Source organism: Desulfomicrobium aestuarii, assembly GCF_055385525.1.
On record NZ_AP042427.1, the window covers coordinates 3,224,006 to 3,280,620 of the forward strand.

Consider the following 56,615-nt stretch of genomic DNA (forward strand, 5'->3'; position numbering starts at 1 on the left):
CCAGCCCACGGCGGACCTCCTGGCCCGCTTCTACGGCACCGTGGTCACGGCAGGCGTGCACCGCGCGTCGAGCATCAAGGTGGCCGAGGCCGCCAAGGTCATCGAGAACACCCAGCGCGACCTGAACATCGCCCTCATGAACGAGCTGGCGCTCATCTTCGACCGCATGGACATCGACACGAAAGAGGTCCTGCAGGCCGCGGGCACCAAATGGAACTTTCTGCCCTTCCGGCCGGGCCTCGTGGGCGGGCACTGCATCGGCGTGGACCCGTACTACCTGACCTTCAAGGCCGAATCCATCGGCTTCCACCCCCAGGTCATCCTGGCCGGGCGCCGCATCAACGACGGCATGGGCAAGTTCGTGGCCGAGAAGGCCATCAAGGCCATGATCAACGCCGGGTGCCAGATCAAGGGGGCGCGCGTGGGCCTGCTTGGCCTGACCTTCAAGGAGGACGTGCCGGACCTGCGCAACAGCCGCGTTGAGGACATCGTCCACGAACTGTCCGACTACCACGTGGACGTCCTGGTCCACGACCCGCTGGCCGACGCCGCCGAGGCCAAGGACGAGTACGGCGTGGACCTGCTCGCCCTTGACGCCATGAAAGACCTCGACGCCGTCGTCCTGGCGGTCTCCCACGCCCAGTTCGCGGCGCTCGACGCCGATCGTCTGGCCGGCATGTTCCGGCGGCCCGAAGCCGGGATCGTCATCGATGTCAAAGGGTTCCTCGACAGGGATGCCCTGTCGCGCCGCTTCACGTACTGGCGGCTATAGAAGGGAGCGGCGACGATGATCATCCTGGCCTGTGCGACGGAGCTTGAATGCCGTCACGTCCTGACCCGCACGGGACGCAGACCGGACGGGGACACGCGGTTAGACTACGCGGGCCTCGAATTCCTGGCCTGCGTGACGGGCGTGGGCCCGGTGGCCGCCGCCCTGCGCGCGGGCGAACTCCTGGAGCGCCACCCCGCAGCGGCCGGCATCGTGAACCTGGGCATCTGCGGGAGCTTCGACCCTCACACGGCCCTGGGGGCTGTCTGCGTGGCCAGCGCCGAGGTCTGGCCCGAATACGGCGTGCACCGCTCGGACGGGACCGAGGAGCCCTTCGGTTTTCAGATGCTCCAGGACCTGCCGCTGTCCCCGGTCAACCGCCTGGAGCTCGACCCGTCGGCCGCGGCCCGCGGCATGGGCCTCGTTCTGCCCGATAGCTGGCCCTGCGGCACAAGCCTGACGGTGGCTGGCGCAACGGGAGACCCGCAACGCGCGGCGCTCCTCCTGGCCCGCCACGATGCGGCCACGGAGAACATGGAGGGCTTCGGCCTGGCCCTGGCCGCGCATCGCAAGGGCATTGCCTTCCTTGAGGTGCGGACCGTCTCCAACCCCGTCGGCGTGCGCGACAAGACGCGCTGGAACTTCCGCCTGGCCCTGGACTCCCTGGAGTCCGTCCTGCCGACCCTGACCGGAGCTGCCGCATGAACCCGCTTTCCGTGGCCATCTCGCCCTGCCCCAACGACACCTTCATTTTCGGGGCCTGGGTGCTGGGGCTTTCGCCCGCACCCGCCGGCAGGGACAGCCGCTTTTTCTGGCACGACGTGCAGGAGCTCAACCAGGGCGCGTTCAGCGGCGCGTGGGACGTGGTCAAGGTCAGCGCCGCTACGGCTCTGCGCCTGCGGGACACGTACGCCATCCTGCCCTGCGGCGGCGCCTTCGGCCTGGAGCACGGCCCCAAGCTCGTCACCCGCGGGGATTTCCGCGGCGAACCCCGTCGGATCGCAGTTCCCGGCATGGACACAACGGCCATGTGCGTCCTGAACGCGGCCCTGCGGGGAAACTTCACGCCCGTGCCCATGATCTTCCACGCCATCGTCGACTCCGTGCAGGCCGGCGAGGTCGACGCGGGCCTGCTGATCCACGAAACGGCCCTGGTCTACGACCGTTACGGCCTGGCCCTGCATACGGACCTCGGCCGGTGGTGGCGGGAGGAGACCGGGGGCCTGCCCCTGCCTCTGGGCTGCATCGTGGCGAAACGGGAGCTCGGCGACGGTGTCCACTCGGCCCTGGCCGAGGGCATCCGCGCGAGCATCCTGCACGCGCGTTCGGACAGGCCATCGGTCATGCCCTTCATCGCCGCCCTGGCCAGAGAGCTTGACGAGGCCACGCTCGCACAACATATTGCCGCCTACGTGAACGACTTCAGTCTGGACATGGGGCCAGACGGCCAGGCCGCCCTCAACTTGCTGCAAACATTCCGGGATCTGTCATGAACGACGCCTTCGCCCAACTCAAGGTCGCCTTCCTCAAGGAACTTCCGGCCATCAACGCCGCCATCCAGAGGGAGATCGACGCCCTGCACCCGCTGGTCCGCCCCGTGGCCGCGCACGTCATGGACGCCGGAGGCAAGCGCCTGCGGCCCATGCTGACCATCCTCTTCGCCCGCGCCCTGAATTTCAGGGGGGACGACCTGTACACACTGGCCAGCTCCCTGGAATTCCTCCATTCGGCCACCCTGATGCACGACGACATCCTGGACAACGCCGACCTGCGCCGCGGCAGGCAGGCCGCCCACGTGCGCTTCGGCCTCACCCCGACCATCCTGGCCGGCGACGCCCTCCTGGCCCTGGCCAACGAAATCGTGGCCCGCACCGGCGACCCGGCACTGACATCCTGCATCTCCAAAGCCATCATGGAGACGGCCAGCGGCGAAATCATGGAGATCGCCGCCGTGAGCAACGCAAACCTCAGCAGGGCCGAATACCTCGAGATCATCACCGGCAAGACGGCCTACCTGATCCAGTCGGCCTGCGAGTTCGGCGCCATCTCCGCCGGGGCCTCGCAGCGCCAGTGCGCCGCGGCCAGGGAATTCGGCCTGAACCTCGGCATCGCCTTCCAGCTCGTGGACGACGCCCTGGACTACACCTCCGAGGCCGGCACCTCGGGCAAGCCCCTGGGCGGGGACCTGCGCGAGGGCAAGTTCACCCTGCCCCTGCTCCTGTACCTCGAATCCCTGCCCGCAGACGAGCGTAGCAACACGATCCGGGATCTGACCGAAGCGGACCTGCCCGCCGACAGGCAGGATCGGATCATCGCCGACATCGTGGCCGGAGGCTTCGCCGGACGGACCCGCGACGAGGCCAAAACCTACCTGGCACTAGCCAGCCGGGCCTTGGACGTGCTACCCGTGTGCCTGGAAAAAAACCTCCTCGGAGCCGTGATCGATTTCGTTCTGAAGCGGGACAAGTAGCATGACACAACAGGATCGCCTTCCTCCGCGCAATTTCACGACCTCTTTGCGTGCCAGCCTGAAAGCGACCTTCTCCCCCGCCACGGCCCAGCTGCTCCAGGAAGCGGTCAAGCCGGACCCGAATTTCGGGGTCATCGCCTCCATTCTCAAGGCGGACCCCGCCCTGGCCACGGCCATCCTCTCCCTGGTCAACTCCCCCTACTACGGCCAGACCAGCAAGATTTCGGATCTCCAGCGCGCGGCCATCATCCTCGGCAACAACGAGATCCTGCGCATCGCCCTGTCCCTCTCCCTGCAGAAGAACCTGAACAGCACCCTGGAGAAAAACGGCTTCGACACCTTCGCCAACTGGCGGGTCATCGTCTGGGCGGCCTTGGGCGCTGAACTCGTCGCCCGGCGCCTGTGCCCCAGGGAGGCGGAGACGGCGTACATCTGCGCCCTGGTCAAGGACCTGTCCCTCCTGCTCTACGCCGCCACCTACCCCGAAGAAGTGCGGCCTCTCCTCTCACGGCCGGACTTCGTCAACACGGGGCCGTCCTTCATGAGCTGGCAGGAGTGCCTGCCGGAGGACCACTGCTCCCTGACGGCCGAACTCCTCGCCGAATGGAATTTCCCGGAGCACATGGTCGCGGCCATCACCGCCCACCACGACCTCGAAAACCTGTTCGACTACCCGCCCCTGACCCAGGCCGTGATCTTCGGCACCCGCTGGGCCGAAGTGGAATTCCGCACCGACCCCGCCCCGGACGGTCTCGCGCAGCTGCACTTCCTGCTGAAGAAGGCCGGGGCGCTGCCCCCCGAGGGCGTCGAAGGGCTGCGTCAACGCTGCTCGTCGCTTTTCGCCGAGATGTGCTCGGCCATGAACATCACGGAGCTCCCACCGGAAAACCGCTACTACGAGCACTCCCTGCAGGCCATCCAGGACTTCCACTACCAGGCCAAGGAAATCGAGGGCCTGACCGGCGGCAATTCAGCCCTCGCGGCCTGCATCGGCCGGCACCTGCGCTGGAACTGGAACTGCCGCAAGGGTGAGATCATCCTCGACGCGCCGACCAACAAGCACTGGGAGCGCTTCGTCCTGGCCGAGGACGGCGTGAACGGCCCGACCGTGGCGCAGTCCCTCAAGGATTTCAAATCCCACGGCGACTTCACCGTCCGCCTGGAGACCGAGGACGGCGTGGCTGGCGAGCTGCGGCTGCCCGGCTTGCAGGACTCCGGGCAGGCCAGGGCCGAGGCGGCCCTCTACGCCAGGCTGCTGGCCCGCAGCCTGTGGCGACAGATCACCACCGTGGCGCAGCTCGAGATCAAGGCGGAACTGCTCGACATCCTGCCCACCGGAGTCGCCCTCCTCGACACGGACGGCCGCATACTGCGCGCCAACCCCACTTTCGCCCGATTCCTGGGCAGTTCCGCCCAGCTCGAAGACAGGCTGCGCAAGGACATGCCGCCTGAACAGTTCCAAAGCGCCCGGCACGGATGGCGGATGTTCCTCCTAGACCCCGCGCAAAGCGCCCACTGCGCCATTCACGCGCCCCTTGGCCCGTCGGACGCACCCACGTCGCCCTTCGCCCTTTCAAGCTACAAAATTCGCCAAGGCTCCCGGACCAATGTCCTGACCGTGGTCCAGGATCTGCGCGAAATCCGGATCCACGAAATAGAGGCCCTGCACCAGCGGGACTTCCTGAACAACCTGCTGTCCACCATGCAGGACCTGGTTATGACCACCGACAGCAAAGGGGTCATCACCTTCGCCTCGGGGCGTCACGGCGCGTTCCTGAAGGGCCGCAACCTCTTCCAGCTGACGCGACCCATCAACCTGCAGGAAGAGCCTTGGGACATGGAGTTCCTGGAACAGAGCCAGAGCGCCGTGGAGGTCCAGATCGTCCTCGACGACGAGCACCTGCAGCTGGAGCTGGTTTTTTCCCGGTTTGCCCACGGCGCGGAGTACGGCCTCGTGGTCGGCCGAAACATTTCCGCCATCCGCAGGCTGGAACGAAAAATCCGGGAGCAGGCCCTGTTCGACTCCCTGACCCAGGTCTTCAACCGCCACCACCTCGTGCCCCTGCTGGAACGCGAACTGTCCAGGTCCCGACGCACAGCGACGCCCCTGGGCCTCATCTTCTTCGACATCGACAAGTTCAAGGTCTTCAACGACACCTACGGACACCACGGCGGGGACAAGGCCCTGAAGGAACTCGGGCAGCTGCTGCGCGGCGTGCTGCGCAAGGGCCTCGACTTCCCCTGCCGCTTCGGCGGCGACGAGTTCGTCATCATTTCGAGCAATTCCAGCGTGGCGAGCCTGCTGACCGTGGCGGAACGAATCCAGAATGAATTCAAGACCCTGCACAACGGCTCCGTGACGCTGAGCATCGGCATGAGCCTGCTCGAACCCGAGGACACCGCCCATTCCCTGCTTGAACGCTGCGACAAAGCCAATTATCAGGCCAAGGCGCAAGGCGGAAACGCCATCGTGCACCTGCAGACGAACACACCAGTAAATTAAGCACCACCCAGGAGAACAGCATGCCGATCCGAGTCGAAGTGGCTCTGCGCAAGGCAGTCATCGATACCCAGGGCAACAAGACGGCCCACAAGATACACGGCGAACTGGGGCTTCACGTGGATCAGGTCCGGATCGTCCGGGTCTACACCGTCGAAGGGCTGACCGCGGCGCAGGCTGACCAGGCCATCGAGGCCGGCGCCCTGCACGACCCGGTCCTGCACACGGCCCAGACCACTCCCGCGGCCTCGGATTTCGACTGGATCATCGAGGTCGGCTTCCGACCCGGCGTGACGGACAACGAAGGGCGCACCGCCCGCGAGACCCTGCGCACCGTGCTCGGTCTGGGCAAGGACGCCAAACTCGCCGTCTACACCTCCACCCAGTACCTGATCTCGGGCAAGCTGGACCGAGGCCAGGTGGAACACATCGCCAAAGACCTTCTCGCCAACGAGCTCATCCAGCGCTTCCAGATCTCCGACCGCCAATCCTGGGCCGCAAACCCAGGATTCCCGGCCCGCACCGCGGCCGTAACCGGCGAAGCCTCGGACACCGTCGAGATCGTCGACCTCTCGGCTATGAACGACGAGACCCTCATGCGCCTGAGCCGGGAAAATACGCTGGCGCTGAGCCTCGAAGAGATGCGCTGCATCAGGGACTACTACGCCCGCCCCGAGGTCGTCGCCCACCGCAAGGCCAAGGGCCTGCCCGCCGCGCCCACGGACGCCGAACTCGAATGCCTGGCCCAGACCTGGTCCGAACACTGCAAACACAAGATTTTCAGCTCCCGCATCTCCTACGAGAACCGCGAAAACGGCACCACGGCCGAGATCAACAGCCTCTACAAGACCTTCATCCAGGGCAGCACGAAACAGCTCCGCGAACGCATGGGCAAGGACGACTTCTGCCTGTCCGTGTTCAAGGACAACGCCGGCGTCATCCGCTTCAGCGACGACATGAACGTCTGCATCAAGGTCGAGACCCACAACAGCCCCTCGGCCCTGGACCCGTACGGCGGAGCACTGACGGGCATCGTCGGCGTGAACCGCGACCCCATGGGCACGGGCATGGGCGCCAACCTCCTGTGCAACACCGACGTGTTCTGCTTCGCCTCCCCCTTCCATGAAGGCGAGCTGCCGCCGCGTCTCCTGCATCCGCGCCGCGTGTTCGAAGGCGTGCGCGAGGGCGTGGAGCACGGCGGCAACAAGTCGGGCATCCCCACGGTCAACGGCGCCATCGTCTTCCACGAGCGATTCCTGGGCAAACCCCTGGTCTTCTGCGGCACCGTCGGCACCATGCCGGCCACAGTCGCCGGGCGCCCCAGCCACGAGAAGCGGGCCCTCCCGGGCGACCGAATCATCATGACCGGCGGCCGCATCGGCAAGGACGGCATCCACGGCGCGACCTTCTCCTCCGAGGAACTGCACGAGGGCTCGCCGGCCACGGCCGTGCAGATCGGCGACCCCATCACCCAGCGCCGCATGTACGATTTCCTCATGCGCGCCCGGGACCTTGGCCTCTACAACGCCATCACCGACAACGGCGCCGGGGGCCTGAGCTCCTCCGTGGGCGAGATGGCCCAGGACTGCGGCGGCTGCGACATGGACCTGGCCAAGGCGCCCCTCAAGTACGACGGCCTGAGACCCTGGGAAATCCTCGTGTCCGAGGCCCAGGAGCGCATGACCCTGGCCGTTCCGCCCGCCAGCCTCCAGGCCTTCATGGACCTGGCCGCGGAGATGGGCGTGGAGGCCTCGGACCTGGGCTGCTTCACGGACTCGGGCTACCTGCACGTGCGCTACGGCGACAAGATCGTGGCCGACCTGGACATGGCCTTCCTGCATGACGGCGCCCCGCAGATGCGCCTCAAGGCTGCCTGGGAGCGCCCGCAGACATGCTGCTGCGGACAGGCCCCCGAAGCCCGGGTCGCGGACCACCAGGAGTTCCTGCAGGCCATGCTCGGACGCCTGAACATCTGCTCCCGCGAATACGTCATCCGCCAGTACGACCACGAGGTCCAGGGCGGCAGCGTCGTCAAGCCCCTCATCGGCGCCAAGAACGACGGCCCGGCCGACGCGGCCGTTGTCCGTCCCCAGCTCGGCAGCGACAAGGCCCTGGTCATCGCCAACGGCATCTGCCCCAAGCTCTCCGACCTGGACACCTACTGGATGATGGCGAACGCCATCGACGAGGGCGTGCGCAACGCCGTGGCCACGGGCGCGGACATCCGCCACATGGCCGGCGTGGACAACTTCTGCTGGTGCGACCCGGTCCAGTCCGAGAAGACCCCGGACGGCGAGTACAAGCTGGCCCAGCTGGTCCGCGCCAACCAGGCCCTGGCCCACTACTGCCTGGCCTACGGCGTGCCCTGCGTCTCCGGCAAGGACTCCATGAAGAACGACTACACGGGCGGCGGCACCAAGATCTCCATCCCGCCCACGGTCCTCTTCTCGGTCATGGGCGTCATCGACGACTGCACCAAGACCATGACCTCGGACTTCAAACGCCCCGGCGAAACGGTCTACGTCCTGGGCCTGACCAAGAACGAAATGGGCGGCTCCGAATACGCCGACCACCTCGGCGTGTGCGGCGCCGTGCCGCAGGTCGACGCCGTCTCGGCGCGCACCCGCTACGAGCGCATGCACCAGGCCATCACCTCGGGCCTGCTGACCGCGGCCCACGACGTCTCCGACGGCGGCCTGGCCGTGGCCGTGGCCGAAATGGCCCTGGCCGGCCGCACCGGCGCCGACATCGATGGCGACAAGGTCCCGGCCCTGAACTGCCCGCTGCCGGAACAGCGCCTCTACAGCGAATCCGCCAGCCGCTTCGTCGTCACCGTGGCCGACCAAAACCGCGCCGCCTTCGAAGCCCTCTTCGCCGGCGACTTCCTGGCACCCATCGGACAAACCACGGCCGACGGCAAACTCACCCTGCGCGCAGGCGCCACCACCCTGGCCAGCGCCGCAGTCGAGGATCTGGCCGTGGCTTGGAAGAAGACGCTGGATTTTTAAGCATGCCTCCGGCGGGCAGGGGACTCGTCCCCTGCACCCCTTGCATGGGGATGAACTTCAAACGCGAGACGGGCGACCCATTGGGCCGCCCGTCTCGCGTTTACAACCTGTTGAATGGGGTGCAGGGGGCGCGCCCCCTGCCCGCCGGAGGCCTTATTTGTAATAAACCTTGATCTCGTTGGTCATGACGGTCCCCATGCCCGGGGTGGCCTGGCCGCTGGCGATGATGACGTTTTCGCCTGGCTTGAAGCCTGCGTATTCCTGGACGAATTTCTCGGCGCGTTTCTGGTGGCTGCGCGGTTCCAGGGGGCTTTCGACGGGGTTGATGCTCCAGAAGAAGTTCATCCAGCGCAGGATGCGCGCATCGGTGGTCATGGCGTAGATGGGCTGGGCCGGGCGGCGGGAACTGATGTAGCGGGCCGTGGCGCCGGTGGTCGAGTGGCAGACCAGGGCGGCGCTGTCGGCGTTGTCGGCCATGAGGCAGGCCGAGTAGGCCAGAAACTTGGGCGGGTTCTTCTCGGCCTTGGGCATGAAGGGACCGCCGATGCGTTCCAGGTAGTAGGGCTCGGCGTACTGGGCGATCTCGTTGATGAAGCGCACGGCCTCCACGGGGTAGCTGCCGATGGCGGTCTCTTCGGAGAGCATGACGCAGTCGGCGCCGTCGAGCATGGCGTTGGCCACGTCCGTGGACTCGGCCCGCGTCGGGATGGGGTTCTTGACCATGGACAGGAGCATCTGGGTGGCGACGATGGCCGGCTTCTGGGCGTGGCGGCAGGAGCGCAGGATCTTCTTCTGGATGATGGGCAGCTCGGCCGGGCTGCATTCCAGGCCCAGGTCGCCGCGGGCGACCATGATGGCGTCGGCGACCTCGAGGATGGATTCGAGCTTCTCCACGGCGTTCTTGCGTTCGACCTTGGCCACGACGGGAATCCAGGTGCCGTGGCGGGCGATTTCGGTCTTGATGTCCTCGATGTCGTCCTTGCTCTGCACGAAGGACAGGGCCACGGCGTCGATGCCGATGTCGAGGCCCTGGTGCAGGTCGCGGCGGTCCTTGTCGGTCATGGCCGCGACGCGCAGGGTCTTGCCGGGGAAGGCGATGCCCTTGTTGGATGTCAGGATGCCGCCGTTCAGGGCCTCCATCATGACCAGCCGGTCGGGTTCGATGACCTTGACCACGGTGAACTGCAGCATGCCGTCGGACAGGGACACGGGCATGCCCTCGGCCAGGCCTTCGAGAAGTTCGGGTACGTCGAGGCTGATGAAGATGTCGCCCTCGCTCTTGGCCTCCATGTCGGGAGCGCCCAGGCAGACGTAGGCGCCCTTGCGGATCTGCAGGGGCGAGCCCTTGACCTCGCCGATGCGGATCTTGGGGCCGCAGAGGTCGCCCATGACGGTCAGGCGGATGCCGGTCTGCTTTTCGACCTCGCGGATCTTCTGGATGACCGGGCCGAAATAGGCAGCGTCGGCGTGGGAGAAGTTGAGGCGGAAGACCCGCACGCCGAGTTCCACCATCTCCTTCATGACGTTCTGGTCCATGGAGGCCGGGCCCAGCGTGGCCACTATTTTCGTGCGCATAAGCATATCCTCAGTTCTGTGTGTTGGATGACTAGAGGATTCCATACAGGGGTCCGCCGGGCAGGGCAAGGGCGTCCACCTTTTTCTCGATTTCCGTAACGTCCGCGAGCGGCGGGGCGTGATAGGTCTTGAGGCGCGCGTCCACGACCATGGACGAGCAACCCCAGTGCTTGCAGCGGGTGAAGGCGTTCACGCCGTAGGTGTCCGTGGCCGGGTCCGAGCGGGTGAAGGCCACCCAGAGGAAATTGTCCCAGTCTGCGGCCGTGAAGTCTGCGTCGTCGGCCACGACGACGAGGGGAAAGCCGTCCAGGCCGCCCTGGGTGGTCAGGGCCGCGGCCAGTTCTTCCATGGCCGGGTCGTGGGTGTCGCGGGGCCGGTCGTGGGCAGGGCCGGAGAGGACCAGGATGCCCGGGGCGAAGACGCGGGCTCCGTGAAAGCCGTCCGGCAGGTTCAGGGCAGGGGCGCTCGTGGCCAGGGTCCGCTTGGGGCCGCCGGCGGCGGTCCACAGGACCTTGGAGCCCTGGTTCAGGCTGATGCCGGAATAGTCCAGGGTGTCCATGGTCGTGCGGGTGATGAAGTGCAGGTCACGGGAGAGGTCCAGGCGCTCCAGCACGTGGCGGAAGAATTCGGGCACGTGGTGGCAGGACAGGGACGGCTCGTCCTCGCGGGCGGCGATGATGACGTACTTGGACAGGGAGGTCTGGGTCGTGCCGAGGAGCGAAAGGCCGTTGGTAATGAGCTCTTGGGGCTGGCGCTCACCCGCGTAGGGCACGTAGCGCTCGCTGCCCACGGCCAGCAGGAGCGGGTGCACGCCTGCGGCGTCCACGGCGTGGACCTCGTGCACGCCGCCGAAGACCTGGGGGACCAGTTCGGCCGTCAGCTCGTGGATGAAGGCCCCGAACATGGTGTCCTCCTGGGGCGGCCGACCCACGGTGGTGAAGGGCCAGATGGCGTCCTCGCGGTGCAGGACCTCCTCGACGCGCATGACGGGAAAGTCGTGGACCAGGCTGTAGTAGCCGAGGTGGTCGCCGAAGGGGCCTTCGGGCTTCTGGGCCGTGGGGTCGATGTGGCCGCGGATGCAGAAGTCCGCCTCGGCCAGGACGGGCAGGCGGCCGCGGCCCGTGACCATGGGGATGCGGTGGCCTCCGAGGGCGCCGGCGAAAAGGATCTCGGCGATGCCCTCGGGCAGGGGCATGATGGCGGCCAGGGTCATGGCCGGAGGCCCGCCGACGAAGACATTCACGGGCAGCTTCTGCCCGCGGGCGATGGCCTCGGCGTGGTGGTACCCGATGCCGCGGTGGATCTGGTAGTGCAGCCCCACTTCCCTGTCCTGCTCGAAGTCGTTGCCCGAGAGCTGGATGCGGTACATGCCGAGGTTCGAGCCCATGAAGCCGGGCTTGGACGGGCTCTCGGTGTAGACCAGGGGGAGCGTCACGTAGGCCCCGCCGTCCATGGGCCAGGACACGAGTTGGGGCAGCTTCGAGACGGACGTGGTGCGGGCCATGACCGGCCCGGTCTTCACGCTTCTGGGCATGGTGTGCCAGCCGCCCAGGGCCAGGCCGGGCCACAGCCACGGCTTCTTCATGACGGCCGCGGGGTCGGCCTTGGCCGAAAGCATGGCCTCGACGCGGCGCAAGGTGGAGCGGAAGATGAACCGGGTCCGCTCCAGAGTGCCGAAGATGTTCGCGGCCATGGGAAAGGCCGTCCCCTTGACGTTCGTGAACAGGAGCGCCGGCCCGCCGGCCTTGAAGACGCGTCGCTGGATGGCGCCGACTTCGAGATGGGGTTCGACGGGGGTGTCGATGCGGACGAGCTGCTTGGAGCGCTCCAGGTCATCGAGGCAGGACTTGAGGTTGCGGTAGATCATGGGGCGGGCTCCCGAACTGGGCTTGGTGGACGGTATGGACGAGATGGACTGTATGGACGGACACGGACGGGCACGACCAGACCCTGTTCGGGGTGCAGGGGGCGCGCCCCCTGCACCCCGGAGGCATGCTTTACCTGTAGAAGGTTATGTGCACGTTGGGGTTTTGGCGCCATTCGTCGAATTTTTTGCGCAGCCAGCGTTTGAAGATGTTGCGGGTGGCGGGCAGCAGGATCAGGAGGCCCATGATGTCGGTCAGGAAGCCCGGGGTCAGGAGCGTCATGCCGGCCAGGAAGATGAGCAGGCCGTCGAGGAGCTCCTCGGCGGGCATGAAGCCTTGGGCGAGGTTTTCGCGGATGCGCATCATGACGGCCAGGCCCTGCATGCGGGCCAGGTGCGCGCCGGCCAGGGCCGTCAGCAGGACCAGGGCGACGGTGGGCAGGACGCCGATAGCACCGCCCACAGAGACGAGGACGTAAATCTCGGCCACGGGGATGACGGCGAAGAGAAGGAAGAGTTTGCCGAGCATCAGACCTCCCTGCCGGCCAGCTGGTCCATGGTTTCACGGTCGCGCAGGCCCAGGAAGTAGAGGACGCCGTCGAGGCCGACGTTGGAGATGGCTTGGCCCGCGCCCTGCCGGACCACGGGCTTGGCGTGGAAGGCGATGCCCAGGCCCGCCACGTCGAGCATGGGCAGGTCGTTGGCGCCGTCGCCCACGGCGATGACCTGGGACAGGGAGATGTGCTCCTTGGCCGCGATCTCCTTGAGGAGCCGCGCCTTGCCGGGGCCGTCGACGATGTCGCCGACCAGACCGCCGGTCAGCTTGCCGTCGCGAATTTCGAGCTCGTTGGCGTGGACGTAGTCGATGCCCAGGCGCTCCTGCAGGCGGCGGCCGAAGTAGTTGAACCCGCCCGAGAGGATGGCGATGGTGTAGCCGAGGCTCTTCAGGGTGCGGATGAGGCGCTCGGCCCCCTCGGTCATGGGCAGGGTGGCGGCGACATCCTGCAGCACGGATTCGGGTAGGCCCTTCAGGAGGCTCACGCGCTTGCGCAGGCTTTGGGAGAAGTCCAGCTCGCCGCGCATGGCGGCCTCGGTGATGGCCGCGACCTGTTCGCCTGCGCCTGCGCGCTTGGCCAGTTCGTCGATGACCTCGGCCTGGATGAGGGTCGAGTCCATGTCGAAGCAGACCAGGCGGCGGATGCGGCGGAAGGCGTTGTCCTCCTGGAAGCCGATGTCGATGCCCTGCTCGCGGGACAGGTCCAGGAAGGCGGCGCGCATGGCCGAGATGTCTGCGGGCGTGCCGCGCACGGAAAATTCGAGACAGGAGCGCGGCATGGCCGGGGGCACGGCCAGGGACCGGCGGCCAGAGAGGCGCGTAATGCAGTCGATGCTCAGGCCGTTGCCGGTGATGACCTCGGCCATGGCCGCGAGGTTGGCGGCTGTGATGGTCCGGCCGAGCACGGTCACGATGTGGCGCTTGCGGCCCTGCATGCCGACCCACCGCTCGTAGTCGTCCTCGGTGACGGGCGTGAACTTGAGGTTGAGGCCCTGGTTGTGGGCCCAGAACAGGAGGTCCTTGAGGATCGGCGAGGACTCGCTCTCGCGGGGCACCTCGATGAGCACGCCCAGGGAGAGGTCGTCGTGGATGACGGACTGGCTGATGTCGAGGATGGTCACGCCCGAGGCAGCCAGCTGTCCCATGATGCCGGCCAGGAGGCCGTTCCGGTCCGTGCCGGAGATCTGGATGAGGATGATTTCGCGCATAGCTCTCTAGTGCAGAAGGTTCCACATGCGGATGGCGGCCCATTCCAGCACGACGGCAGGGTTGGCGCCGACTTCCAGGCTTTCCAGGGCGTTTTCGACGACGACGCCGACCTGGCGCACGGCGACCACGTCCAGGCGGGAGGCCAGCAGCCGGGCCAGGGCGGTTTCGGGGTTGCCGTAGCCGGCCTGGACCAGGCAGCGCTGCACCTCGCGCAGGACGCCGTCGGCAAGGCTCGCGTCCACGTTGCCCTTGCGGCCCGTCCATTCGAGCCAGGGGCCCCGGCCGGACTGGATGAACTCGGCCAAGGCCTGCAACCACTCGCGCAGATCCGTATTTTCACGGTCGCCGCGCGGCCAGCCCAGGGTCAGCACGAAGCTGCGAGAGACGAGGGTCGGCAGCAGGATCTCGCGGCTGGGGGCCAGGAGGACGAAGACGTTGCCGGGCATGGGCTCTTCCAGGGACTTGAGCAGGGCGTTGGCCGCGCCGTCGCCCAGGGCCTGGGCCTCGGCCAGGATGATTACCCGCGGTCCGCGCCCGGCCGGCGGGTCGCCCAGCACGGCGCGCACCTCGCGCACGGTCTCGATGCTGATGTTCCCCTCGGCGCCGTTCAGTAGGAACAGGTCGCGGCTGGCGTCCTCGGCGACCTGCTGGCAGATGCGGCACTGCCCGCACGGGGGAGATGATTCGCGGCACATGAGGCGCGCGGCCCAGAAGCGGGCCAGGGCCAGGCGTTCCTCGACTGTCCCGCCTTCGAGGAGCAGGGAACGGGGCGGGTTGCCGGCCAGCCGGTCCAGGAAGCCCGCGATGCGGGGCTGGGTGGTGAGGGCGTGCTGCCAGGGTGCGGACATGGGAAAAAAAGGGGAGGCGGACCTCCCCCGGTTTATCTGAGAATGGTTTGGTCGCGGTCCGGGCCCACGGAGACGATGGACACGGGAATGCCGAGGATCTCCTCGATGCGCCCGATGTAGTCGCGCGTGGCCTGCGGCAGGTCGGCGTAGGCGCGGCAGCCGGAGATGTCCTCGCTCCAGCCGGGCATGCTCTCGTAGATCGGCTCCACGTAGGCCATGCCGTTCTCCTCCTGGGGCGGGTAGGCCATGTCCTGTCCCCTGTAGCGGTAGGCGGTGCAGAGCTTGAGCTCGTCCAGACCGCCCAGGACGTCGAGCTTGGTCAGGGCGATCTCCGTGGGGCCGTTGAGGCGCTGGGCCTCGCGCAGGACCACGAGGTCCAGCCAGCCGCAGCGGCGCTTGCGGCCCGTGGTGGCGCCGAACTCCGCGCCCTTCTCCTGCATGTACGCTCCGGGGCCGTCGGGCAGCTCCGTGGGGAAGGGTCCCGCGCCGACGCGGGTGGTGTAGGCCTTGACGATGGCCACGATGCGGTCGAGCATGCGCGGCGAACAGCCGGAACCGGCCGCGGCGTTGCCGGACACGGTGTTGGACGAGGTCACGAAGGGGTAGGTGCCGTGGTCGATGTCCAGGTGCGTGCCCTGGGCGCCCTCGAAGAGGATGCCCTGGGCCGAGAGATCCTGGATGGCCGAGGACACGTCGCCCAGATAGGGCACGAGGCGCCGGGCCACGGGCAGCAGATCGTTGAAGATCTGTTCGGCCGAGAGGGGTTCTTGGCCATAGAGGCTCGTCAGGAGGGCGTTCTTCTCCACCAGGGCCTTCTCGATCTTGCGGCGCAGCAGGGGCTCGTCGGCCAGGTCCGCGGCGCGGATGCCGATGCGGGCGACCTTGTCCTCGTAAGAGGGGCCGATGCCGCGGCCCGTGGTGCCGATCTTGTCGGAGCCGCTCTTGAAATTTTCGCGCGCGCCGTCGATGGCGCGGTGGTATGGCATGATGAGCTGGGTCTTCTTGCTGATCATGAGCCGCGCAGGGCTGACGTCTATGCCGGAGGCGGCGAGCTTGTCCATCTCCTGGCAGAACACGAAGGGGTCCAGCACCACGCCGTTGCCGATGAGGCACTTCTTGCCCGGGTGCAGGATGCCGGAGGGGATGAGGTGCAGGATGGTCTGCTTCCCGTTCACCACCAGGGTGTGCCCCGCGTTGTTTCCGCCCTGGAAACGCACGATGGCGGCCACGTCCGTGGTCAGCAGATCGACGATCTTGCCCTTCCCTTCGTCGCCCCACTGGGCGCCCATGACTACGATATTCGCCATGAATCCGATCTCCTCGTCTTGATGTATTGGCCGTCAGCGCAATGGCAAATGGCTCCTTTCTTTACGGGGCGCAGGCCGTGAAGTCAATTTGTGTCGGATTTGATTTTCGCAAACGGCGTCGAAGGGGACAATCGGCAAAAACATTGCCGTACGCGTACACATGCAATATCTTCGGCCAATGATGAATCTTTAGGACAGTCCGTCACCTCAACCTCGAGCATCCCGGCAGCGCCCCGCACGACGCCTAACCCCGTCCGCGTCCCTGACGAAACGGGCGTACCGGACCGCAGGAGCCCCAATGAACAAAATCGTGGCGCGGTATGCAGACGGCCGCATGGTCAAAGGCACGACGGTGGACTTTTTTCCCACGAAGGACCTTTTTCACGTCAGCGTCGCGGAGAATGGCGGAACGCGCCTGGTGGAGGTCAGCCTCAAGGAGCTGAAGGCCCTCTTTTTCGTCCGCGACTTTTCCGGAAACCCCAAGCACGTCCAGTCCAACGAATTCGACTCGTCGAAGCCCGCGCCGGGGCGCAAGCTCAAGGTGGTCTTCAGCGACGGCGAGGTCCTGGTCGGCACCACCACGGGCTACCAGCCCGGCAGGCCGGGATTTTTCATCGTGCCGGCGGACACCGCCGCCAACACCGAGCGCTGCTACATCGTCACGGCGCATACGCGCGAAGTCACCTTCATCTGAACGGCTCCGGCCCGGACACCCCATGCGCAGAACATTTCTCCTGACCCTGATGGCCATTCTCCTGGGCACCTCCCTTCTGTCGGCCCAGGACGACATGCAGGCCTTCCCCCCGGCCGACGAGGGGATGACGCGCCATATGCTGCGGCTTCCGGCCGAACCAGACGAAACCCTGCTCAAGGTCGAACTGATCCTCGGCAAGGCGGTCCTGACGGACGCGGCCAACAGGTATTTCTTCGGCGGCGAGATCGCGGCGGAGACGATTCCCGGCTGGGGGTACACGCGCTACGTCCTGCCGAGACTGGGGCCCATGGCCGGGACCCTCATGGCCGTGGAACCGTCCGCGCCCAAGGTCGAGCGGTTCATCGCCCTGGCCGGGGAGCCGTACCTGATCCGCTACAACAGCCGCCTGCCCGTGGTGGTCTACGCACCGACGGGCGTGGAGGTGCGCTGGCGCGTCTGGCGCGCCGACGCGCAGCCGCAGACCATGCCGCAGGGCTGATCCCCTCTCGCTTGACGCCCTGGCACAGGATTTGCCGTCCAGGCGGGCCTGTGCTAGGGGCACGTGGATTCGCGCGGCATGACCGGCCGGAGCGATGCGACAATCCATTTTTCCGGAGAACTTTGATGAGCGATCTCAAGAAGATGTATCATACCCTGAACAGGGACTCCTTTCCCGCCGACCTGACCCTGACCATCGGCGACCAGACCATCCGCTACGCCAAGAAGACCTGGAACATCGGCGGCGAACAGAAGGGCCTGCGCTACGGCGAGAACCCGGACCAGCCCGCTGCCCTCTACGAGGTGGCCGAGAGCTCCTTCGCCATGGACGGCGTGGCCTTCCAGCAGGGCCAGCACAAGCTCGTCTCGGCCCTGACCGAGGAGAACCTGATCCAGTCGGGCAAGCACCCGGGCAAGATCAACCTGACGGACGTGGACAACGGCATCAACATGCTGCAGTACCTCACGGCCAAGCCCGCGGCCATCATTCTCAAGCACAACAACCCCTGCGGCGCGGCATGGGCGGCCGAGGGCCTGCTCACGGCCCTGAGCCGAGCCTTCGCCTCGGACCGCATCGCGGCCTTCGGCGGGACCATCGTCGTCAACCGCACCCTGGACAAGGCCTGCGCCGAGTTCATCAATTCGAGCTACTTCGAGGTCATCGCGGCCCCGGCTTTCGACGCCGACGCCCTGGAGGTGCTGACCTCCAAGAAGAACCTGCGCATCATCCGCATCCCGGCCCTGGCCGAACTGGAGAAGATCGTGGGCACGCCCTTCCTGGACATCAAGTCCCTGGTCGACGGCGGCCTCATCGTGCAGGCCTCCTTCCGCAACCGCATCCTGGCCGAGGACGATTTCCTGCCGGCCGAAACGGTCAAGGACGGCACCACGTACATCGCCCGCAAGCCCACGCCGGCCGAGGCCGACGACCTGCTCTTCGCCTGGGCCGTGGAGGCCGGCGTGACCTCCAACTCCATCATCTTCGCCCGCGACGGGGCCACGGTGTCCATCGGCACGGGCGAACAGGACCGCGTGGGCTGCGTGGAACTGACCATCCAGAAGGCCTACACCAAGTACGCCGACCGCCTTGCCTTCGTGCGCCACAACCTCTCCCTGTACGAGCTCAAGATGAAGGCCAAGGCCGATGCGGCGCTGGCCGCATCGCTGCAGGACATCCTGGCCAAGACCGAGGCGGACAGGGGCGGCCTGCCCGGCACGGTCCTGGTCTCGGACGGCTTCTTCCCCTTCCGCGACGGCGTGGACCTGGCCATCGCCCAGGGCGTGACGGCCATCGCCCAGCCCGGCGGGTCAATCCGCGACTGGGAGATCATCCAGGCCGTGAACGAGGCCTCCCCGCAGGTGGCCATGGTCTTCACGGGCCAGCGCTCCTTCAAACACTAAACCCGGCCTCCGGGCCGCCTTCACGGGCCGGCTCCGGCCGGCCCGCGCGCGACGCGCATAAGGTCTCACATGTCCACCTCCCCTTCCCTGCAGCCGGGCTGCATCATGGAGTTCCTGCAGGACAACCAGCCCGTCACGGCCTGGGTCCTCGACGTGCAGGGCCCGCGCCTGCGGGTCTTCACGGCCGGACAGCGGGAACTCAAGCTCCCGGTCTCGCGCGCCCTGCCGTGGACCGGGCCGCAATGCGCTGCCGGCTCCAGCCGCCAGGACATGCTGGACCTCCTGCGCACGCACAACGGCCGCCGGGAGCGCCTGGCCGAGGCCGTGGACGCCCTGGAGATCTGGGACCTGGCCCAGGGCGAGGTCGACGAGGCGGAGATCGGCTGGTTCGCGAGCCTCGTCTTCGAGGACCCGAACCCCGACCAGATGGCAGCCCTGGGACGCAAGCTCCTGCAGACCAAGACCCATTTCAAGTTTTCGCCCCCGGCCTTCGAGATCTACTCGCAGGAGACCGTGGAGCGACGCCAGGAGGAGCTGCGCAAGGCCCAGGAGCGCGAGCGCCTGGTGGGCTTCGGCCAGGTTTTCCTCAAGGGGCTGTGGGACGCCTTCTGCAAGCGCCGCAGCGCCCTGCCGGAGCCCGACGAGGAGCAGACCGCGCGCATCCGCGACCTGCTCATGACCCGCCTGTGCAACCCCGACGACCGGGACTCGGACGCCCTGTGGAAGACCATGACCCAGGGCCTGCCCGAGGAGCCCCATCTGGCCCTGTTCCTGGCCCAGGCCTGGGGCATCGTGCCGGCCCACTTCAATTTCCACCTCTGCCGCGCGCAGTACGACTGGGAGCCCGGCTGGGCGGAACCCTTCGCCGGGGCCGTGGAGGCCCAGAAGGAACGCGTCCTGCTGGGGCGGCAGGAGCCCATGGCCGAGATCGTGACCATCGACTCGGCCACGACCCAGGACATCGACGACGGCTTCGAACTCACGCGCGGCGAAGACGGCTTCCGACTGCGCCTGGCCCTGGCCTGCCCCTGCCTGGAATGGGAGTTCGGGAGCCCCCTGGACCGCGCCGTGCAGCACCGCTTCAGCTCCCTCTACCTGCCCGAGGGAACGAGCCACATGCTGCCCGAGGAACTGGGGACCCGCTTCTTCAGCCTCAACGCCGGGCAGGATCTGCCGGCCCTGGTCATCACCTTCGACCTCGACCCCGAGGGCGACCTGCGGGGCTTCGCGCCCGAAGTCGCCTGGGTGCGGGTCGCGGCCAACCTGACCTACACCGGCGTGGAAACGGACATCGCCGAGGGCGCGACCGGCATGCTCCGCGACGCCCGGGACCTGGCCCACCTGCTGCGTCAGGCGCGCATCTGCGAACACGCCGTGATCATGGACCAGCCCGACCCGCGGGTCGTGCTCGACGGCGACCCGGCCAACCCGCAGGTCGGAATCGCGCAGAGCCCGTCAACTCCCGAGGCGCAGACCATCGTCTCGGAATTCATGATCCTGGCCAACAAGGCCATGGGCGCCTGGGGCCTGGAGACGGGCACGGCCCTGCTCTACCGCACCCAGAACATCACCCTGCCCGCCGAGAGCGCCGGCGTGTGGAGCGAGCCCACGGACATCTACCGCATCATCAACAACATGGGCCCCTCCATCCTGGAGTGCGAGCCGCGGCGCCACGCCACCATCGGGGCCAAGGCCTACGCGCCCGTGACCTCGCCCCTGCGCCGCTACTCGGACTTCATCAACATGGCCCAAATCGCGGCCCGGCTCACGGGCCGGGGGCGGCTCCTGAGCCAGTCCGAGCTGGAAAGCCTGCTGCCGGTCCTCTCCAGCCGATCGGAACTGGTCGGCCAGGTCCAGCGCATGCGCCCGAGATACTGGAAATACGAGTATTTCAGGCAGAATTTCAAGAAGATGCGCTGGTCCGGCGTCATCGTGGACCCGGGGTCCGTACTGGTGACCATCGCCCTGCCGGAGCTGCAGCTCTTCCTCAAGGCGCCGCGCAAGATCTTCGGCGACAAGATCCGGCTTGGGCAGCGCTTCGCCATCCGCATCGGCAAGGTCGATCCCCTGAACAACGAGATCAAGATCGTCGAAGCCTGGGAAGAGGAATGAACTTGTCCGGCCAACGGTTTTGCCGTAGTGAAATGCGGCACATGGCATCCGCCAAATCCAAAGACCAAGGAGTGAGAACATGGTGACAATATTCTGGCTCGCGATCAGCTACCTTCTGGGAGCCATGCCCTTCGGCCTTCTGATTTCCCGCACCTGCTGCGGCATCGACCCCCGCGAAGAGGGCAGCGGGAACATCGGCGCCACCAATGTAGGCCGCCTGTGCGGCACGAAATACGGAGCCATGACCCTGGCCCTGGACGTGCTCAAGGGGTTCATCCCCGTGCTGCTGGCCACGAGCTTCTCGGATTCGTACTTCTTCCTGACCCTGGTCGCCACGGCCGCGGTCTGCGGCCACATGTTCTCGGTCTTCCTGCACGGCAAGGGCGGCAAGGGCGTGGCCACATGGGTCGGCGCCTTCCTGGCCATTTCGCCCTGGGCGGTGATCATCTGCGGCCTGGCCTTCCTGGCGGCCCTGTACTTCTACAATTTCGTGTCCCTGGCCTCCCTGGTCATGGTGGCGCTCATGCCCGTGATCCTGCTCTTCCAGGGCCTCTTCGGCGCCATCCCCATGGCCCTGGTCCTCATGGCCCTCATCTTCTGGAAGCACTCGGAGAACATCCAGCGCCTCACGGCCGGCACGGAGCACCCCTGGAAAAAGAAGGAATAACCGGATTTTTTGCGGATCGACGCCAAAGCGCGGAAGCCTCAGGGTTTCCGCGCTTTTTCGTTTTCAGGGCAAGGACTAGAGCAGCGCTTTGACGCGTTCGACAAGGGGGGCGAGGGAGGGCCGCTCTATGGCGGAGATGAAGACCGCGTCGGGATGGACGAAGGCCAGGGCCTCGCGGGTCTCCTCCGAGATGCGGTCAACCTTGTTCAGGGCCAGGACGCGGGGGATGGTGTCGATGGACAGGTCGCGCAGGATGGATTCCACGGCCTCGAGCTGGGCCTCCATCTCCGGGTGCGACGCGTCGGCCACGTGCACGAGCACGTCGGCGCCCTCCAGCTCCTCCAGGGTGGCCATGAAGGCCTCGCGCAGGTCGGCCGGCAGATGGCGGATGAAGCCCACGGTGTCGGTCAGGATGATCTCGCGGTCCTCTGGGAAGCGCAGGCGGCGGCTGGTGGGGTCCAGGGTGGCGAAAAGCTTGTTCTCGGCCAGGACGTCGCTCTGGGTCAGGGTATTGAGGAGCGTGGACTTGCCCGCGTTGGTGTAGCCCACCAGGGAGACCACGGGCAGGCCGGCCTTGTCGCGGCGGCTGCGCGTGGCCTTGCGGTGCTTGCGCACGCTGCCGAGCTCGGTCTTGATCTGGGCGATGCGGGCGCGGATCTTGCGACGGTCCATCTCAAGCCGCGTCTCGCCCGGCCCGCGGCCGCCGATGCCGCCCGTCAGGCGGCTCAGGGCGCGGTTCTGGCCCACCAGGCGGGGCATCATGTACTTGAGCTGGGCCATCTCGACCTGCAACTTGCCTTCGCGGGTCTGGGCGTGCTGGGCGAAGATGTCGAGGATGAGCTGAGTGCGGTCCAGGACCTTGCGCTCGGTGATCTGGCTGACATTGCGCTGCTGGGTCGGGGTCAGCTCCTGGTCGAAGACCAGGGTGGCCGCGTTCTTCTGCAGGGCCAGGACCTCCAGTTCGGCCAGCTTCCCCCGGCCCAGGATGAGCTTGGGGTTGACCTGGCTGACGCGCTGCACCACCGTGCCGACCACCTCCAGGCCGGCCGTGGCCGCCAGTTCGGCCAGCTCGGCCAGGGACCGCTCCTGCACGCCCTTGGGCTGGGAGCCGACGCTGACCAGGATGGCCGCGCCCTCGCGCGCCGAGGAAGCCACGGTCTGCCCTGTGCGGGCCAGTTCGTCTTCCAGGGCCTTAGCGCTGGCCCCGAAATCGAAATCCACCTCGTCCCAGATCACGGCCGGGTGCACCTGATAGGGCAGCTCGTCGGCGTTGGGCGGCAGCAGGTGCGCGAACTGACAGGTGCGCGGCGCGCCGTCGGGGCTCACGGTCAGCACGCAGACAGCGTCCAGGCGCAGGAAGGCCATGTCCATGAGGTCTTCCTGGGTCAGCAGGGACGAATCGAGGTGGGTGTGCAGCAGGCGCAGGCCCGACAGGCGCGACTCGGCCTGGCGGTGGCGGGACAGCTCGGGGATGAGGATGCCGTCCTGCTCGCCGACGATGACCATGACGGGCACGCCCTTGCGGTTGATGAGCACGCCCAGCTGGCGGCCGATGCCGCGGCTCAGGATGGCCAGTTCGCGGGCCTGGTCCGGGGTGAAGCCGCCCTGGTCTGGGAAACGGCGGTTGTAGAGGCGCGAGATGGCCGCGGTCTGGCTGGGCTTGAGGCCCGTGAGATTGCCGAGGGGTTTGGATGCTATGACGTGTCTCCGTCGCCGGTTCGGGCCGGCGGGGCCGCCCCTAGGGGCGGCTCAGGTACTCGGTGATCATGCGGTCGTATTCCGAGGTCAGCGCGAATGTGGCCACGGCCATGCGCTTGCGGAATTCGAGGGAGAGGCTGCCGCCGTTTGCCTTCATCTCCTGCATGCACTCGGCGTAATGGGCCGGGTCGGGGATGACGGCCACGGAGTGGAAGTTCTTGGCCGAGGCGCGCAGCATGGTCGGGCCGCCGATGTCGATCTGCTCCACGGCCTGCTTGTCTTCCAGGGTCTGGCGCACGGCTTCGGCGAAATTGTAGAGATTGACGCAGATGAGGTCGAAGGGCGCCAGGCGCAGATCCTTGAGGGTGCGCATGTGGGCGGGGTCGTCCTTGTCGGCCAGGATGCCGGCGTGGACGTGCGGGTGCAGGGTCTTGACGCGGCCGCCCAGGATTTCCGGGAAGCCCGTCACGTCGCTGACGGAACGGACCTTGAGGCCGGCCTGGACGAGCTTCTTGCGCGTGCCGCCCGTGGAAACGAGCTCGACGCCCTGTTCCTGCAGAAATCGCGCAAAGTCCTCGAGTCCGGATTTATCTGTGACGCTCAGGATGGCCCGGCGTATTGGCAGCATGTTCATGGTGTTCCCCCCTCTCGAAAAGAATGTTCGCCGTGCACTGCCAGCTTTGACCGCAATATGCAACAGCGCGGTCAGGCCCCCGAAAACCGGGACCTGACCGCACAGGGAGGGGAACCGACAGCGTTTTAGAGCTGAGCCAGAAGCTCGGCCGCCGGGCCGTAGGCCGGGTCCATCTCCAGCAGGCGCTCCAGCTGCGCCTTGGCATCGGCCGGACGGCCGCAGGTCGTCAGGCAGCCGCCCAGGGCGTAGCGGACCTCGCTCTTGCCGGGGTTGAGTTCGAGATAGTGCTCCAGAGGAGCGATGGCCTCGCCCGTGCGGCCCAGCATGTGGGACGTCTGGACGAGCCCGAAGAGGGCGATGATGTTTTCGGGGTTGGCCGTCAGGGCGCGGCCGTACAGGTCGAAGGCCTCCTCGTGCCGCCCCTGCTGGGCGCAGATGAGGGCCATGCCGGCCAGGGACTTGTCCGAGGACGAGATGCCGTCGGCCTTGCGGTACATGGCCATGGCCTGGTCCAGGTCGCCGCGCTGCACGGCGATGGTCGCCAGTCCCAGGTACGGGTCCGGATGGACGCCGTTGCTGCCCGCGGCCTTGTGGTAATAGCTCTCGGCCTTGTCCAGTTCACCCATGAAAAGATAGCACTCGCCAAGTTCCTTGTTGATTTCGTAATCCAGATGCGAACTCATGGTTCCTCCTCCTTGTCGTCAGATCGGGTATGCTTTGTCATCCACCCGGCAGCAAGCAACATTGATGCCAGCCAAGCAACCCTCCCCCGCCGCCAAGTCCCGTCGTTTCATTTCCATCGCCAATATACCGGATTGAAACGCGTATTCCCGGTTTTTCGTTTCTGGAATGGTCATTGCAAAACCGTCGTCGTCAACGACCCGGCTCCGCCACCGCGCGGCCAAGCACATGCCGGAATGACAAGGGGTTACCGATGAAAAGCCTGTTTCCCGATCACCTGGATCTGACGGCCAAGGTCATGGACTTCCAGCTCCAGCGTCAAAACATCGTCAGCGCCAACCTGGCCAACATCAACACGCCCGGCTACAAGGCGCGGCGCCTGGAGTTCGAAAAGGACCTGCAGGCCGCCCTGGGGCTGGCCGAAGGCGGAGCCATGGCCAAAACGCACCCGGACCATTTCCCGGCGGCCTTCTCGCCGGAACAGACCGAAGCCAGCGTGACCAAATCCCTGACGCCAAGGGTCATCCAGGGCGTGGACAACGTGGATCTGGACACGGAAATGGCGGCCATGGCCAAGAACAACCTGCTCTACAGCACTCTGACCACCGTCATGCAGAAGAATTTCGCCGGCATGAAGCAGATCATACAGGATGGAGGCAAATAATGGACTTCATGACATCCATCGACATCGGCGCGTCCGCCCTCAAGGCCGAACGCACCCATCTGAACGTCATCTCCATGAACCTGGCCAACGCCAAGACCACCAGGACCGTGGGCGGCGGCCCCTATCGTCGCAAGGAAGCCATCTTCAAGGAGACCGAGGTGGACAGCCCCTTCTCCAAGGCCATGAACTCGGCCCTGGACCAGGAGGTCAAGGGCGTGCGGGTCGAGTCCATCCAGAACGACCGCAGGCCCCTGAAGCAGGTTTACGAGCCCGGGCACCCGGACGCCGACGAGGAGGGCTACGTCAGCTACCCGGACATCAACGTGGTCGAGGAGATGACCAACATGCTTCAGGCCATGCGCGCCTACGAGGCCAACGTCTCGACCATCACGACATCCAAGAACATGTTCACCAAGGCCCTGGAAATCGGCCGCTAGGCCGCACATTGACGGATATCACGAAGGAGGAGTTCCATGGCGGTGTCACCGATGGCCATCAAGGCCTATTCCGCGGCCAGCGAGCTTTTGAACAATCCCAAGGGACTCGGCGCCAAGAAGAGCGCCACGGCCGAGGCGACCCAGTCCTTCGCCGAGACCATCGAGGAGTCCCTGGCCAAGGTCAACGACATGCAGACCGAAAAGGCGCGCATGATCCAGGATTTCGCCTCGGGCAAATCCCAGAACGTGCACGAGCTGATGATCTCCCTGCAGAAGGCGGGACTGGCCATGGACATGACCTCCGCCGTGCGCAACAAGGTCATGCAGGCCTACCAGGAACTCATGCGCATGCAGTTCTGATCCGTAATCACAACGAGGACTCACCATGCCCCCATTTCTGCAGAACACTCTGGCCAAGGCCACGGACTTCTGGACGAACAAATCCCTGGCCCAGCGCATCCTCCTCGGAGGGCTGCTGGCCTCGCTCATCCTCACGTTCTTCGGCATGATCTTCTGGATGAACAGAACCGACTACAGGGTCCTCTACAGCCAGCTCTACCAGGAAGACGCCGCCAGCGTGGTCAGCTACCTGCAGAAGGAGAAGATCCCCTACCAGATCTCCGAAGGTGGCTCGGCCATATTGGTGCCTGCCGACATGGTCTACGAGGCCCGGCTCAAGCTGGCCGGCGAAGGCTCCCTGCACGGCCAGGGCGTGGGTTTCGAACTCTTCGACGAGAACAACATCGGCCAGACCAATTTCGTCCAGGGCATCAACTACCAGCGCGCCCTGCAGGGCGAGCTGTCGCGCACCATCTCGGAACTGGCCGAGGTCGAGAGCGCCCGCGTGCACCTGGTGCTGCCCAACAAGAGCCTCTTCGTCGAGGAGCAGGCCCCGCCGTCGGCTGCCATCATGCTCAAGCTCAAAGGGGGACGTTCCCTCTCGGCCCAGCAGGTCCAGGCCATCGTCAACCTGGTGTCCACCAGCGTCGAAGGCATGACGGCCGAACACATCACCCTGGCCGACAGCCGGGGCAAGGTCCTGTACGAGCCCAAGTCCGAAACGGACATGACGGGCATGACCTCCACGCAGCTCGAATATCAGACGGGCCTGCAGCGAAGCCTCGAACAGCGCATCGAGCAGCTCCTGGTGCCCATCCTCGGCCCCGGCCGGGTCATCGCCAGGGTCAACGCAGACCTGGACTTCAACCGCACGACCATCCGCAAGGAAATCTTCGACCCCAAATCAGCGGTGGTCCGCAGCGAGGTCAAGAGCGAGGAGGAGAGCCGCGGCTCGGCCAATGTCGCCGGCGGCACGCCCGACCCCAACTACCAGGGCGAGAACGACCAGATGGCCTCGGGCACGGCCCAGTCCAGCACGCGCACCTCCGCCACGACCAATTTCGACATCAACCGCGAAGAGCAGCAGATCGTTTCCCAGGTCGGCAGCATCAAGCGCCTGAGCGTGGCCGTGCTGGTTGACGGGAAGTACACGCAGCAGCAAGATGGGACATTCGCCTTCGAAGCCCTGCCCGCCGACCAGCTCGCGCAGCTGCGCCAGCTGACGCAGCGCGCCGTGGGCTTCGACGAGAACCGCGGGGACGCCATCGAGGTTTCCTCCATCTCCTTCGGCGAACCGGCCGGAGCCGAGCAGGCCCCGCTGCTGGACGTGGCCTCCAGGTACTTCCAGCTCCTGGGCAAGCCGCTCCTGAACACGCTGGTCATCCTGCTCTTCCTGCTCTTCGTGGCCCGCCCCGTGGTCCTGGCCCTCATCCGGCCCAAGGTCGCGGAGCCCACCACCGTGCAGGAGGCCCAGGAGCTCGGCGCGGCCCAGGAGCTCATGGCCCTGACCGAGGGCATGAGCGAAGAGGATCTGGCCGCCGTGGACGCGGTCAAGCGCATCGAGAACGCCAAGCATCTGGCGCAGCAGCTGGTGGACCAGAACATGGACCAGGCGGTCATGATCATGCGCCAGTGGCTGACCCAGGGAGAAGCATAAATGGCACTACCCGTCGGAAAGCTGACCGGACCCCAGAAGACGGCCATCCTCATCCTGGCCCTGGGCGACTCCTTCGCCTCGGAGGTCTTCAAGAAATTCGACCGCTCCGAGATCACGGCCGTGTCCCGGGCCATGGCCAAGCTCGACAGCGTGGGCAAGGAGCAGGCCGAGGAAGTGCTGCGCGAGTTCAACCAGGCCATGACCATCGGCAAGGAGATGCTCTACGGCGGCCCCGAGCAGGTGCGCAAGATGATCTCCTCCAACCTGGATTCCGACACGGCCCGCTACATCCTGGACGAACTCGATTTCGAGTCGGGCCCCGTGCCCTTCAAGGAGCTCGGCAACGTCAGCCCCAAGATCCTGGCCCAGATCCTGCGCAACGAGCATCCGCAGACCCTGGCCCTCATCCTGGGCCACCTGCCGCCTGAGAGCGCCGGCAACCTGCTGCAGAACATGAGCCCGGGCGTGCGGGCCGAGGTGCTCATCCGCCTTGCCAAGCTGGAGGCCGTGGCCGAGGAGATGCTCGTGGAAGTGGACCGCGTGCTGCAGAGCCAACTCATCGCCATCGGCGGCAAGGAAGGCCGCAAGGTGGGCGGCGTGAGCTCCGTGGCCGAGATCCTGAACGCCATCGACCGGGCCACGGAAGAGGAGATCATGGCCGACATCGAGGAGGAGAGCGCGCAGCTGGCCGAGGAGATCAAGCAGCTCATGTTCGTCTTCGAGGACATCATGAAGATCGACGACCGCGGCATCCGCGAAATCCTCAAGGAGATCAGCAACGAGGACCTGACCATGTCCCTCAAGACCGCCCCCGAGGAGCTGCGCGAGAAGTTCTTCAAGAACCTGTCCGAGCGCGCCGGCAACATGATCCGCGAGGACCTCGAGATCATGGGCCCGGTCAAACTCTCGGAAGTCGAGGCCGCTCAGCAGAACATCGTCAAGCAGGTGCGCCGCCTGGAGGCCGAGGGCCGCATCGTCATCGCCGGCAGCGGAGGCGAAGTCCTTGTCTGAGCACCCTCCCCTCACCGGACGGCTCATCCACGGCCTGCGCCACGGCGACTTCAGCGCCATGAACCGCCCCGCGGCCGCAACCTGGAACGAGGAAACAGAGGCCAGATACATGGAACAGGTACGGGAACGCGCCCAGCAGATGGCCAGGGAGATCCTGGCCCAGGCCCTGGCCGAGGCCGAGCGGATCCGCCGCCAGGCCAGGGACGAAGGGCTGGCGGCCGCCCGGGACGAGGTCAATGCTCTCGCCACGGCCGAGGCAGCGAAGGTCTCCGGTTTCCTCGGCGACTTGCAGGCCGCGCTGAACGCCGAGAAGGAACGCGTCACCGCCGAACACCGGCAGACCCTTTTCAGGGTCTTGCAGCTCGCTTTCGAGAAGACTCTCGGCGTGATGCTCGACGAGGAGCGCGAACGCGTGCTGAACGCACTTTTCGAGGAGGCCATGGCCCAGCTGCAGACCACGGGCTGCATCACGGTCCACGTCTGCCCGGCCGATCTGGACCTGGCCAGAAGCCTCGTCGAGAAAACCCGCGAGCAGCGCCCCGATCTGCCGGAACTGCGCGTCTGCCAGTGCGCGGACCTCGAATTCGGCGGCGTGCGCATCGAGAGCGGGGACGGCCTGGTGGACAACTCCGTGGCCAGCCGCTTCGAACAGGTCCGGGCCATCCTCGACGGGTTCAAGGACAATTCATGACGGCCGACCTGGACGGCACGCTGCAGCTCCTCTCGGGCCTGCAGCCGGCCCAGGCCTACGGCAAGGTGACCAAGGTCGTGGGCCTGGTGGCCGAAGGCCGCGGCATCAAGGCCCCCCTGGGCTCCGTGTGCCAGCTGCTCCCCGGCGACCCGAACCGGCCCGTCATCAACGCCGAGGTCGTAGGCTTCCGCGACGACGTCATGCTGCTCATGCCCTACGGCGAGATGCGCGGCATCCGCCCCGGGAGCCTCATCCGCAACACGAGCACGCCGCCCCATTTCCCCGTGGGCCAGCGCTACCTCGGGCACGCCGTCGACGCCTTCGGCGCGAGCCTCGACCCCGGCGTGACCCTGCACCCGGCCCGCCACTACCCCCTGCACGCCGACCCGCCCAACCCGCTGACGCGGCCGCGCATCATCGACCCCCTGGACGTTGGAGTGCGCGCCGTCAACGGGCTGCTGACCCTGGGCAAGGGCCAGCGCGTCGGCATCATGGCCGGCTCGGGCGTGGGCAAGAGCACGCTGATGGGCATGTTCGCGCGATACACGTCGGCCGACGTCAACGTCATCGGGCTCATCGGCGAACGCGGCCGCGAGGTCGTGGATTTCATCGAGAAGGATCTGGGGCCCGAGGGGCTGGCGCGGTCGGTCCTGGTGGTGGCCACCTCGGACCAGGGGCCGCTGGTGCGCATGCGCGCGGCCTACGCGGCCACGGCCATGGCGGAATTCTTCCGCGACCAGGGCAAGGACGTGCTCTTCATGATGGACTCGGTCACGCGCTTCGCCATGGCCGCACGCGAGGTGGGCCTGGCCGCGGGCGAACCGCCGACCACGCGCGGCTACACGCCGACGGTCTTCTCCCACCTGCCCCGCCTGCTGGAGCGGGCCGGCAGGTCGGCCAAGGGCAGCATCACCGGCATCTACACCGTGCTGGTCGAGGGCGACGACTTCAACGAGCCCGTGGCCGACGCCGTGCGCTCCATCCTGGACGGCCACATCGTCCTGACCCGCGACCTGGCGGACCAGGGCCACTACCCTTCCATCGACGTCCTCAAGAGCGTCAGCCGCCTGGCTTCTGACGTGACTCCCGCCCCCGTGGTCGCCGCAGGGCGCAAGCTCATCCGGCATCTGTCAACCTTCCGGCGCGTCGAGGACATGGTCAACATCGGGGCCTACGCCCAGGGCACCAACGCCGAGATCGACCAGGCCCTGGAGATGATCTCGCCCATCAGAAACTTCCTGCAGCAGAGCATCGAGGAGCGCTCCTCCCTGGAGCAGTCCTTCGACGCCCTGCAAAAGCTCACGGGTCAGCCCGTCCACAAGTCCGTCAGGCCCCGCGCCTAATCGATGGACCCTCCGGCCACACGCAGCACCTCCTCATAGGTCGTCACGCCGCGGATGACACGCTCCATGCCGTCGTCCATGAGGGAGCGCACGCCCTTCCCGCGCACCAGCGACCGCAGGTCCGCCAGGTCCACGTTGCGGCGGATGGCCTCCTTGACCTCCGTGTCGTAGGGCAGGATCTCGAAGATGCCGGTGCGACCGTAATAACCCGTCTGGCGGCAGTGATCGCAACCGCGCCCCTTCCACAGCATCTGGTCCCTGGCGATGTAGCCGGCCAGCCCCAGGGCCGTGATCTCGTCGTAGTCCGGCCTGAACTGGGCCTTGCAGTTCGGACAGATGTTGCGCACCAGGCGCTGGGCCATGCAGCCGATGACGGCGGCGTTGATGAGGTAGGCGTCCAGGCCCAGGTCCAGCAGTCGGGTCAGGGCGGAGCTGGCGTCGTTGGTGTGCAGGGTCGAGAAGACGATGTGCCCGGTCAGGGCCGCCTGCACGGCCTGCTCCGCCGTCTCCAGGTCGCGCATCTCGCCTATCATGACGATGTCGGGGTCCTGGCGCAGGATGTGCCGCAGCATCTGGCCGAAGGTCACGCCGATGCGCGACTGGATGCCGATCTGGTTGAAATCGTCGACCACCATCTCGATGGGGTCTTCGAGGGTGACCACGTTGACCTGCGGGTTGGCCAGGACCTTCAGGGTCGAGTAGAGCGTCGTGGACTTGCCGCTGCCCGTGGGGCCCGTGACCAGGATGAGGCCGTAGGTGTGGCGCAGGAAGCGGCTGAAGGTCTCGAACTGCTCGGGCAGCATGCCCAGCTCCTGCAGGTTCTTGAGGGTGCTATCGCTGGAGAGCAGGCGCAGGACCATCTTCTCGCCGAAGGCCACTGGCACCGTGGACACGCGCACGTCCGTCGGCACCCCCGCCAGGACCAGCTGCACGCGCCCGTCCTGGGGCCGGCGCTTTTCGGAGATGTCGAGACGGCTCATGCCCTTGAGGCGGTTGATCATGGCCAGGTGCACGGTCATGGGCAGACGGTGCAGGTCGTGCAGGATGCCGTCGATGCGGAACCGGACCAGGGCGTGGTCGCGCTTGGGCTCGACGTGGATGTCGCTGGCCCGCTCGCGCAGGGCCGAGCGCAGCAGGTAGTCCACGGCCTTGATGATGTGCCGCTGGGAGTCCGGGTCGGACTTGTCGGCCACCTTGACCCGCGCCTCGAGGTTGCCGATCTCGTTGGAGGACATGAACTCGATCTCGGCGGCCTGGATGGCCGTGCGGAACTGGTAGTAGTCGTCGATGAGACGGTTGATGTCCTGGCGGGTGGAGAGAAAGACCTTGTAGGGCAGGTCGCTGACCCGCTCCATGTCGTGCCACAGCTCGGGCCGGAAAGGGTTGAAGGCCGCAAGCTCCAGCTCCCCGTCGCGGATCATGATCGGGACCAGGGTGTTCATGCGCGCGAAGCTCTCGGAGATGGTCTTGGTGGTCACCTCCAGGTCCAGATCGAAGGGGTCCACCCGCCTGAACTCAATCCCCTCGCGGCGCGCCACGGCCTTGAGGATGACGTCCTCGGTGATGCGCATCTCCGGGCCGCCGGGCTCCTTGGGCGCCTTGCGGATGTTGAAGCGGATGAGGCTGTCGATGCCCTCGCCGCAGTCCAGGTCAATGTCGTTCTTGCGCGCGTGCTCCGTGATGACGCCGGCCTGAGCCGCGCTGATCTCCCCTTCGCTCGTCAGGGTCTCCAGCAGATACCGCAGGGAATAGGTGATCCGCTTATTCTTCACGTTGTGCTGCATGGCTTTCCCCCGCGTTCATGGCGAGAATTCTGTCGATGATGGACGTGGTCGAATGGCCCGGAAGGAGCGGGATGGACAGCACCCGGCCACCGCGCGCCTCGACCAGGTCGCGGCCGACGATGCGGTCCACGCTCCAGTCGCCGCCCTTGACCAGGACGTCGGGGGCCACGACCCTGATCAGCTCGTACGGCGTATCCTCCTCGAAGACCACGACGTGGTCGACGCAGGCCAGGGCGGCCAGGACCATGGCACGGCTGGCCTCATCGTTGACGGGCCGGGTCGGCCCCTTGAGGCGGCGCACCGAGGCGTCGCTGTTGAGGCCGACCACGAGGCGCTCGCCCAGATCCCGCGCGCGCTGGAGGTAGTCAACATGGCCGGGGTGCAGGATGTCAAAGCAGCCGTTGGTGAAGACCACGCCGCCCCTGCCTGCAAGCGTATGCGCCTCGTGGCGCCCTAAAATCTTGTTCCTGGTGTTGTGCATGGGTTCATGGGGTTTGACGTGAGCAAGGCCGTGCCGTACATGACGCGGAAAATTCCGCCGGGTAACGCGATGTCCAAAAGCTGGCTAAAGACCAAACACGATTCCTTCGTCCGCGACGTGCTGCGCGATTTCTGCCAAATCGCCAGCGCCATGGAAACACATTTTTCCGAATACGACGCAAGCGGGTCCGTCAGCTTCCACTTCTTCGACGACATCCTCGGCCGGCAGAACAGCAAGGGCCTCCTGTGGCGCCTCAAGGACACGTCCCACCTGCTGTTCCGCAACGAGGAACCGTCGCACCTGTCGGTCCTTGGCGAATACCTGGACTGGGCCCTGGGCTACATCTTCCACGAGTGCATCAAGCTCAAGGAGGACGCCTACCAGCAGATGAACTACAAACCGCGCTTCAAGCAGCTGCAGCGCAGCACGTCCCTGACGCCGGAAGAGCAGCATATCGGCACAGAGCTCTACGCAGTCATCAGGCAGACGTCCGAAAGCATCGAGCGGGAGGTGCGCCGCGTGCGCTTCATCCTCTTCCACTGCAAGCGCATGTTCATCCTATATCTTCCCCTGCACCGTGAAAACCCCTTGCTGGCGCGTTTTCTGTACGCCCAGAACGACCTTGTGCGCAGCGTGTTCAAAGGGTACTCAGACGAATTGATCGAGTCCGTGTACGCCGACGGCATGCACCGCATGTACGAACTGGCTGCCCAATCCCTGGAGGAAGGCGGCTGGCTCGACGAAGCGGCCAAGGCCCGCGACGCGGCGGCCAAAGCTCAACGGCCGGAAAAAACACTTGAAATCGCCGCCGGCGATGCTAGGTTTTCAAACAATGGCTCGTGATATTTCCAAACCTTAACGAACGTGAAGGATGCCACCATGCGTTACATGAAATGTCTCGTCCTCGCCCTGCTGCTCGCCTCGTGGGGCTGCGCCGGATCGGACCTTATGGGATCCGATTCCCAGGACCCGGCCGCACCCAAAGCTCAGCAGAGCTTCTTCTATGATTACAATGATATACGCGTTCCGGAAGAAATGGAGATCCAGACCGACAAGTCCAACATCACCCCGACGGCGGACGGCAAGTTCGGCACCATGAAGTTCAAGGGCTGGGCCGAACCCATCTCCCTCTTCGACTTCTTCTTCCACAACATGCCCAAAGACGGCTGGACCATGGTCACCTACCAGAAGTATCAGCGCTTCTTCCTGGTCTTCACCAAGGACAACCGGGTCTGCATGATCACCATCGAGGAAACGCCCCTCTGGTACACCTGGCTCGAAATCAAGGTCAGCCCCAAGGTCGGGAACACCTACTCCCCGGCCTACTCCACCGGCGGCCAGCCCATGGACACCTATCCGTCCTCGGGTTCCACGGGCGCGCCCGCGGAAGGTGAAAGGACCCTCAGCCAGTGATCCCGGCCCACTACCTCTTCGACACGTTTCACGGGAAACGCGTCCATCTTGGAGTCACGGGCTCCATCGCAGCCTACAAGGCCCTGGATCTGACCAGGGCCTTTCTTCGTCTGAACATCCAGGTCGGCGCGACCCTCACCGAGTCCGCCCGCCGGTTCGTCACGGACCTGTCCTTCGGGGCCCTGGGCGCAGACCCCCTGTTCACGGACATGTTCACCTCCGGGGCGGACTTCGACCATCTCGAACCAGCTGTCGCCGACGCGTTCGTCGTGGCCCCGGCCACGGCCAACATCCTGGCCAAGATGGCCCACGGACTGGCCGATGACCTGCTGAGCTGCCAACTGCTGGCCTACCCCGGCCCCGTCCTCGCGGCGCCGGCCATGAACCCGCGCATGTGGTCGGCTCCGGCCACCAGGCACAACTGGGAAGTCCTGGGACAGCGAGGCGTGGTGCGCATCGAGCCCGAATGCGGCGACGTGGCCTGCGGCGACACGGGCCAGGGACGCCTGGCCCCCATCGAGGAAATTTTCATCCGCACCCTGGCCGCCCTCTCACCCCAGGATATGCGCGGCAAGAAGGTCATGCTGACTCTGGGACCCACCAGGGAATATTTCGACCGCGTCCGCTTCTGGTCCAACCCGTCCACCGGGACCATGGGCGCCTGCCTGGCCATCGCCGCCGCCCTGCGCGGGGCCGAGGTCACGGCCGTGACCGGGCCCGTGGACCTGCCCCTGCCGGCCATGATCCGCCGCATCCCGGTGACCTCGGCCCGGGAGATGTTCGAGGCTGCCGGCGCCGTGTTCCCTTCCCAGGACATCGGCTGCTTCACAGCGGCCGTTGCGGACTTCCGGCCGCCGGCCTGCGAACTGGGCAAGTTCAAGAAAGGCGGCGCGCCCTTGGCTTTGACCTTCGAGCCCAACCCGGACATCCTGGCCACCCTGAGCGGCAGCAAGAAACCCGGCCAGGTGACCATCGGCTTCGCGGCCGAGGCCCAGGATCTGGAGCGCAACGCCGCCGGCAAGCTCGAACACAAGAACCTCGACCTCATCGTGGCCAACCCCGTGGACGAGGCTGGCGCCGGTTTCGCCACGCCCACCAACCGCGTGCTCGTCATGGACCGCCACGGCAGGCGCGAATCCTGGCCGCAGCTGCCCAAGACAGAAATCGCCTGGAGGATCTGGGATTGGATCTTGATGAATACGCCCTGACCGAAACCCAGCGCACGCTGAAGCGTCTCGGCATCACCCACCTCTGGCGCAGGCCCGAAATCCCGCAGCAGGAACCCGCGCCGCAGGAACCCGGCCCGTTCGTCGAGGAAACCGCACAGGCGGTCGCCGAACCAGCCCGCAAGCCGGTCGCCCAAGGATTTCCGGACCAGGGCCCGAGCCGTGTCGAGGAGCCTGTGCCGCCGCTTCTGCGCTCCCTGTTTCACGGGAAACAATCGCCCGTCCGCACGCTGTGGACCTACGTCGGCCTGTTTGCCGACATGCAGCAGCCCACCCCGCCCCCGCGCCTGGACATGTTCAGGAAAATCCAGGCCAGCGTCCGCTCGCACCTGGGCTGGCCGGAGAACGATATCTGCGCGTGGCCTCTCGATGTTTCGCCGGGGCTCCTTGCCCAGGGCTTACGGTTCTTCGCTCCACGCATCATCATCTGCTTCGGACCGGCGTCGCCCGTTTCAGGTGACCCGAACTCCGGCAACGCGGCTGCCTTGTTTGGAAGCTCCGAACTTCGATTGCTACCGAACCTCGAAGACATGGCCGCAGGCGACAAGCAGCTCAAAAACGACGCCTGGCAGATTCTGCAGGGCATCCGCAACTGAATTTCCCTTCCGCCAAAACGATCCACCTGCATCATTTTTCACGCACACAATTCCGTATTGCCCAGAAATGCTCGTTGCGCTAGGTGAACTTCATTGTCACGTTTCACATGGAGCAACGCATGAAAATTCTCATCACGGGCGCCGCGGGGTTCATCGGTTTTCACCTCGCCAAGCGCTTCGCCGCCGCCGGAGCGGAAGTCTTCGGCATCGACAATCTCAACGATTACTACTCGGTAGAGTTGAAGAAGGACCGCTTGCGCCAGCTCGAAACAGAGCAGAATTTCCGTTTCGAAGCCGTTGACCTGGCCGACGGCGAATCCCTGAACGAACTCTTCAAGGCCTTCGGGTTCACCCATGTCGTCAACCTGGCGGCCCAGGCCGGAGTACGCTACTCGCTCATCAACCCCAAGTCCTACATAAACTCCAACATCGTCGGCTTCGCCAACCTGCTGGAATGCTGCCGCCACAACGAAGTGCAGCACTTGGTCTACGCCTCGTCGAGTTCCGTCTACGGGCTGAACACGTCCATGCCCTTCTCGGTCCACGACAACGTCGACCACCCCGTCAGTCTCTACGCCGCCAGCAAGAAGTCCAACGAACTCATGGCCCACACCTACAGCTACCTCTATAAACTGCCGACCACGGGCCTACGCTTCTTCACGGTCTACGGGCCGTGGGGCCGGCCCGACATGGCGCTGTACCTCTTCACCAAGGCCATCTGCGACGGCAAGCCCATCAACGTCTTCAATCACGGCAAGATGCGCCGGGACTTCACCTACATCGACGACATCGTCGAAGGGGTGTTTCGCGTCGTGCACCGCATCCCCGAGCCCAACCCCCTGTGGGACGGGAACGCGCCGGACCCGTCCTCCTCGCCCGCCCCGTACAGGCTCTACAACATCGGCAACAACAACACCGTCGAACTGGAGCGGTTCATCACCGTTCTGGAGGACGCGCTCGGCCGCAAGGCCGTGCGCAACTACATGGACCTGCAGCCGGGAGACGTGCCGGCCACGTACGCCAACGTCGACGACCTGATCAAGGATGTCGGGTTCAAGCCGTCAACGACGATAGAGGAAGGAATCGAGCGGTTTATCGCCTGGTACAAGGACTATTACCGCAACTAGTTTCCCGTGAAACAACCGGACCGGGAGGGCGAATCTTTGGCGCAGACAATCGTTTTGGCGAATCAGAAAGGCGGCGTGGGCAAGACGACGACCACCGTGAACCTGGCGGCCTCCCTGGCGGCCATGGAGCGGCGGGTGCTGGTCATCGACTGCGACCCCCAGGCCAACGCGTCGAGCGGGCTCGGGGTCGACGTGAGCGGCGTCAGAATTTCCGTATACCAGGCCCTCTTCGACCCGCGGGCGGCCTCACGGGCCATCATCGGCTCGGACATGGAGTTCCTGAAAATCCTGCCCTCGACGCCGGACCTCGTGGGCGCCGAGATCGAGCTGAGCGGGGAGCGGGACCGGGAGTTCATGCTGCGCGCCGTCGTGCAGAGCGTGGAGAAGGACTTCGACTACATCCTCATCGACTGCCCGCCGTCCCTGGGCCTCATCACCATCAACGCCCTGTGCGCGGCACGGTGGCTGCTCGTGCCCCTGCAGTGCGAGTACTACGCCATGGAAGGCATCGCGCAGCTCATGAAGACATACGGGCTGGTCAAGGAGCGGCTCAACCCGAAGCTGGACATCCTAGGGATTCTGCTGACCATGTTCGACAAACGCAACAAGCTCTCCTTCATGGTCGAACGCGAGGTGCGAGACCACTTCGGAGAGCTTGTCTTCAGCACGTCCATACCGCGGAACGTACGCCTTTCGGAAGCGCCGAGCCATGGCCTTCCGGCCATCCTCTATGACATCCGTTCCCTGGGCACCCAGTCGTACATTTCCCTGGCCCAGGAGATCATCGATTGCCCGAGGCTTCAGCCGCAGGTACAAGACGCGTGAGGCGCGCAGGTGACCGTGACCTTGTCCTTGAAGTGGCGCTTGGTGATGCGGGAACCGCACCCGGCGCACCTGAAGGCCAGCAGGCCGCCCATGTTGGCCGCGGCCAGGGTGAACTTGCGCGGCTCGTCGGCCTGCCAGTCCTCGGTCGAGGCGCCGCAGGTTTCGCAGGCCACGTCCGTGGGGAGGTCGTAGCGGAGGTCCCAGTATTTGACCAGCAGGTCATAGTCGGCCATTGGCTCGATCAGGGGTTTCTCCGAAGGGCAAAGCTTGTCGAGCACGGCGAGGACATGCTTGGATACATGCTGCCACATCTCCTCTTCCAGAAAGACGCCCTGGGGCTGGCCCTTGGCGTCGACGACATATCTGATGGCCGTTTCCTTGTTCACATGGGCTCCTGAGGTTGAAGTTACGAACAGCTTTTCTCTAAATACGAAACGCCCAGGGTCAACGGCCCTGAGGCAAACATCCGCGGGTGGATTATGACTCTCAAGAAACGCGGGCTCGGACGCGGGCTTGATGTACTCATCAAGAGCCGCAATGTCGAACCCGAACATGAAGCCGAAATCGTGAACCTGAACATCGAGGCCCTGAGCCCCAACGTTCACCAGCCCCGCCACCACTTCGACCAGACGGCGTTGGAGGAACTGGCCGCGTCCATCAAGGCCCAGGGCCTAATCCAGCCCATACTGGTGCGGCCGCTGACCGAAGGGAGATACGAGATCGTGGCCGGCGAACGCCGCTGGCGCGCCTGCCAGATGGCCGGCCTCAGGAGCATCGACTGCATCGTCCGCACCATGGACGACTACGAGAGCATGGCCATCGCGCTCATCGAGAACCTCCAGCGCGAGGATCTCAACCCCATGGAGGAAGCCCGGGCCCTGGGACAGATCAAGGAGCATTTCGAGATCACCCAGGAGGAACTGGCGGACAAGGTCGGCAAGAGCCGGCCGGCCGTGACCAACAGCCTGCGCCTCCTGCGTCTGCCGCAGACGGTGCAGACCATGCTGGAGGACGCGGCATTGTCTGCGGGGCACGCCCGCGCCCTGCTCGGCCTGACCGAGGACAAGGACATGGAGGACGTGGCCGCGCTCATCGTCGCCAAGGGGCTCAACGTCCGGGCGACGGAAGAGATGATCAAGAAGTTCAAACAGAAGAAAAGCAGAGGCGCGAACGCGGGGGCTCGCAGAAAGCCGGTCGCCGAGGACATCGCCCGAGTCCTGTCGGGGCTGAACCAGCGGTTTTCCATCAAGCATTCCGGTTCCATGAAAAAGGGAAAGATCGTCCTCTCCTACGCCAGCAGCGAGGAGCGGGAACGGATTGCCGCCTTGCTTGAACGCATGGCCGGGGAGGAGCACGCATGAATCTGGCCTTCAACGCTTCCCGCATGATCGGCGCCCGCGTGCTGATCATCGGGGACATCATGCTCGACCAGTACCAGAAAGGGGTCGTCGAACGCATCTCGCCCGAAGCGCCGGTGCCCATCGTCAAGGTCACGGATCAGAGCTTCAAGATCGGCGGCGCGGGCAACGTGGCGCAGAACGTCGCCACCCTGGGCGGCAAACCGACTCTCATCAGCCTGTGCGGCGAGGACGCCTACGGCCGCAACCTGCGTGAAATCTGCACGGAACTCGGGGTCGAGTGCAGCCTCATCACGTCGCAGTTCCGTGAGACGACCCTCAAGACGCGCATCATCGCCGCCCACCAGCAGATGCTGCGCGTTGACCGTGAAACGGACAGGCCCCTCGACAGCCTCGAATTTTCGAAGCTGACCGAAGCCGTTGACGCCAGGATCGACCAGTTCGACACGGTCATCCTCTCGGACTACGGCAAGGGTGTCATCTCGGAAAAATTCCTGGCCTGGTTCCACGGGCGCAAGAAAACCGGGCAGAAAGTCATCCTCGACCCCAAGACCTGCAACTTCCCGCACTACTCCGGACTGTACGGCATGACGCCCAACACCAAGGAGGCGTCCGAAGGGGCCGAGATGCCCATCAAAACACGCGCGGACATCATCGAGGCAGGAAAGAAGATCATCCGGGAACGCAGCCTGCAGACCCTGGTCATCACCTTGGGAGCAGACGGCATGGCCGTGTTCCTGCCCGGGCTTGGCGTCTTCCATCTGCCGACCATGGCCAAGAAGGTCTTCGACGTGACGGGCGCCGGCGACACGGTCATCGCCGTCATCGCCCTGGGCCTCAGCTCCGGGCTCGACCTGCTGAGCGCGAGCATCCTGGCCAACTGCGCCGCAGGCCTGGTCGTGGGCCAGGTGGGCGCCGTCGGGGTGAGCCAGGAGGAGCTGACCGAGGCCCTCGGGGCCTGGTCTTCGGTCCACCATGAAAAATGGTGCGACCTCGCGGCCGCACCATCTTCGGTGTAAATACCAACCGTGGGGCTACAGGCTGCACTCACCCCCGCAGCATGGCCCTCCCAGACCCGTGTAGGCCGTCAGAATCCGTCTCTCCTTGAGCAGGCGTTCTTCACCCAGGGGCGGGCACGGATGCTTCCCGGCCAGGACCGGCAGGTCACGCCACAAGGGGACGGCGTGAAAGCCGTCGGCAATACGGTCCCCGGTCCTCGACTCCACGAGAACGAGTTCCATGGAATCCGTCACGGCGACCAGAGGAAACGGCGAGGGAAGGTGTATGCGGGCCGCGGCCACGCTTTCGCGGACAAAGGTGCCAACCTCGCCCGGACAGAAGAAAAGGGCCAGCAGAGGCTCTCCGGCCGGGCCGAAAACCGCGAGATCGACAACGGCCGACTGGCTCTCGCCGGCGACCTCGTAAAGCAGCTCATATTTCGGCAGGATACTCTCGCGCGGGTATTTCCTGTCCTCGACCAGCATGCGCGCCAGGGCCTGACGCAGGTCCTCGTAGGTCGTGTCCATGATCTCCCTGCCCGTGAGGTAATCCGTGATGACTCGGTTCAGGCTGACTTCATGCATGCGCACCTCCGGTGTTGCATCTCACTTAATAAGCCTTTCGGCACGACGCGCAAGTCATCACGGCGCGGACGCGTTGACCCGTTTTCGGCCGTGAGGTAGTAACGCCGCAAACCCTGGAAGGTAGCCATGCAGGACCTGTTCTTCCTCAAATGCGTCGACCACATCCACGGAGGCCTGACCAACGGGCTGACGCGCTTTTCGGGTCCGAGCAGGGCGGCCCTCGTGTACGCCATGGACAAGGATGGCCCCGTGCATGTCTACGACCCGCACGAGCTGCTGCGGGGCCACGAACCGCGGCTGCGGGAGCTGTACCTCAAGGAAGGGTTCTGGAAGCAGTGCACGAAGGCCGATCCGTGCGAGGAGGCGATGCACTGCAGAGGCCTCGACCTGACCGGGCTGGTCTCCTACGGCGGCAACTACCGAAACATTTTCCATCAGATGTGGTTCACGGAGCAGCACCCGGACATGTGCTCCACCGGGCCGACGCAGTGCTGGCTGGAATACGCCTGTCGGCTGCTGTCCCAGGACCTGGGTACGCGCAGCATCCTCGACCTTGAGACATCCAGCTACGTCCTGCAGGACTTCGCCACCCACGCCGTACGCGACCACCTCGTCGACATCCGCAACCTGAGCGTCGGACCGGACACGAAGCTGCGCATCTACCCCCTTCTCGACGCGGTCCTGAGCATCTCCAAGACCCAGGAGGAAGGGAAATGGCCCCACGGGGACCTCATCTTCGTGGAGCCCAGCCACATCGACCGGGTGCACTACCTGGCCACTTTCGGGGAGTTCGAGCGGCCGGCCATGAAGGACATCAAGCACATCAGAAAGCTTCTGCAGGCGGTGGAAGGAAACAGGCACAAGCTCGTCAGCGACGGACAGCAGATCGTCGGCATCGGCACGGGCCGCATGCCCGACTTTTCCGTGCTGGCTGAATTCAGGGGGCGGCACGGGTTCATCCGGCTGCAGGACGAAACGGTGTGCAGCTTCGCCGACGGCGGCTACCACTCCTCCACCCGCAAGGCCAACCTGGTGCAGCTGGAAGAGGCGCTGCTCGAACTGAACCTCGACTCGAACAAGATGTACTCCATCATGAAGGCCGTCGGAGCGCTGGTCAGCAGCGCCCAGGAGCGAAAACACGGCTGCGCGCTGGTCTTGGACTACGGGAGCCCCCTGGCCAGCATTTCCGGCCAGCACCTGGAATCACCCCTGGACCTGAAACGGCACATGGACCTGGAGCTGGCCACGGCGCTGGCCAAGGTCGACGGCGCCCTGCACATCGACATGATGTACCTGAAGCTCCACGCCTTCGCCACGCTCCTCGACGGCCGGGCCGTGGCCGGGGAGAACAGGTCCCGCGGCGCGCGCTTCAACTCGGCCCTCAGGTTCACGGCCGACCACGATCAGGTCATCGTGGTCGTGGTCAGCTCCGACCGCCCCATCTCCGTCATCCAGCACGGCACGGAACTCAAGGCCGCCTGCGACTGGGTGCCCAGGTATCAGTGCCTGTCCGAGCCCCCCACTCTCGGGAAATGGATCGAGGACGCCATTTCCTGAAGCCGGTCACGCGTACAGACTGCAGATCAGCAGGCGCAGCGATCGCGCCAGGGCGTCGCATTCCGCGGCGGGAATTTTCTCGCCCCCCTCGCGGATGTGCAGGATGTCCATGGCCTTGTCCTTCTGCGTGGCGATCTTGGCGAAGATGAGGTCGATGCCGAGCCGATAGAGGGAAAGGGACACCGTGGCCAGAAGCCCGGGAACGTCCGGCGCCTGGATGGAAAGGACGGTGTGGAAGTCCGAGGCGTCGTTGTCGAGATGGACGTGCACGAGCTCCGAATCCAGGGCGAAAACCTTCTTTAGACGCGGCGTGACCTGCACGGGCAGCCGGTCGAGTTCGGCTTCGTCGCGGAAAAGGCGTTCGAGGGTGGAATGGCAGGCCCGCACGGTCTCATCGGCGTAGAGCGGATCAAGGGGTTCCGTGACCCAGAACACGTCGACGACGGTCCTGTCGTCCCAGACGCAGAGTTCGGCTGCGAGGACAGACAGCCCGTGCCGGGCGAGGGCGGAACAGACGCGGGCGAAAAGCCCGGGCTTGTCCGTGGAGATGAGGGTCAGGCGAAGGGATTTCGTGTTCGCCTTGTATTCCCATGCCAGATCAAACGGCGCGCTATCCTGACGCTGGGCAAACCTTCGCACGTGATCGATGTGTTCGACGATGCGCCTGGGACTCGTCTGCATCAGATAGCGCGGCGGCATGAGGCCGAGAAAGTGCTCGAACTCGGACACGGAAAGGTGGGCCGGCCGCTGGGCGCGCAGGGAGTCGCGCAGGCGGCTCAGACGGTGGACGCGGTTGTCCTCGGACAGGAAACCGTATTCGAGCACGCGGCGTGTCTTGAAATACGTCTCGCGCAGCAAATTTTCGATCCAGGGGTTCCAGGCCTTGGGTCCCGTGGCCATGGAGTCGGCCCAGGTCAGCAGGGTCAGCAGGCGCAGGCGGCGTAGGTCGCCGAGAATGGCCGCCAGGCCGTGGATGACCGACTCCTCTCCCAGGTCGCGACGCGTGGCCGTATGCACGAGCAGGAGATGGTTTTTGACGAGGAAGGCGCACTCTTCGGCGAAAGGGGCGTCAAAGCCCAGGCGGGCCAGGATGTCACGGGTCACTTCCGCACCCTTGCGGGAGTGGTCGTCCTCGCCCTTGGCGATGTCATGAAGGAAGGCCGCCCAGCGCAGGCACGGCTCTTGGACCAAGGCGGCCAGTTCGTCGCCAAGAAACTCGTGCGCGGCGTCGAAGTAAGCGAGCTGCCTGACTGTTTCGACCAGATGGGGACCGGCCGGCAGCCGGTGATAGGCGTCGAACTGGACGAGATTCTCGATGTCGCCGAACTCGGGCAGGAAGCGGCGCAGGAAGCCCACGTCGAGCATCTGCTCCAGGGCGTGGGGCGCCAACGGTCCGCACAGGATTTCCCCGAACCGGCCGGCGATGCCCCGCGGCCAGTCGCTCTCCGGGGACAGCTCGGCGAGACGGTCCTGGATGATGCGCCGGGTCTGCCAGCCGATGGGCACGCCCGTCTGCGCGCTGTGCCGGAAGAGCTCCAGGATGTTGGCCGGGTCGGACACCAGAACGGAAAAATCAAGCCCCACGTCGGCACCGGCTTCCGCGCTTCCATCGCACAGGGATTGGGCCTTGCCCAGACAGAGGCGGCACAGGAGGCTGATTTCGGACATGACCCTGTGCAGGTCCGACAAGAAGCGCTCCACCCCTCCCCTTCCGTTCGTCGGCCCATATCCGAGAACACTTGCCAGTTCGGGCTGGATTTCGAGGTGCAAGGCGTCGTTCTTTCGCCTGGACAGGCGGTGCAGGGTCGTTCTGACGCGTGAAAGGAAAGCGGCGTCCTGCACCAGAGCATGGCTCTCGGACTCGGACAGGAAGGGCGGATGATCCCCGTTACCGCGCCAGACGGCTTCGAGCCAGTGCATGGTCTGCAGGTCCCGCTGACCTCCCCTGCCTTCTTTCAGGTTCGGGGACAGGAGGTGGGAGGTGTCGCCGAAGCGCAGGTGGCGCGCCTCGTGCCGCCCGGCCAACCAGCGGACCAGCGCAGGGCGAACCGGCAGCACCAGGGCGTCCTGAACGCGCTCCCGGAACCGTTCAAACTCCTCCGCAGTTCCGTAAAGCAGCCTCGCGTCAAGAAGCGAGCACAGGACCTCGTAGTCCGACCCGGCCAGGGCGATGGTTTCGGACACCGTCCTGACCCCATGGCCCACGTCGAAGCCGCTGTCCCAAAGGGGGAGGAACAAGGCGGAGGCCAGGGCCTCCGAATCGGCAGAGGCTGCGCCCTTCTCGCTGGGTTCAGGCAGGCAGAAGAGCAGGTCTATGTCCGAAAAGGGGTAGAGTTCCCCGCGGCCATACCCCCCCAGAGCCAGAAGGAAGAAAGGGCCGACGTCGGGCGCGATGTTCTCGCAGGCCCTGCGGACCCAGGCGTCGACCTGGAGGGAAAACCACGCAGGGGAATGGACCGGGTCCGATTCCCCTGCGCGGTAGGCATCGCGGGCCTGTCGCAATGATTCGATGGTCATGGAGTGAAGGGGCGGGAAAACGTCCCGCCCCGGTGGTTAGAGGGCCGAAACGCCGGACTCGCCGGTGCGGATGCGGATGGCGTTGTCGATGGTCGAGACGAAGATCTTGCCATCGCCGATCTTGCCGGTCTTGGCAGCAGCCTGGATGACGTCGAGGGCCTGGTCGAGGATCTCGTCGTCGATGACGATCTCGATCTTGACCTTGGATACGAAGTCGACCTGATACTCGGCCCCGCGGTACACTTCCTTGTGGCCTCGCTGGCGGCCGAAGCCCTTGACCTCCGTCACGGTCATGCCCTGGATGCCCATGCCCGTCAGGGCTTCCTTGATCTCGTCCAGCTTGTAGGGCCTGGTGATTATTTCCACACGTTTCATGATTCCTCCAAAAGGTTGCCCGTTAGGCCTGATAGGCTGATTCGCTGTGCTGAGAAACGTCCAGACCGGCTTCTTCCTCTTCCTCGGTCACGCGCAGGGGGGTGATGGCTCCGACGATCTTCAGCAGAGCATAGGTCACGATGAAAGAAAAGGCCAAGGTCGCCACCACGGACACGAACTGAATCCAGAGCTGGCCGGGGTTGCCGTAGAAGAGGCCGTCGGCGCCGGCGGCGTTGACCGCCTTGGTGGCGAAGAGGCCCGTGGCCAGCGCACCCCAGATCCCGCCGATGCCGTGGATGCCGACCACGTCGAGACTGTCGTCGTAACCGAAGCGGGATTTGAGGCTCACGCCGAAGTAGCAGAAGATGCCTGCGCCCAGGCCGATGAGCACCGAGGGGATGATGCCGACGAAACCGGCCGCCGGGGTGATGGCCACCAGGCCGGCCACGGCGCCCGAGGCTGCGCCCAGGGTCGTGGGCTTGCCGTGGAGCTTCCATTCCACGAACAGCCAGGCGAGCATGGCCGTAGCCGCCGCCATGTGCGTGGTGACGAAGGCGCTGCCGGCCAGTTCGTTGGCGGCCAAGGCGCTGCCGGCGTTGAAGCCGAACCAGCCGAACCACAGCAGGGCCGTGCCGATCATGGTCATGGGCAGGTTGTGCGGCAGGAAGGAGCGCTTGCCCCAGCCCTTGCGCTTGCCGATGACCAGGGCCGCGGCAAGGGCTGCGCTGGCCGAACTCATGTGCACGACGGCTCCGCCTGCGAAGTCCAGGGCGCCCATCTTGAACATCCAGCCACCGCCCCAGACCCAGTGGCACAGCGGGGCGTACACGAACGTGCACCACAGGACGATGAAGATGAGGAAGGCCGAGAAGCGCATGCGCTCGGCAAAGGCGCCGGTGATGAGTGCCGGGGTGATGATGGCGAACATGCACTGGAAGATCATGAACACCATGTGCGGCAGGTTCGTGGCGATGGACTCGTGGGGCTGCATGCCCACGCCGGACAGGGCCAGGAAGTCCAGCCCGCCGATGAGCCCGTTCAGATCCGAGCCGAAGGACAGTGAATAGCCCCAGAACATCCAGACCAGGGAGATGACGCCGATGGCGGCGAAACTCTGCATCATGGTGCCGAGGGCGTTTTTGGAGCGGGTCATGCCCGCATAGAACAGGGCCAGCCCGGGGGTCATGAACATGACCAGGGCGGCGCAGACGATGATAAAAGCGGTATCTGTCGGATTCACAAAGCACCTCCATTTTTGTCGCAATTGAGCAAGGACGGTGCCAACGAAATAAGTTCTTTTATTCCGGACAAATACAGCGAAGCGAAGACGCTGCGCCGAACCGCGCAGATACAATTTCGTGCAGTCCGCAGGGCCAGATTCCTTTTTTTGTCAAACGGACTTTTGAATATCCAGCTTCAAAATGTAGAAATACACATTTTCGTCGTCGAAGGTAACCCGAAGCGCGACCTGCTCCATGTCCAAACGCAACATGGAAGAAAGAGGCGGCCGAAAATCCGGAAAACCAAAAGACGGGATCGGAAAATTTCCACCACCCGAGCCGGAAATCAATAAAAACCGGGAATGATCCTCGCCGGAGTGAACAATTATGTAATACAAAAATGGAAAATAATATAATGACTCGAAATAATAGCACTAAATTCGCTAACAGCAAACAGATTCCCCGAAAATAGTCTCGTCCGGGTCAATAATTCTATATTTATACATTAATGTGAATTAACTCCCAAATGCCGGGAGAAAACTTGAGAAAAAATTACAAATACCGAATGTCGATTTCGCCCCCAGCAAGGCAAAACCCATAAAACCAGACAGTTAGCCAACATGGCATCCCCCATGCTGTGTGTGGGTATCAACACTCACCCCTCACGGAGGACATCATGTACGAGACAACCACGCAGACATCGCAACTGCTCAGACCGAAAGTCTGGGCTCTGACCCTACTCCTGGCGACCTTTACCCCGACCATGGCTTTCGCCGAAGGCGAGGCCCTTTCCCAGTCCAACGCCAACCTGCTGTGGACCCTGGTCGCGGCCATCCTGGTCATGTTCATGCAGGCCGGTTTCGCTCTGGTAGAAATGGGCTTTGCCCGCGCCAAGAACGCCGGCAACATCCTGATGAAGAACCTGCTCGATTTCGCGGCCGGACAGCCCGCATTTTTCCTGTTGGGCTTTGGCCTCATGTTCGGCCAGGACATTGGCGGCTTCATCGGATCAAGCGGATTCCTCCTCGCCGGGAACGATCCCGCCAGCGATGCGGGCATGTGGAACCTGACGTTCTGGTTCTTCCAATCCGTCTTCGCAGCCACCGCCGCAACCATCATCTCCGGCGGCGTTGCCGAACGGACCAAATTTTCAGCCTATATCATTGTCAGTGTAGTGGTCTCCGCCGTGATCTACCCCATCTCCGGCCACTGGGCCTGGGGCTCCCTCTGGGGCGCGGGGGATCTCGGCAAGGGCTGGCTTGAGACCATGGGCTTCATTGATTTCGCCGGCTCCACCGTGGTCCACTCCGTAGGCGGCTGGATGGCACTGGCTGGCGCACTGGTGATCGGACCGCGCATTGGCAAGTACAGCCCCGACGGAAAGGCCAAGGCCATCCCCGGTCACAACATCCCGATGGCCGGCCTTGGCGTCTTCATCCTCTGGTTCGCATGGTTTGGATTCAACTCAGGCAGCACCACCGCCGTCAACGGCACCATCGGCTACATCGCCGTCAACACCAGCCTGGCCGCCTGCATGGGGGTGCTTGGCGCCATGATCTACGCCTGGATCAAGCACGGCAAGCCGGATACTTCCATGGCCTTGAACGGCGCCCTCGCCGGCCTGGTGGCCGTCACCGCCGGATGTTACGAAGTTTCACCCGTGGGCTCTCTGGCCATCGGTTTCATGGCCGGCATCCTGGTCGTGGTCTCTCTTGAATTCATCGACCAGGTCCTCAAGATCGACGATCCGGTTGGCGCATCCTCCGTGCACGGTGTCTGCGGCATGTTCGGCACCATCATGGTCGGCTTCTTCGCGGCCCCCGGTTACGGTTCGAACATCGGCCTGCTCTACGGCGGCGGCACCGACCTGCTGGTGACCCAGATCATCGGCGCGGCCGCTGTCTTTGCATGGGCCTTCGGCAGCGGCCTTGCTCTCTTCTACATCCTCAAGGTGACCATCGGCATCCGCGTCACTCCAGAAGAAGAGCTCAAGGGTCTCGACATCACCGAACACGGCATGGAGTCCTATAACGGCTTCCAGATCTTCACCAACGAATAAGGGGGAACACCATGAAACTCGTCATCGCATATATCCGGCCCGAGAGCCTGAACGCGGTCAAGCAAGAACTGTACACCAAGAAGATCTACAACATGTCCGTCACCAACGTGCTCGGCAGCGGACGCCAGAAAGGATTTACCGAAACCTACCGCGGCGTGGTCATGGAAGTGAACCTGCTCAAGAAGGTCCGCCTGGAGATTGGAGTCAACGACGATTACGTCGAGCAGGCCGTGGAAGCCATCAGCGCCGGAGCGCGGACAGGCAAGGAAGGGGACGGCGTCATCTTTGTCCTGGAATGCGCGGCCGCAATCCGCATCCGCACCCAGGAGACCGGACCGGCCGCCATGGGCTAGACAACTAACCGGAATGCCGATGAAAAAGGGGAGGTCTGAGGCTTCCCCTTTTTCATTGCAGACAGGCGAAGCCCCCGCCGGACCAGGGGCAGATGCCGCAGGGCACGGTCTGCCCGTAGCAGTCCTTCTCGAAAGTCCCCGGAAAGCCCTGCACGTGGTCGCACGGGGCCACGCTGCAGTCACCGCAGCGAGCGAACTCCTCTTTGCGGGCCTCGTCGCGAAAACGCGTAAAGGGCTCCCCATTCCAGACCGCAACGGGGTCGTCCTGCGGGACCGATCCGAAACGGCGCTGGCGCACGCGTATCTCCTGCCCCGCGGGCCAGGCCGAATAGCTGTGCCAGAGGAAATAGCACGGCGCCAGGGCCCCGTCGCAGGCCACGAACAGGCTCGGCTCGCCGACGAAGGGGCACTCGCGCGGCTCGCGGGCCGAAATCTCCGGCAGGTCCAGGCGCACGCCCCTCTGCCGGGCCATCTCGGCGGCGCGGGCAAAGGACTCGCGCACCCGCTCCATCCTGTCGAAATCAACGCGCATGACGTTGGGCAGGCTGAACTGCAGACCCCGGCGCTGGGCCTCCTCCTTCATGGCCAGGATGATGTCCACCTGGCGTTGCTGCTGCGGTGTGCGGAACACGGCGTAGAAGGCCTGGTACGAGTGCGAGACGTCCAGCCCTTCGGCATCGAAGACCTTTTCCCACTCGTGATAGAAATCCAGGCAGCGCCGGGACACGGACACGTAGAGGCTCTGGTCCGCATCGGCCGGGTTGTAGGGCAGGACGTGGGAAACGATGACAAATTCGGCATCACGGTCCGCGCACCAGGCCACCATGTCCGGCAGCGCGGCATGGGTCTGGGCGTTGACCACGGTCTGGGCGCCCAGGGACAGGGGGCGGGACCCCGGACGTGCGGCGGCTTCGCGCATCATGGCGAAAGCGCGGGCCACGCGGCCGAGCTCCGAGCCCGCCCTGAACCGCCCGAGCTCGTCCGGGTCCGGCGAGTCCACGGAAAAGCAGATGCGGTCGAGGCCTGCGCCCATGAGCCGGTCGGCCAGAAGCGGCGTCAGCAGCATCCCGTTGGACTGGAATCCGATGGAACAGTCCTGCGGAACCCTGGCCCTGGCGAAGGCGATGAACGACGCCAACTCCGGGTGGAGCATGGATTCACCCACACCATTCATGTTCAGGGTGTCGAGGTGGGGAAAAACCGGGTCCAGGGCCTCGAAGGTCCGGCGGTCAATGAGGGCGTCGGCGCACTCCCAGCCGGTCGAGTGCTTGACGCACATGGCGCAGCGCAGGTTGCACAGGGTTGCGAGCTCCACGTAGAGCTTGCGGGGGGCGGATAACGTCGGTTGCATGGGAGCTTCATTGAACACCGTCGGGGCAGCGTCAATAGCCCAAAATGACACAGGTGCTCACGCGTCTCCGGACACCATCCCATGCACCAAGGCCCCCAGCCGTTCGATGCCCCGGGCCACCTCGTCGGACCACGGGTTGCCGCAGTTGAGGCGCACATGGCCCGAAAATCGGTCCTGAGTGGAAAAGATGGTGCCGGGTGCGATACTGATGCCCTCCTCCCGGGCCCGGTACATGAGTTCCACCGAGTCGACCCCCCGCGGCAGCTCGACCCACAGCACGCCCCCCCCTTCGGGCCGGCTGACGCGAGTGCCTTCGGGAAAGGTGCGGCTGACTTGAAGCTGCATGGCCTGGGTCTGCTCGCGCAGGGTGCGGCGCAGGGCGCGCAGGTGGCGGTCGTAGCGCCCCTCGCGCAGGTAGGCAGCCACGGTCTCCTGGGTCAGGGTGGCCGAGCAGACGTTGGTCGTGGCCTTGACCTCGTAGGCCTCTCGGTAGAAGCGGCCGGGCATGATCCAGCCGATGCGGTAGCCCGGGCACAGCGTCTTGGAGAAGGACGAGCACAGAACCACGAGCCCGGCCTGGTCGTGCATCTTGAACACCGAGGGGCGTGTCGGCCCGAAGTGCAGGTCCCCGGCCACGTCGTCCTCGATGAGGGGGATGCCGCGGGCCGCCAGGAGCCTGACGATCTCGGCCTTGGCCTCGTCGGGGGTCAGGGAGCCGTCGGGGTTGTTGAAATTGGGCGTGAAGATGCAGGCCCGGATGTCGAAGCGCCCCAGTGCCCGCTCCACGTCGGCGGGCTGCACGCCGTGGCGCGGGTGCGACGGGATCTCGATGGAGCGCACGCCCTGGTTCTCCAGGAGCTGCTGGAAGCAGAAATAGGACGGGGCCTGGATGAGCACGTTGTCGCCGGGCCGGACCAGGCTGCGCACGGCCACGTGCAGGGCCTCCAGGGCGCCGCAGGTGATGATGATCTCCTCGGGCCGAACGTCCAGGCCGGCCTGGGCAGCGCGCAGGGACAGCTGACGCCGCAGCTCCGGACTTCCCTCCACGGGCAGGTACGCCACCTGCCGCTTGGGGTCCTCCCGCGACAGCCGGGCCGCGACCTTGGCCAGCTCGCGGTACGGCAGCAGCTCCTCGGACGGGCAGTTGATGCCCAGGGGCAGAAGCTCGCGGTCGCCCACGGTCTCGAGCACCGAGGAAATGAGCTCGCTGCGGTTGATGGTGTGGGGGCGCAGCACGGGCCGCGGCGCACGCGGAGTGGGCGGCAGCTCCTGCACGTCGCGGCGCACGAAGAACCCGGACCGCGGCCGCGACTCGATGACCCCTTTGCGCTCCAGCTCGGCGTAGGCCTGCAGCACCGTACTGACGGCCACTCGGCTGCGCAGGCTGACATGGCGCAGGGAAGGCAGCCGCGCCCCCGGCCCGAGAGTGCCCGAGGCGATCTGCTGCATGAGGTTCTGCTCGATCTGACGGTATCTGAAATCTTCCATGGCCGTGTCCTCGCAAGTGACTCGCGTTCTGCCTCCGACGAGGCTGTCTTTCAGCGCAGTGTCCGAATCTCCTGAAGCTGCGCTAGATACAATCAAAGGCATGGATTCCCGCCTTCGCGGGAATGACACCGATTCAGTGCCTTAAGCCCCCCCCTTGAGCGGAAAAAAACAACATCAGCGCCCTGCTGGACGTCATTCCCGCGAAGGCGGGAATCCATGCCTTTCCATCTTCCCTTCCACCCACCCTGCCGCAGGGTTTGGCGGGTGTCGGGGGCGGCGGCCCGTCGGCTGTCCGACCGAGCCAGGCATCGTTTGACGAACCATTGCCCGCCGGACGAAGCTCCGGCGCGTGGACGTGCACGCAATGGTTCGTCTCTACGAGGCCGGCGAGGAAGTTCCGGCGGGGCGCCGCCCCCGACACCCGCCGAATCCCCGGTCGAAGCACCTCTTCTCTTCATCTCTCCGTTTCTTCGCTTCCCTGCACACCTCTCAGCCGATCAGCCCCCAATCTGTTATGGTCGAAATTTATGCAAACTGTATCTGTACCGCAAACAGTTTTTGGCTAGGTTGGTCTCACGAGGATAATCGATTATGAACAGCGCCACCCTTTCCACCACCGACCCCGCCGAATCCCCCCTGGCTTCGGCCTTCCGGCAGGCCTTGCCCATCATCCTGGGCTACGTGCCCGTGGGCTTCGCCTACGGCGTCCTGGCCCAGAAATCCGGCCTGTCGGGCCTGAACACCATTCTCATGAGCGTCCTGGTCTTCGCCGGCTCGGCCCAGCTCATCGCCGTGGGCCTCTTCGCCTCGGGCGCAGCACCCCTGGCCGTGGTGGCCACGACCTTCGTCGTCAACCTGCGCCACCTGCTCATGTCCGCGGCCCTGGCCCCGTTCCTGCGCGCCTGGAGCAAGACCCGGCTGGCCCTCTTCGCCTACCAGATGACGGACGAGACCTTCGCCCTGCACGCGAACCGCTTCGCCAAGGGCGAGACCGGGCCGACCGAAACGTACGGCATCAACGTCATCGCCCAGAGCGCCTGGGTCGGAGGCACGGTCCTGGGGCTGGCGGCCAGCACCCTCATCACCGACATCCGGCCCATCGGCCTGGACTACGCCCTGCCGGCCATGTTCATCGCCCTGCTGCTTGGGCAGCTCAAATCCCGGCAGCACCTCCTCGTGGCCGTGGCCGCCGGCCTCCTGTCCACGGCACTCATGTTCGCGGGCCTCGGCCAGAGCCACGTCCTGGCCGCAACCATCATCGCCGCCACCATCGGCCTCGGAGTGCACGCATGGACCAGCAGACGATCTTCCTGACCATCCTCGGCATGATGGCCGTGACCTACATCCCCCGCGCCCTGCCGGTCCTGGCCCTGGCGCGGCGGACCCTGCCGGAGCCCGTCATCCGCTGGCTGGGGTTCATCCCCGTGGCGGTCCTTTCGGCCATGTTGCTGCCTTCGCTGGTGGCCCCGGAAAAAATCCTTGATTTTTCCTTCCAGAACATCTTCCTGTGGGCGGCGCTCCCGACCTTCCTCGTCTGCTGGAAAACGAGGAGCTTCGTCGGAGCCGTGGTCACAGGCATGGGCTGCGTGGCCCTGGGCCGACTCTTTTTTACCTGAACCCCGCAAGGAGCCCTCATGAGCTTCCGTTTCACCAACCGCATCCAGAACACGCCGAAATCGTTCATCCGCGAGATCCTGAAAGTCACCCAGGACCCGAGCATCATCTCGTTCGCCGGCGGCCTGCCGAACCCGAGCCTCTTCCCCATCGAGGCCCTGCAGGAGGCCGCCCGCGAAACCCTGGCCACGGCCGGCGCCCGCGCCCTGCAGTACTCCACCACCGAAGGCCACGCCGAGCTGCGCGCCTGGATCGCGGCCCGCTACGAGCGCAGGGGCGTGAGCGTGCACCCGGACCAGGTGCTCATCACCACCGGTTCCCAGCAGTGCCTTGACCTCCTGGGCAAGCTCTTCATCGAGAACGGCGACGAGGTCATCCTGGAGCGGCCGAGCTACCTGGGCACCATCCAGGCCTTCACCATGTTCGAGCCGCGCTTTGTGACCGTGGACCTGGAGGAGGACGGCCCAAACCTGGAACAGGCCGAAAGGCTGCTGGCCACGGGCCGTCCCAAGCTCTTCTACGCCGTGCCCAACTTCCAGAATCCCTCGGGGCTGACCTATTCCAAAGCCAAGCGCGAGGCCCTGGGCGCGCTGCTGCGCAAATACCCCGAGACCGTCTTCATCGAGGACGACCCCTACGGCGAACTGCGCTTCTCGGGCGAACACCACAAGCCGCTCTTCGCCTACACCAAAGGCCGCAGCATCATGCTCGGCTCCTTCTCCAAGATCACGGTGCCGGGCTTCCGTCTGGGCTGGATGGTCGCGCCGCCCGAAATCATCCGCCTGGCGGTCAAGGCCAAGCAGGCCGCGGACCTGCACTCCTCGACCTTCAACCAGTTCATCATCAGCGAATACCTCAAGCGCCACTCCATCGACGACCATATCGCCAAGATCACGGAGCGCTACGGCGCCCAGGCCAAGGCCATGGTCGCGGCCCTGGAGCGCGAGGCTCCGGCCGGAGTGTCCTTCACCCGGCCCGAAGGCGGCATGTTCTCCTGGGTCACCCTGCCGGCGGGCAAGGGTTCGTGCATGGACCTATTCAACCTGGCCATCGAGCAGAAGGTGGCCTTCGTGCCCGGCATGCCCTTCTACACCGACGGCACGGGTCAGGACACCCTGCGCCTGAACTTCTCCAACGCTTCCGAGGCGACCATCGACGCAGGCATCGCCCGCCTTTGCCGGTGCATGAAGGATTTCCTGAACGCCTCCTAGGACGCCTGCCCTGCCACGCAAAACAGGCCCCGGACCAGAACGTGGACCGGGGCCTGTATTTTTCCCTTAGCTCCTCAGGCTTCAAGGCGGTTACGAGCTTTCGTCAATACTGATGACGCAACCTCCTCGTTTCCAAGGCACACGACACGCTGCGTCCACTATGCAAATTCTGAATTTTCCTGCGTCACGCATTGCCGCATGAATTCATCGGCCATTTCCAGCGTCCTCTTCGATTCCGCCTCGCATGCTGCCTGAAGGTATCCGGAGGACAGCCCCTCTTTCATCTCCAGCAGCCTTGAAACATCCAGCGGGGTCTCAATCCGCCGGGCCCTGCGGACTTCGTTCTCTCTCGTCTCAACGTCCTTCTCCTGTCGGGCCATTTCGTTCAGTCGGCCCGTGTCGCGACAGAACCTTGCGATTTCATCCTCCAGAGCCCGCCGGGGGACGAGTTCCGAAACATGCCGGTCCAGCAGCTCGGCCATGGTTACGGGCCGCATGTAGACCAGCAGCTCCTGGTTGAATTCGTCATTCCGGTCCAGCTTGTGGGCAGGGATGTAACGTGACAGCAGGAGGCCTCCTGAACGGGCGTATTCGTAACGCTGCCGCAGTTCCTGCTGGAGAAAGGGGACGTATTTCCCGGCCATGGAATGAAAACGGATGCCGGCCAGATCGATGAGACCGCTCAGTGGTCTGAGAGTTCTTCGCATCTCTTTCTCGAATACTTCGGGGAAGCCGTTTTCCGTGGTCTCGTATCCCGTCATCTCCGCCGGTCCCCACGGGGCGTTGTCGCCCGTGTAACGGCGCCTTCGGTCAATGACGCTTTCGATCTGATGCAACCCGTAATCGCCTATCCACGGGTATGCTTCCGACTGGTATTTCACGAGGCTCATCTGCCGCAGATGCCCGAAATGGCGGAAGCCCAGGGCCGCCGGAGGGACGGCGGGGATGATGTCGTTGCGGAACACATGGCGCAGGTGCGGCAACAGGTGGTTCCAGCGATTGGCGAATTCGGTGTCGCCGACGCGGGGGCTGGCAAAGGTGTAGAGGGTGACCGGGCTGTCCTTGAATTCAAAGCAAAGAGCACAGGCTAACAGTGTGGCCACGGCACCGCCGAGGCTGTGGCCGGTCAGAAAGATTCTTTTGATCTCGTCCCCAGAATTTTTACGGTGTTTTTTGCAATATTCCTCAATGACTGGCCACAGATACTCGAAGGATTGCAAAAAACCATGGTGCGCCGAGCCAGTGCTCGCAAGCGTTCCCGGACAGGGTTGCATGAAGAATTTGCTGTTCAGAATCATGTCGTGACTGATCGGCCCCTCGGTTCCGCGCACGGCAATGAGGATGGTGTCCCTATTTGTGGCCATAACGGCCTGACTTTCAGTAGGGTTTTTACTTCTGGATTTTGGGCCGATGAGTTGCATGTCATGATAGTGCCAGGAATAAGGCATCTCATGCAGCACCATGTCCATCCAATCCGCGGCGACCCTGTACGGCCTGACGCGTTGGGTGCGGAGATTGTCCAAGGTGTACAGAACGGTTTGGTCATATGGAGCCCTCTCGCCGTCCGGCAGTCCGGATTTGCTCCTAGTGTCTGGGTCCGCGTAGGCAAGGGCGGAAAACGCCGCCAGATTGTTCGCGGTGATGCTGTCCCAGTCATCGGCGGCGGCGCCGACCCGGGACGAGACCAGAGCGGGTATCCAGCAAAAAAGCGGAGCAAGCTCGAGCAGATAAGCTGTCTGGAGGTTGCGGCATTTCGGACAGCGACGCTCCTGTTCCGCCAAAAGAAAGCGAAAGGCACAGCGCTGCTTGGGCCGGGTTTCCTCCGTCCTGTCCTCGATCCGGTC

The 56,615-nt window shown here is 65.0% G+C and carries 51 protein-coding genes (2 of these 51 running past the window's edge); 32 read left to right on the forward strand and 19 right to left on the reverse strand.

The genetic code is table 11. The annotated features are described in order from the left end of the window. The 6 genes in view from ACZ5AC_RS14905 to ACZ5AC_RS14930 are tightly spaced (at most 20 nt apart) and all read left to right on the forward strand, a layout consistent with a single transcriptional unit that may run on beyond the window. A protein-coding gene (locus ACZ5AC_RS14905) for a nucleotide sugar dehydrogenase (protein WP_464248358.1) crosses the window boundary here: on the forward strand, nt 1-772 show its 3' portion. Its footprint begins 539 nt before the window's first position; the window shows 772 of its 1,311 coding nt (coding positions 540-1,311); the start codon falls outside the window, past its left edge; the stop codon is at nt 770-772. A gap of 15 nt (nt 773-787) precedes the next feature. After that, entirely contained in the window at nt 788-1,474 is a 687-nt protein-coding gene (gene mqnB / locus ACZ5AC_RS14910) for a futalosine hydrolase (RefSeq protein ID WP_464248359.1), read from the forward strand. Then, nucleotides 1,471-2,262 carry a 1,4-dihydroxy-6-naphthoate synthase gene (locus ACZ5AC_RS14915; RefSeq protein WP_464248360.1) on the forward strand — a complete coding sequence of 264 codons (792 nt, stop codon included), beginning with the start codon at nt 1,471-1,473 and terminating at the stop codon, nt 2,260-2,262. Before mqnB ends, ACZ5AC_RS14915 begins: the two co-directional genes overlap by 4 nt. Next, nucleotides 2,259-3,239 (forward strand): polyprenyl synthetase family protein, encoded by a 981-nt coding sequence (locus ACZ5AC_RS14920; RefSeq protein WP_464248361.1) that lies wholly within the window; start codon nt 2,259-2,261, stop codon nt 3,237-3,239. Before ACZ5AC_RS14915 ends, ACZ5AC_RS14920 begins: the two co-directional genes overlap by 4 nt. Nucleotide 3,240: 1 nt before the next feature. Then, entirely contained in the window at nt 3,241-5,742 is a 2,502-nt protein-coding gene (locus ACZ5AC_RS14925) for a sensor domain-containing diguanylate cyclase (protein ID WP_464248362.1), read from the forward strand. Between the two features lie 20 nt (nt 5,743-5,762). Then, nucleotides 5,763-8,747 (forward strand): AIR synthase-related protein, encoded by a 2,985-nt coding sequence (locus ACZ5AC_RS14930; protein ID WP_464248363.1) that lies wholly within the window; start codon nt 5,763-5,765, stop codon nt 8,745-8,747. A gap of 153 nt (nt 8,748-8,900) precedes the next feature. On the opposite strand, the gene pyk is transcribed toward ACZ5AC_RS14930, so the two are convergent. The 6 genes from pyk to ACZ5AC_RS14960 all read right to left on the reverse strand — a co-directional run bounded on the left by pyk (nt 8,901) and on the right by ACZ5AC_RS14960 (nt 16,106). Continuing rightward, the gene (pyk, locus tag ACZ5AC_RS14935; RefSeq protein ID WP_464248364.1) at nt 8,901-10,322 is read right to left on the reverse strand and encodes a pyruvate kinase; all 1,422 of its coding nucleotides are present in this window, start codon (nt 10,320-10,322) and stop codon (nt 8,901-8,903) included. Between the two features lie 31 nt (nt 10,323-10,353). Beyond that, the gene (locus ACZ5AC_RS14940; RefSeq protein WP_464248365.1) at nt 10,354-12,189 is read right to left on the reverse strand and encodes a UbiD family decarboxylase; all 1,836 of its coding nucleotides are present in this window, start codon (nt 12,187-12,189) and stop codon (nt 10,354-10,356) included. Nucleotides 12,190-12,319: 130 nt separating this feature from the next. Continuing rightward, complete coding sequence (locus ACZ5AC_RS14945) at nt 12,320-12,715, reverse strand: FxsA family protein (RefSeq protein WP_464248366.1); 396 nt, start codon at nt 12,713-12,715, stop codon at nt 12,320-12,322. After that, complete coding sequence (gene serB, locus ACZ5AC_RS14950) at nt 12,715-13,950, reverse strand: phosphoserine phosphatase SerB (RefSeq protein WP_464248367.1); 1,236 nt, start codon at nt 13,948-13,950, stop codon at nt 12,715-12,717. Before serB ends, ACZ5AC_RS14945 begins: the two co-directional genes overlap by 1 nt. Before the next feature lie 6 nt (nt 13,951-13,956). Continuing rightward, on the reverse strand, nt 13,957-14,799 hold the full coding sequence (locus ACZ5AC_RS14955; protein WP_464248368.1) for a DNA polymerase III subunit delta': 843 nt from the start codon (nt 14,797-14,799) through the stop codon (nt 13,957-13,959). Between the two features lie 32 nt (nt 14,800-14,831). Continuing rightward, entirely contained in the window at nt 14,832-16,106 is a 1,275-nt protein-coding gene (locus ACZ5AC_RS14960) for an adenylosuccinate synthase (protein WP_464248369.1), read from the reverse strand. Between the two features lie 298 nt (nt 16,107-16,404). Here ACZ5AC_RS14960 and ACZ5AC_RS14965 point away from each other — a divergent pair, with 298 nt between their 5' ends. The 5 genes from ACZ5AC_RS14965 to plsY all read left to right on the forward strand — a co-directional run bounded on the left by ACZ5AC_RS14965 (nt 16,405) and on the right by plsY (nt 21,478). Then, nucleotides 16,405-16,800, forward strand: coding sequence for a DUF6982 domain-containing protein (locus ACZ5AC_RS14965; protein WP_464248370.1), 396 nt, complete (start codon nt 16,405-16,407; stop codon nt 16,798-16,800). Between the two features lie 22 nt (nt 16,801-16,822). Continuing rightward, nucleotides 16,823-17,299, forward strand: coding sequence for an ecotin family protein (locus ACZ5AC_RS14970; protein ID WP_464248371.1), 477 nt, complete (start codon nt 16,823-16,825; stop codon nt 17,297-17,299). Nucleotides 17,300-17,424: 125 nt separating this feature from the next. Beyond that, a complete protein-coding gene (locus tag ACZ5AC_RS14975; protein ID WP_464248372.1) occupies nt 17,425-18,699 on the forward strand; it encodes an IMP cyclohydrolase in 1,275 nt (424 codons plus the stop codon). A gap of 69 nt (nt 18,700-18,768) precedes the next feature. After that, nucleotides 18,769-20,811 (forward strand): ribonuclease catalytic domain-containing protein, encoded by a 2,043-nt coding sequence (locus ACZ5AC_RS14980; RefSeq protein WP_464248373.1) that lies wholly within the window; start codon nt 18,769-18,771, stop codon nt 20,809-20,811. Between the two features lie 79 nt (nt 20,812-20,890). Beyond that, nucleotides 20,891-21,478 carry a glycerol-3-phosphate 1-O-acyltransferase PlsY gene (gene plsY, locus ACZ5AC_RS14985; RefSeq protein WP_464248374.1) on the forward strand — a complete coding sequence of 196 codons (588 nt, stop codon included), beginning with the start codon at nt 20,891-20,893 and terminating at the stop codon, nt 21,476-21,478. A gap of 75 nt (nt 21,479-21,553) precedes the next feature. On the opposite strand, the gene hflX is transcribed toward plsY, so the two are convergent. The 3 genes from hflX to ACZ5AC_RS15000 form a co-directional block, all read right to left on the reverse strand. Continuing rightward, the gene (hflX, locus tag ACZ5AC_RS14990) at nt 21,554-23,014 is read right to left on the reverse strand and encodes a GTPase HflX (RefSeq protein WP_464248375.1); all 1,461 of its coding nucleotides are present in this window, start codon (nt 23,012-23,014) and stop codon (nt 21,554-21,556) included. A 202-nt stretch (nt 23,015-23,216) separates the two neighbouring features. After that, a complete protein-coding gene (locus ACZ5AC_RS14995) occupies nt 23,217-23,810 on the reverse strand; it encodes an IMP cyclohydrolase (protein WP_464248376.1) in 594 nt (197 codons plus the stop codon). A gap of 125 nt (nt 23,811-23,935) precedes the next feature. Continuing rightward, nucleotides 23,936-24,493 (reverse strand): tetratricopeptide repeat protein, encoded by a 558-nt coding sequence (locus ACZ5AC_RS15000; protein WP_464248377.1) that lies wholly within the window; start codon nt 24,491-24,493, stop codon nt 23,936-23,938. Nucleotides 24,494-24,744: 251 nt separating this feature from the next. On the opposite strand from ACZ5AC_RS15000, the gene flgB reads away from it, so the two are divergent. Genes flgB through ACZ5AC_RS15035 form a run of 7 tightly spaced genes read left to right on the forward strand, consistent with a single transcriptional unit; the run spans nt 24,745 to nt 30,633 of the window. After that, nucleotides 24,745-25,155: a flagellar basal body rod protein FlgB gene (gene flgB, locus ACZ5AC_RS15005; protein ID WP_464248378.1), complete on the forward strand. Its 411-nt coding sequence runs from the start codon at nt 24,745-24,747 to the stop codon at nt 25,153-25,155. Then, nucleotides 25,155-25,592, forward strand: coding sequence for a flagellar basal body rod protein FlgC (gene flgC / locus ACZ5AC_RS15010; protein WP_464248379.1), 438 nt, complete (start codon nt 25,155-25,157; stop codon nt 25,590-25,592). Before flgB ends, flgC begins: the two co-directional genes overlap by 1 nt. 36 nt (nt 25,593-25,628) lie before the next feature. Next, entirely contained in the window at nt 25,629-25,952 is a 324-nt protein-coding gene (gene fliE, locus ACZ5AC_RS15015) for a flagellar hook-basal body complex protein FliE (RefSeq protein WP_464248380.1), read from the forward strand. A 25-nt stretch (nt 25,953-25,977) separates the two neighbouring features. Beyond that, nucleotides 25,978-27,588 carry a flagellar basal-body MS-ring/collar protein FliF gene (gene fliF, locus ACZ5AC_RS15020; RefSeq protein WP_464248381.1) on the forward strand — a complete coding sequence of 537 codons (1,611 nt, stop codon included), beginning with the start codon at nt 25,978-25,980 and terminating at the stop codon, nt 27,586-27,588. Continuing rightward, nucleotides 27,589-28,599, forward strand: a complete 1,011-nt coding sequence (fliG, locus tag ACZ5AC_RS15025) for a flagellar motor switch protein FliG (RefSeq protein WP_464248382.1) — start codon at nt 27,589-27,591, stop codon at nt 28,597-28,599. Then, nucleotides 28,592-29,290, forward strand: coding sequence for a FliH/SctL family protein (locus ACZ5AC_RS15030; protein ID WP_464248383.1), 699 nt, complete (start codon nt 28,592-28,594; stop codon nt 29,288-29,290). The genes fliG and ACZ5AC_RS15030 overlap by 8 nt, the downstream gene beginning before the upstream one ends. Beyond that, on the forward strand, nt 29,287-30,633 hold the full coding sequence (locus ACZ5AC_RS15035) for a FliI/YscN family ATPase (protein ID WP_464248384.1): 1,347 nt from the start codon (nt 29,287-29,289) through the stop codon (nt 30,631-30,633). The genes ACZ5AC_RS15030 and ACZ5AC_RS15035 overlap by 4 nt, the downstream gene beginning before the upstream one ends. Here ACZ5AC_RS15035 and ACZ5AC_RS15040 read toward each other — a convergent pair. Together ACZ5AC_RS15040 and rfaE2 are read right to left on the reverse strand one after the other, a co-directional pair. After that, the gene (locus tag ACZ5AC_RS15040; RefSeq protein WP_464248385.1) at nt 30,630-32,417 is read right to left on the reverse strand and encodes a GspE/PulE family protein; all 1,788 of its coding nucleotides are present in this window, start codon (nt 32,415-32,417) and stop codon (nt 30,630-30,632) included. The two genes, ACZ5AC_RS15035 and ACZ5AC_RS15040, sit on opposite strands and share 4 nt — an antisense overlap. Next, a complete protein-coding gene (rfaE2, locus tag ACZ5AC_RS15045; protein WP_464248386.1) occupies nt 32,395-32,898 on the reverse strand; it encodes a D-glycero-beta-D-manno-heptose 1-phosphate adenylyltransferase in 504 nt (167 codons plus the stop codon). Before rfaE2 ends, ACZ5AC_RS15040 begins: the two co-directional genes overlap by 23 nt. A gap of 69 nt (nt 32,899-32,967) precedes the next feature. Here rfaE2 and ACZ5AC_RS15050 point away from each other — a divergent pair, with 69 nt between their 5' ends. From ACZ5AC_RS15050 to ACZ5AC_RS15075, 6 genes are all read left to right on the forward strand, one after another. Next, nucleotides 32,968-33,741 (forward strand): hypothetical protein, encoded by a 774-nt coding sequence (locus tag ACZ5AC_RS15050; RefSeq protein WP_464248387.1) that lies wholly within the window; start codon nt 32,968-32,970, stop codon nt 33,739-33,741. A 36-nt stretch (nt 33,742-33,777) separates the two neighbouring features. After that, nucleotides 33,778-34,311, forward strand: a complete 534-nt coding sequence (locus tag ACZ5AC_RS15055; RefSeq protein WP_464248388.1) for a hypothetical protein — start codon at nt 33,778-33,780, stop codon at nt 34,309-34,311. Then, the gene (gene coaBC / locus ACZ5AC_RS15060) at nt 34,308-35,519 is read left to right on the forward strand and encodes a bifunctional phosphopantothenoylcysteine decarboxylase/phosphopantothenate--cysteine ligase CoaBC (protein WP_464248389.1); all 1,212 of its coding nucleotides are present in this window, start codon (nt 34,308-34,310) and stop codon (nt 35,517-35,519) included. Before ACZ5AC_RS15055 ends, coaBC begins: the two co-directional genes overlap by 4 nt. Further along, on the forward strand, nt 35,495-36,133 hold the full coding sequence (locus ACZ5AC_RS15065; RefSeq protein ID WP_464248390.1) for a hypothetical protein: 639 nt from the start codon (nt 35,495-35,497) through the stop codon (nt 36,131-36,133). The genes coaBC and ACZ5AC_RS15065 overlap by 25 nt, the downstream gene beginning before the upstream one ends. A 119-nt stretch (nt 36,134-36,252) precedes the next feature. After that, nucleotides 36,253-37,260, forward strand: a complete 1,008-nt coding sequence (locus ACZ5AC_RS15070; RefSeq protein WP_464248391.1) for an NAD-dependent epimerase — start codon at nt 36,253-36,255, stop codon at nt 37,258-37,260. A gap of 36 nt (nt 37,261-37,296) precedes the next feature. Beyond that, the gene (locus ACZ5AC_RS15075) at nt 37,297-38,085 is read left to right on the forward strand and encodes a ParA family protein (RefSeq protein ID WP_464248392.1); all 789 of its coding nucleotides are present in this window, start codon (nt 37,297-37,299) and stop codon (nt 38,083-38,085) included. Here the strand turns inward: ACZ5AC_RS15075 and ACZ5AC_RS15080 are convergent. After that, entirely contained in the window at nt 38,061-38,471 is a 411-nt protein-coding gene (locus ACZ5AC_RS15080) for a hypothetical protein (RefSeq protein WP_464248393.1), read from the reverse strand. The two genes, ACZ5AC_RS15075 and ACZ5AC_RS15080, sit on opposite strands and share 25 nt — an antisense overlap. A gap of 93 nt (nt 38,472-38,564) precedes the next feature. On the opposite strand from ACZ5AC_RS15080, the gene ACZ5AC_RS15085 reads away from it, so the two are divergent. Together ACZ5AC_RS15085 and ACZ5AC_RS15090 are read left to right on the forward strand one after the other, a co-directional pair. Beyond that, on the forward strand, nt 38,565-39,446 hold the full coding sequence (locus ACZ5AC_RS15085) for a ParB/RepB/Spo0J family partition protein (RefSeq protein WP_464248394.1): 882 nt from the start codon (nt 38,565-38,567) through the stop codon (nt 39,444-39,446). Beyond that, nucleotides 39,443-40,462 (forward strand): bifunctional heptose 7-phosphate kinase/heptose 1-phosphate adenyltransferase, encoded by a 1,020-nt coding sequence (locus ACZ5AC_RS15090; protein WP_464248395.1) that lies wholly within the window; start codon nt 39,443-39,445, stop codon nt 40,460-40,462. Before ACZ5AC_RS15085 ends, ACZ5AC_RS15090 begins: the two co-directional genes overlap by 4 nt. A 15-nt stretch (nt 40,463-40,477) precedes the next feature. On the opposite strand, the gene ACZ5AC_RS15095 is transcribed toward ACZ5AC_RS15090, so the two are convergent. Next, a complete protein-coding gene (locus tag ACZ5AC_RS15095; protein WP_464248396.1) occupies nt 40,478-41,026 on the reverse strand; it encodes a type I restriction enzyme HsdR N-terminal domain-containing protein in 549 nt (182 codons plus the stop codon). 126 nt (nt 41,027-41,152) lie between these two features. Here ACZ5AC_RS15095 and ACZ5AC_RS15100 point away from each other — a divergent pair, with 126 nt between their 5' ends. Beyond that, nucleotides 41,153-42,583 carry a DNA integrity scanning protein DisA nucleotide-binding domain protein gene (locus ACZ5AC_RS15100; protein ID WP_464248397.1) on the forward strand — a complete coding sequence of 477 codons (1,431 nt, stop codon included), beginning with the start codon at nt 41,153-41,155 and terminating at the stop codon, nt 42,581-42,583. 6 nt (nt 42,584-42,589) lie between these two features. Here ACZ5AC_RS15100 and ACZ5AC_RS15105 read toward each other — a convergent pair whose 3' ends face one another. From ACZ5AC_RS15105 to ACZ5AC_RS15115, 3 genes are read right to left on the reverse strand one after another with little or no spacing between them, the layout of a single operon-like run. Further along, a complete protein-coding gene (locus ACZ5AC_RS15105; RefSeq protein WP_464248398.1) occupies nt 42,590-45,100 on the reverse strand; it encodes a [protein-PII] uridylyltransferase family protein in 2,511 nt (836 codons plus the stop codon). A gap of 36 nt (nt 45,101-45,136) precedes the next feature. Then, on the reverse strand, nt 45,137-45,475 hold the full coding sequence (locus ACZ5AC_RS15110; protein WP_464248399.1) for a P-II family nitrogen regulator: 339 nt from the start codon (nt 45,473-45,475) through the stop codon (nt 45,137-45,139). A gap of 22 nt (nt 45,476-45,497) precedes the next feature. Then, complete coding sequence (locus ACZ5AC_RS15115) at nt 45,498-46,715, reverse strand: ammonium transporter (RefSeq protein ID WP_464248400.1); 1,218 nt, start codon at nt 46,713-46,715, stop codon at nt 45,498-45,500. A 656-nt stretch (nt 46,716-47,371) separates the two neighbouring features. On the opposite strand from ACZ5AC_RS15115, the gene ACZ5AC_RS15120 reads away from it, so the two are divergent. Together ACZ5AC_RS15120 and ACZ5AC_RS15125 are read left to right on the forward strand one after the other, a co-directional pair. Beyond that, nucleotides 47,372-48,754, forward strand: a complete 1,383-nt coding sequence (locus tag ACZ5AC_RS15120) for an ammonium transporter (RefSeq protein ID WP_464248401.1) — start codon at nt 47,372-47,374, stop codon at nt 48,752-48,754. An 11-nt stretch (nt 48,755-48,765) separates the two neighbouring features. Continuing rightward, a complete protein-coding gene (locus ACZ5AC_RS15125) occupies nt 48,766-49,107 on the forward strand; it encodes a P-II family nitrogen regulator (protein WP_464248402.1) in 342 nt (113 codons plus the stop codon). A 52-nt stretch (nt 49,108-49,159) separates the two neighbouring features. On the opposite strand, the gene ACZ5AC_RS15130 is transcribed toward ACZ5AC_RS15125, so the two are convergent. After that, nucleotides 49,160-50,458, reverse strand: coding sequence for a radical SAM/SPASM family putative metalloenzyme maturase (locus ACZ5AC_RS15130; protein ID WP_464248403.1), 1,299 nt, complete (start codon nt 50,456-50,458; stop codon nt 49,160-49,162). A gap of 57 nt (nt 50,459-50,515) precedes the next feature. Then, entirely contained in the window at nt 50,516-51,946 is a 1,431-nt protein-coding gene (locus ACZ5AC_RS15135; RefSeq protein ID WP_464248404.1) for an aminotransferase-like domain-containing protein, read from the reverse strand. 591 nt (nt 51,947-52,537) lie between these two features. Here ACZ5AC_RS15135 and ACZ5AC_RS15140 point away from each other — a divergent pair. The 3 genes from ACZ5AC_RS15140 to ACZ5AC_RS15150 are packed head-to-tail and all read left to right on the forward strand — an operon-like array spanning nt 52,538 to nt 54,771. Next, on the forward strand, nt 52,538-53,260 hold the full coding sequence (locus ACZ5AC_RS15140; RefSeq protein WP_464248405.1) for an AzlC family ABC transporter permease: 723 nt from the start codon (nt 52,538-52,540) through the stop codon (nt 53,258-53,260). Beyond that, nucleotides 53,236-53,562 carry an AzlD domain-containing protein gene (locus tag ACZ5AC_RS15145; RefSeq protein ID WP_464248406.1) on the forward strand — a complete coding sequence of 109 codons (327 nt, stop codon included), beginning with the start codon at nt 53,236-53,238 and terminating at the stop codon, nt 53,560-53,562. The genes ACZ5AC_RS15140 and ACZ5AC_RS15145 overlap by 25 nt, the downstream gene beginning before the upstream one ends. An 18-nt stretch (nt 53,563-53,580) precedes the next feature. After that, a complete protein-coding gene (locus tag ACZ5AC_RS15150) occupies nt 53,581-54,771 on the forward strand; it encodes an aminotransferase-like domain-containing protein (RefSeq protein ID WP_464248407.1) in 1,191 nt (396 codons plus the stop codon). 158 nt (nt 54,772-54,929) lie between these two features. Here the strand turns inward: ACZ5AC_RS15150 and ACZ5AC_RS15155 are convergent, their stop codons facing one another. Next, nucleotides 54,930-56,615: the 3' portion of a lipase family protein gene (locus ACZ5AC_RS15155; protein WP_464248408.1), read on the reverse strand. Its footprint extends 450 nt past the window's final position; only the last 1,686 of its 2,136 coding nucleotides appear in the window; its start codon lies off the right edge, out of view — the gene reads right to left on this strand; it ends in the stop codon at nt 54,930-54,932.

Excerpts from the sequence above, each read along its gene's own strand:
- mqnB (WP_464248359.1), top strand. The coding sequence starts at position 788 with ATGATCATCCTGGCCTGTGCGACGGAGCTTGAATGCCGTCACGTCCTG.
- ACZ5AC_RS14915 (WP_464248360.1), top strand. The coding sequence starts at position 1,471 with ATGAACCCGCTTTCCGTGGCCATCTCGCCCTGCCCCAACGACACCTTC.
- ACZ5AC_RS14920 (WP_464248361.1), top strand. The coding sequence starts at position 2,259 with ATGAACGACGCCTTCGCCCAACTCAAGGTCGCCTTCCTCAAGGAACTT.
- ACZ5AC_RS14925 (WP_464248362.1), top strand. The coding sequence starts at position 3,241 with ATGACACAACAGGATCGCCTTCCTCCGCGCAATTTCACGACCTCTTTG.
- ACZ5AC_RS14930 (WP_464248363.1), top strand. The coding sequence starts at position 5,763 with ATGCCGATCCGAGTCGAAGTGGCTCTGCGCAAGGCAGTCATCGATACC.
- pyk (WP_464248364.1), bottom strand. The coding sequence starts at position 10,322 with ATGCGCACGAAAATAGTGGCCACGCTGGGCCCGGCCTCCATGGACCAG.
- ACZ5AC_RS14940 (WP_464248365.1), bottom strand. The coding sequence starts at position 12,189 with ATGATCTACCGCAACCTCAAGTCCTGCCTCGATGACCTGGAGCGCTCC.
- ACZ5AC_RS14945 (WP_464248366.1), bottom strand. The coding sequence starts at position 12,715 with ATGCTCGGCAAACTCTTCCTTCTCTTCGCCGTCATCCCCGTGGCCGAG.
- serB (WP_464248367.1), bottom strand. The coding sequence starts at position 13,950 with ATGCGCGAAATCATCCTCATCCAGATCTCCGGCACGGACCGGAACGGC.
- ACZ5AC_RS14955 (WP_464248368.1), bottom strand. The coding sequence starts at position 14,799 with ATGTCCGCACCCTGGCAGCACGCCCTCACCACCCAGCCCCGCATCGCG.
- ACZ5AC_RS14960 (WP_464248369.1), bottom strand. The coding sequence starts at position 16,106 with ATGGCGAATATCGTAGTCATGGGCGCCCAGTGGGGCGACGAAGGGAAG.
- ACZ5AC_RS14965 (WP_464248370.1), top strand. The coding sequence starts at position 16,405 with ATGAACAAAATCGTGGCGCGGTATGCAGACGGCCGCATGGTCAAAGGC.
- ACZ5AC_RS14970 (WP_464248371.1), top strand. The coding sequence starts at position 16,823 with ATGCGCAGAACATTTCTCCTGACCCTGATGGCCATTCTCCTGGGCACC.
- ACZ5AC_RS14975 (WP_464248372.1), top strand. The coding sequence starts at position 17,425 with ATGAGCGATCTCAAGAAGATGTATCATACCCTGAACAGGGACTCCTTT.
- ACZ5AC_RS14980 (WP_464248373.1), top strand. The coding sequence starts at position 18,769 with ATGTCCACCTCCCCTTCCCTGCAGCCGGGCTGCATCATGGAGTTCCTG.
- plsY (WP_464248374.1), top strand. The coding sequence starts at position 20,891 with ATGGTGACAATATTCTGGCTCGCGATCAGCTACCTTCTGGGAGCCATG.
- ACZ5AC_RS14995 (WP_464248376.1), bottom strand. The coding sequence starts at position 23,810 with ATGAACATGCTGCCAATACGCCGGGCCATCCTGAGCGTCACAGATAAA.
- ACZ5AC_RS15000 (WP_464248377.1), bottom strand. The coding sequence starts at position 24,493 with ATGAGTTCGCATCTGGATTACGAAATCAACAAGGAACTTGGCGAGTGC.
- flgB (WP_464248378.1), top strand. The coding sequence starts at position 24,745 with ATGAAAAGCCTGTTTCCCGATCACCTGGATCTGACGGCCAAGGTCATG.
- flgC (WP_464248379.1), top strand. The coding sequence starts at position 25,155 with ATGGACTTCATGACATCCATCGACATCGGCGCGTCCGCCCTCAAGGCC.
- fliE (WP_464248380.1), top strand. The coding sequence starts at position 25,629 with ATGGCGGTGTCACCGATGGCCATCAAGGCCTATTCCGCGGCCAGCGAG.
- fliF (WP_464248381.1), top strand. The coding sequence starts at position 25,978 with ATGCCCCCATTTCTGCAGAACACTCTGGCCAAGGCCACGGACTTCTGG.
- fliG (WP_464248382.1), top strand. The coding sequence starts at position 27,589 with ATGGCACTACCCGTCGGAAAGCTGACCGGACCCCAGAAGACGGCCATC.
- ACZ5AC_RS15035 (WP_464248384.1), top strand. The coding sequence starts at position 29,287 with ATGACGGCCGACCTGGACGGCACGCTGCAGCTCCTCTCGGGCCTGCAG.
- ACZ5AC_RS15040 (WP_464248385.1), bottom strand. The coding sequence starts at position 32,417 with ATGCAGCACAACGTGAAGAATAAGCGGATCACCTATTCCCTGCGGTAT.
- rfaE2 (WP_464248386.1), bottom strand. The coding sequence starts at position 32,898 with ATGCACAACACCAGGAACAAGATTTTAGGGCGCCACGAGGCGCATACG.
- ACZ5AC_RS15050 (WP_464248387.1), top strand. The coding sequence starts at position 32,968 with ATGTCCAAAAGCTGGCTAAAGACCAAACACGATTCCTTCGTCCGCGAC.
- ACZ5AC_RS15055 (WP_464248388.1), top strand. The coding sequence starts at position 33,778 with ATGCGTTACATGAAATGTCTCGTCCTCGCCCTGCTGCTCGCCTCGTGG.
- ACZ5AC_RS15070 (WP_464248391.1), top strand. The coding sequence starts at position 36,253 with ATGAAAATTCTCATCACGGGCGCCGCGGGGTTCATCGGTTTTCACCTC.
- ACZ5AC_RS15085 (WP_464248394.1), top strand. The coding sequence starts at position 38,565 with ATGACTCTCAAGAAACGCGGGCTCGGACGCGGGCTTGATGTACTCATC.
- ACZ5AC_RS15090 (WP_464248395.1), top strand. The coding sequence starts at position 39,443 with ATGAATCTGGCCTTCAACGCTTCCCGCATGATCGGCGCCCGCGTGCTG.
- ACZ5AC_RS15095 (WP_464248396.1), bottom strand. The coding sequence starts at position 41,026 with ATGCATGAAGTCAGCCTGAACCGAGTCATCACGGATTACCTCACGGGC.
- ACZ5AC_RS15100 (WP_464248397.1), top strand. The coding sequence starts at position 41,153 with ATGCAGGACCTGTTCTTCCTCAAATGCGTCGACCACATCCACGGAGGC.
- ACZ5AC_RS15105 (WP_464248398.1), bottom strand. The coding sequence starts at position 45,100 with ATGACCATCGAATCATTGCGACAGGCCCGCGATGCCTACCGCGCAGGG.
- ACZ5AC_RS15110 (WP_464248399.1), bottom strand. The coding sequence starts at position 45,475 with ATGAAACGTGTGGAAATAATCACCAGGCCCTACAAGCTGGACGAGATC.
- ACZ5AC_RS15120 (WP_464248401.1), top strand. The coding sequence starts at position 47,372 with ATGTACGAGACAACCACGCAGACATCGCAACTGCTCAGACCGAAAGTC.
- ACZ5AC_RS15125 (WP_464248402.1), top strand. The coding sequence starts at position 48,766 with ATGAAACTCGTCATCGCATATATCCGGCCCGAGAGCCTGAACGCGGTC.
- ACZ5AC_RS15130 (WP_464248403.1), bottom strand. The coding sequence starts at position 50,458 with ATGCAACCGACGTTATCCGCCCCCCGCAAGCTCTACGTGGAGCTCGCA.
- ACZ5AC_RS15135 (WP_464248404.1), bottom strand. The coding sequence starts at position 51,946 with ATGGAAGATTTCAGATACCGTCAGATCGAGCAGAACCTCATGCAGCAG.
- ACZ5AC_RS15140 (WP_464248405.1), top strand. The coding sequence starts at position 52,538 with ATGAACAGCGCCACCCTTTCCACCACCGACCCCGCCGAATCCCCCCTG.
- ACZ5AC_RS15145 (WP_464248406.1), top strand. The coding sequence starts at position 53,236 with ATGGACCAGCAGACGATCTTCCTGACCATCCTCGGCATGATGGCCGTG.
- ACZ5AC_RS15150 (WP_464248407.1), top strand. The coding sequence starts at position 53,581 with ATGAGCTTCCGTTTCACCAACCGCATCCAGAACACGCCGAAATCGTTC.